This is a genomic window from Pandoraea commovens, assembly GCF_024704525.1.
Lineage (GTDB): Bacteria > Pseudomonadota > Gammaproteobacteria > Burkholderiales > Burkholderiaceae > Pandoraea > Pandoraea commovens.
Genome location: NZ_CP102780.1, coordinates 3,735,893 through 3,793,563, shown reverse-complemented (window position 1 = coordinate 3,793,563; position 57,671 = coordinate 3,735,893). Strand labels below are relative to the sequence as shown.

At 65.1% G+C, this 57,671-nt stretch carries 46 protein-coding genes (2 of these 46 running past the window's edge); 32 read left to right on the top strand and 14 right to left on the bottom strand.

Going from position 1 to position 57,671, the window contains the following annotated elements:
* From NTU39_RS17205 to NTU39_RS17195, 3 genes are all read left to right on the top strand, one after another.
* Positions 1-143, top strand: the end of a protein-coding gene (locus NTU39_RS17205) for a hypothetical protein (RefSeq protein ID WP_257958133.1). It extends 766 nt beyond the left edge of the window; only the last 143 of its 909 coding nucleotides appear in the window; its start codon lies off the left edge, out of view; its stop codon occupies positions 141-143.
* A 392-nt stretch (positions 144-535) separates the two neighbouring features.
* A complete protein-coding gene (locus NTU39_RS17200) occupies positions 536-1,924 on the top strand; it encodes an MFS transporter (RefSeq protein WP_150663271.1) in 1,389 nt (462 codons plus the stop codon).
* A gap of 131 nt (positions 1,925-2,055) precedes the next feature.
* Positions 2,056-2,982, top strand: a complete 927-nt coding sequence (locus NTU39_RS17195; RefSeq protein WP_257958132.1) for a LysR substrate-binding domain-containing protein — start codon at positions 2,056-2,058, stop codon at positions 2,980-2,982.
* 10 nt (positions 2,983-2,992) lie between these two features.
* Here NTU39_RS17195 and NTU39_RS17190 read toward each other — a convergent pair whose 3' ends face one another.
* The gene (locus tag NTU39_RS17190; protein WP_257958131.1) at positions 2,993-3,802 is read right to left on the bottom strand and encodes a class II aldolase/adducin family protein; all 810 of its coding nucleotides are present in this window, start codon (positions 3,800-3,802) and stop codon (positions 2,993-2,995) included.
* Between the two features lie 172 nt (positions 3,803-3,974).
* The gene (locus tag NTU39_RS17185; RefSeq protein WP_150663268.1) at positions 3,975-4,799 is read right to left on the bottom strand and encodes an isocitrate lyase/PEP mutase family protein; all 825 of its coding nucleotides are present in this window, start codon (positions 4,797-4,799) and stop codon (positions 3,975-3,977) included.
* Positions 4,800-5,097: 298 nt separating this feature from the next.
* On the opposite strand from NTU39_RS17185, the gene NTU39_RS17180 reads away from it, so the two are divergent.
* The 4 genes from NTU39_RS17180 to mnmH are packed head-to-tail and all read left to right on the top strand — an operon-like array spanning position 5,098 to position 9,025.
* The gene (locus NTU39_RS17180) at positions 5,098-5,709 is read left to right on the top strand and encodes a cytochrome b (RefSeq protein WP_257958130.1); all 612 of its coding nucleotides are present in this window, start codon (positions 5,098-5,100) and stop codon (positions 5,707-5,709) included.
* Positions 5,710-5,729: 20 nt separating this feature from the next.
* The gene (locus tag NTU39_RS17175) at positions 5,730-7,256 is read left to right on the top strand and encodes a glycosyltransferase family 2 protein (RefSeq protein ID WP_246184447.1); all 1,527 of its coding nucleotides are present in this window, start codon (positions 5,730-5,732) and stop codon (positions 7,254-7,256) included.
* A gap of 24 nt (positions 7,257-7,280) precedes the next feature.
* Positions 7,281-7,925 (top strand): tetratricopeptide repeat protein, encoded by a 645-nt coding sequence (locus NTU39_RS17170; RefSeq protein ID WP_150663266.1) that lies wholly within the window; start codon positions 7,281-7,283, stop codon positions 7,923-7,925.
* Positions 7,922-9,025, top strand: a complete 1,104-nt coding sequence (mnmH, locus tag NTU39_RS17165; protein ID WP_257958129.1) for a tRNA 2-selenouridine(34) synthase MnmH — start codon at positions 7,922-7,924, stop codon at positions 9,023-9,025. The genes NTU39_RS17170 and mnmH overlap by 4 nt, the downstream gene beginning before the upstream one ends.
* Here the strand turns inward: mnmH and NTU39_RS17160 are convergent.
* From NTU39_RS17160 to NTU39_RS17130, 7 genes are all read right to left on the bottom strand, one after another.
* Complete coding sequence (locus tag NTU39_RS17160) at positions 8,961-9,794, bottom strand: AraC family transcriptional regulator (RefSeq protein ID WP_257958128.1); 834 nt, start codon at positions 9,792-9,794, stop codon at positions 8,961-8,963. The genes mnmH and NTU39_RS17160 overlap by 65 nt on opposite strands.
* Positions 9,795-9,851: 57 nt before the next feature.
* Positions 9,852-12,221 (bottom strand): acetamidase/formamidase family protein, encoded by a 2,370-nt coding sequence (locus tag NTU39_RS17155; RefSeq protein WP_257958127.1) that lies wholly within the window; start codon positions 12,219-12,221, stop codon positions 9,852-9,854.
* Positions 12,222-12,312: 91 nt separating this feature from the next.
* The gene (locus NTU39_RS17150; RefSeq protein WP_046292445.1) at positions 12,313-12,504 is read right to left on the bottom strand and encodes a DUF1427 family protein; all 192 of its coding nucleotides are present in this window, start codon (positions 12,502-12,504) and stop codon (positions 12,313-12,315) included.
* Between the two features lie 10 nt (positions 12,505-12,514).
* The gene (locus NTU39_RS17145) at positions 12,515-12,772 is read right to left on the bottom strand and encodes a XapX domain-containing protein (RefSeq protein ID WP_257958126.1); all 258 of its coding nucleotides are present in this window, start codon (positions 12,770-12,772) and stop codon (positions 12,515-12,517) included.
* 94 nt (positions 12,773-12,866) lie between these two features.
* Entirely contained in the window at positions 12,867-13,895 is a 1,029-nt protein-coding gene (locus NTU39_RS17140) for an acetamidase/formamidase family protein (protein ID WP_150663261.1), read from the bottom strand.
* Positions 13,896-14,017: 122 nt separating this feature from the next.
* Complete coding sequence (locus NTU39_RS17135) at positions 14,018-14,878, bottom strand: anti-sigma factor family protein (protein WP_150663260.1); 861 nt, start codon at positions 14,876-14,878, stop codon at positions 14,018-14,020.
* Positions 14,875-15,447 (bottom strand): RNA polymerase sigma factor, encoded by a 573-nt coding sequence (locus NTU39_RS17130; RefSeq protein ID WP_150663259.1) that lies wholly within the window; start codon positions 15,445-15,447, stop codon positions 14,875-14,877. The genes NTU39_RS17135 and NTU39_RS17130 overlap by 4 nt, the downstream gene beginning before the upstream one ends.
* 202 nt (positions 15,448-15,649) lie before the next feature.
* Here NTU39_RS17130 and NTU39_RS17125 point away from each other — a divergent pair, with 202 nt between their 5' ends.
* The 5 genes from NTU39_RS17125 to NTU39_RS17105 all read left to right on the top strand — a co-directional run bounded on the left by NTU39_RS17125 (position 15,650) and on the right by NTU39_RS17105 (position 20,444).
* Positions 15,650-16,750, top strand: a complete 1,101-nt coding sequence (locus NTU39_RS17125) for a catalase family peroxidase (RefSeq protein ID WP_246184446.1) — start codon at positions 15,650-15,652, stop codon at positions 16,748-16,750.
* Positions 16,747-17,289, top strand: a complete 543-nt coding sequence (locus NTU39_RS17120; RefSeq protein ID WP_257958125.1) for a cytochrome b — start codon at positions 16,747-16,749, stop codon at positions 17,287-17,289. Before NTU39_RS17125 ends, NTU39_RS17120 begins: the two co-directional genes overlap by 4 nt.
* Positions 17,290-17,532: 243 nt before the next feature.
* Positions 17,533-18,090 carry an RNA polymerase sigma factor gene (locus tag NTU39_RS17115; protein WP_246179349.1) on the top strand — a complete coding sequence of 186 codons (558 nt, stop codon included), beginning with the start codon at positions 17,533-17,535 and terminating at the stop codon, positions 18,088-18,090.
* A gap of 13 nt (positions 18,091-18,103) precedes the next feature.
* Positions 18,104-19,258: an anti-sigma factor family protein gene (locus NTU39_RS17110; protein WP_257958124.1), complete on the top strand. Its 1,155-nt coding sequence runs from the start codon at positions 18,104-18,106 to the stop codon at positions 19,256-19,258.
* The gene (locus tag NTU39_RS17105; RefSeq protein ID WP_257958123.1) at positions 19,245-20,444 is read left to right on the top strand and encodes a cytochrome P450; all 1,200 of its coding nucleotides are present in this window, start codon (positions 19,245-19,247) and stop codon (positions 20,442-20,444) included. Before NTU39_RS17110 ends, NTU39_RS17105 begins: the two co-directional genes overlap by 14 nt.
* Positions 20,445-20,559: 115 nt before the next feature.
* On the opposite strand, the gene NTU39_RS17100 is transcribed toward NTU39_RS17105, so the two are convergent.
* The 3 genes from NTU39_RS17100 to NTU39_RS17090 all read right to left on the bottom strand — a co-directional run bounded on the left by NTU39_RS17100 (position 20,560) and on the right by NTU39_RS17090 (position 23,104).
* A complete protein-coding gene (locus tag NTU39_RS17100) occupies positions 20,560-21,048 on the bottom strand; it encodes a cupin domain-containing protein (protein ID WP_246184445.1) in 489 nt (162 codons plus the stop codon).
* Positions 21,049-21,147: 99 nt separating this feature from the next.
* The gene (locus tag NTU39_RS17095; RefSeq protein ID WP_174984357.1) at positions 21,148-21,915 is read right to left on the bottom strand and encodes a response regulator transcription factor; all 768 of its coding nucleotides are present in this window, start codon (positions 21,913-21,915) and stop codon (positions 21,148-21,150) included.
* A 298-nt stretch (positions 21,916-22,213) separates the two neighbouring features.
* Positions 22,214-23,104 carry a LysR substrate-binding domain-containing protein gene (locus NTU39_RS17090; protein WP_246184444.1) on the bottom strand — a complete coding sequence of 297 codons (891 nt, stop codon included), beginning with the start codon at positions 23,102-23,104 and terminating at the stop codon, positions 22,214-22,216.
* 171 nt (positions 23,105-23,275) lie between these two features.
* Here NTU39_RS17090 and NTU39_RS17085 point away from each other — a divergent pair, with 171 nt between their 5' ends.
* The 12 genes from NTU39_RS17085 to NTU39_RS17030 all read left to right on the top strand — a co-directional run bounded on the left by NTU39_RS17085 (position 23,276) and on the right by NTU39_RS17030 (position 34,437).
* On the top strand, positions 23,276-24,340 hold the full coding sequence (locus tag NTU39_RS17085) for an ABC transporter substrate-binding protein (protein ID WP_150663252.1): 1,065 nt from the start codon (positions 23,276-23,278) through the stop codon (positions 24,338-24,340).
* A 48-nt stretch (positions 24,341-24,388) separates the two neighbouring features.
* Positions 24,389-25,474 (top strand): ABC transporter ATP-binding protein, encoded by a 1,086-nt coding sequence (locus NTU39_RS17080; protein WP_150663251.1) that lies wholly within the window; start codon positions 24,389-24,391, stop codon positions 25,472-25,474.
* On the top strand, positions 25,471-26,409 hold the full coding sequence (locus NTU39_RS17075; RefSeq protein ID WP_257958122.1) for an ABC transporter permease: 939 nt from the start codon (positions 25,471-25,473) through the stop codon (positions 26,407-26,409). The genes NTU39_RS17080 and NTU39_RS17075 overlap by 4 nt, the downstream gene beginning before the upstream one ends.
* A 14-nt stretch (positions 26,410-26,423) precedes the next feature.
* On the top strand, positions 26,424-27,239 hold the full coding sequence (locus NTU39_RS17070) for an ABC transporter permease (RefSeq protein ID WP_039397483.1): 816 nt from the start codon (positions 26,424-26,426) through the stop codon (positions 27,237-27,239).
* Positions 27,240-27,242: 3 nt separating this feature from the next.
* A complete protein-coding gene (locus NTU39_RS17065; RefSeq protein WP_150663249.1) occupies positions 27,243-28,346 on the top strand; it encodes an NAD(P)/FAD-dependent oxidoreductase in 1,104 nt (367 codons plus the stop codon).
* Positions 28,324-28,632, top strand: coding sequence for a (2Fe-2S)-binding protein (locus NTU39_RS17060; RefSeq protein WP_052252662.1), 309 nt, complete (start codon positions 28,324-28,326; stop codon positions 28,630-28,632). Before NTU39_RS17065 ends, NTU39_RS17060 begins: the two co-directional genes overlap by 23 nt.
* Positions 28,629-30,062, top strand: coding sequence for an FAD/NAD(P)-dependent oxidoreductase (locus NTU39_RS17055; RefSeq protein ID WP_257958120.1), 1,434 nt, complete (start codon positions 28,629-28,631; stop codon positions 30,060-30,062). Before NTU39_RS17060 ends, NTU39_RS17055 begins: the two co-directional genes overlap by 4 nt.
* 69 nt (positions 30,063-30,131) lie before the next feature.
* Positions 30,132-30,488, top strand: a complete 357-nt coding sequence (locus NTU39_RS17050; protein ID WP_023595388.1) for a RidA family protein — start codon at positions 30,132-30,134, stop codon at positions 30,486-30,488.
* A 250-nt stretch (positions 30,489-30,738) separates the two neighbouring features.
* Positions 30,739-31,689, top strand: coding sequence for a sensor histidine kinase (locus NTU39_RS17045; RefSeq protein WP_150663247.1), 951 nt, complete (start codon positions 30,739-30,741; stop codon positions 31,687-31,689).
* On the top strand, positions 31,671-32,336 hold the full coding sequence (locus NTU39_RS17040) for a response regulator transcription factor (protein WP_257958119.1): 666 nt from the start codon (positions 31,671-31,673) through the stop codon (positions 32,334-32,336). The genes NTU39_RS17045 and NTU39_RS17040 overlap by 19 nt, the downstream gene beginning before the upstream one ends.
* A gap of 93 nt (positions 32,337-32,429) precedes the next feature.
* Positions 32,430-33,131 carry an outer membrane protein gene (locus tag NTU39_RS17035; protein ID WP_150663245.1) on the top strand — a complete coding sequence of 234 codons (702 nt, stop codon included), beginning with the start codon at positions 32,430-32,432 and terminating at the stop codon, positions 33,129-33,131.
* 205 nt (positions 33,132-33,336) lie between these two features.
* Positions 33,337-34,437 (top strand): diguanylate cyclase, encoded by a 1,101-nt coding sequence (locus NTU39_RS17030; protein ID WP_150663244.1) that lies wholly within the window; start codon positions 33,337-33,339, stop codon positions 34,435-34,437.
* 28 nt (positions 34,438-34,465) lie between these two features.
* Here NTU39_RS17030 and panA read toward each other — a convergent pair whose 3' ends face one another.
* Complete coding sequence (gene panA / locus NTU39_RS17025) at positions 34,466-35,038, bottom strand: pandorabactin biosynthesis sigma factor PanA (protein ID WP_150663243.1); 573 nt, start codon at positions 35,036-35,038, stop codon at positions 34,466-34,468.
* 356 nt (positions 35,039-35,394) lie between these two features.
* On the opposite strand from panA, the gene NTU39_RS17020 reads away from it, so the two are divergent.
* From NTU39_RS17020 to fhuF, 4 genes are all read left to right on the top strand, one after another.
* The gene (locus NTU39_RS17020; protein WP_444511749.1) at positions 35,395-36,132 is read left to right on the top strand and encodes a 4'-phosphopantetheinyl transferase family protein; all 738 of its coding nucleotides are present in this window, start codon (positions 35,395-35,397) and stop codon (positions 36,130-36,132) included.
* Positions 36,133-36,248: 116 nt separating this feature from the next.
* Complete coding sequence (gene panC / locus NTU39_RS17015; protein ID WP_150574749.1) at positions 36,249-36,476, top strand: pandorabactin biosynthesis protein PanC; 228 nt, start codon at positions 36,249-36,251, stop codon at positions 36,474-36,476.
* A complete protein-coding gene (gene panD / locus NTU39_RS17010) occupies positions 36,466-37,227 on the top strand; it encodes a pandorabactin biosynthesis thioesterase PanD (RefSeq protein ID WP_150663240.1) in 762 nt (253 codons plus the stop codon). Before panC ends, panD begins: the two co-directional genes overlap by 11 nt.
* Complete coding sequence (gene fhuF / locus NTU39_RS17005) at positions 37,224-38,123, top strand: siderophore-iron reductase FhuF (RefSeq protein ID WP_150663239.1); 900 nt, start codon at positions 37,224-37,226, stop codon at positions 38,121-38,123. The genes panD and fhuF overlap by 4 nt, the downstream gene beginning before the upstream one ends.
* Positions 38,124-38,205: 82 nt before the next feature.
* Here fhuF and panF read toward each other — a convergent pair whose 3' ends face one another.
* On the bottom strand, positions 38,206-39,582 hold the full coding sequence (gene panF / locus NTU39_RS17000; RefSeq protein ID WP_257958115.1) for a pandorabactin biosynthesis N-hydroxylase PanF: 1,377 nt from the start codon (positions 39,580-39,582) through the stop codon (positions 38,206-38,208).
* 296 nt (positions 39,583-39,878) lie between these two features.
* On the opposite strand from panF, the gene panG reads away from it, so the two are divergent.
* The 4 genes from panG to panJ all read left to right on the top strand — a co-directional run.
* Positions 39,879-41,579: a pandorabactin export ABC transporter PanG gene (panG, locus tag NTU39_RS16995; RefSeq protein WP_257958114.1), complete on the top strand. Its 1,701-nt coding sequence runs from the start codon at positions 39,879-39,881 to the stop codon at positions 41,577-41,579.
* A gap of 79 nt (positions 41,580-41,658) precedes the next feature.
* Positions 41,659-42,633, top strand: a complete 975-nt coding sequence (gene panH / locus NTU39_RS16990) for a pandorabactin biosynthesis dioxygenase PanH (protein WP_257958113.1) — start codon at positions 41,659-41,661, stop codon at positions 42,631-42,633.
* Between the two features lie 124 nt (positions 42,634-42,757).
* A complete protein-coding gene (locus NTU39_RS16985) occupies positions 42,758-56,014 on the top strand; it encodes a non-ribosomal peptide synthetase (protein WP_257958112.1) in 13,257 nt (4,418 codons plus the stop codon).
* On the top strand, positions 55,992-57,671 hold the 5' end (the start) of the coding sequence (gene panJ / locus NTU39_RS16980; protein WP_444511748.1) for a pandorabactin non-ribosomal peptide synthetase PanJ. Its footprint extends 6,279 nt past the window's final position; 1,680 of the gene's 7,959 nt are visible here — the first part of the coding sequence; the start codon lies at positions 55,992-55,994; the stop codon falls past the right edge of the window. The genes NTU39_RS16985 and panJ overlap by 23 nt, the downstream gene beginning before the upstream one ends.

Sequence of the window (57,671 nt, the reverse complement as noted above, 5' to 3'; positions counted from 1 at the left end):
TGCCTTCCGTCCCGATTTCTCGGGGGCCCGGCTTTATCCGCGCCGTACTCTTGCTGGAGTCTTCCGACGGAACTCACCCCTTCTTCGGGAAGGTGACGGACTTTCGATTCGACTGTCCGGTCGTCGGTCCTGATTACCAGTAAGCCGCGAGCCGGTCCCACGCACGCTAATGGTGCGCCGCCGCATCGCGATGCGGCATTGTGCCCGTTGCGATGTCATCCGCCGTGCTCGGGCTTTTCCATCTCATCGCTCGTTGTACCGCCATCGGCATCCCTCTCGATATCCCCGAAAACCCCGTCGCACGGACCTTCGCGTCGAATTCATCCGTACATGACACCCACTTGGCACGCCAATTGCTAATGATTGCGTAAGGCCAATGGCGGCTGAGTGGAAGACAAGCGAATTTTCTGCACCGCATGCAGGGCCCCGCGAACGCGGGGTTTTCGGGGCAACGGCGTCCCGAAGCCACGCGTCCGTTCATTGGCGCACGGCTTCGGGACGCCTTTTTTTTCGGCACACGAACACGAGGGTATCCATGAGCACGCTCACGCAATCGTTGAAAAGTGGCAACTGGCGCGCGCTGGTTGCGTGTTTTCTCTACTTCGACACCGGTTTCACCGTCTGGGTGATGCTCGGCCCGCTGGCCCCGTTCATCGGCAAGGACATTGCGATGACGCCCGCGCAGACCGGCTTCCTCGTCGCGGTGCCGGTGCTGGGAGCGGCCATTCTGCGCGTCACGCTGGGCAACCTCTATCAAGCCTGCGACGGTCGCAAGATCGCATTGATGGGGCTGACGCTCTCGGCCATTCCGTCGGTCGTGCTGTTGCTGATGCCCGGCACACCGTCGTACACGCTGCTGCTCGTGCTCGGCGTGTTCCTCGGTGTCGGCGGTGCAAGTTTCGCTGTGGCGCTGCCGATGGCAGGCAGCAACTATCCGCCGAAGGTTCAAGGCCTCGTGCTCGGTCTTGCGGCGGCGGGCAACATCGGTGCCGTGCTCGACGGTTTCATGTTCCCCGGACTAGCAGAGCATTACGGCTGGGCGCACGCGGCCGGTGCAGCGCTCCCGCTGCTGGCGCTCGCGGCGTTGGCGCTGGTGTTCTGGGCGAAGGATCAGGGCGTGAAGTCGGGCAGTGCGCCGCGCGCGTTCTCAAGCTTCTTCATTACGGTGTTCGGTCTGGTGGCGCTCGTGCTGTGCGTGCATGCGGGTGCTTTCGGTGAAGGCAAGGCCGGAGTGCTGTTGCTGCCTGTGCTTGGTGCGTTGCTCGCCATCGCTGTGCTGCCGCGTCATTATCGCGGTGTGCTGGGTGAGCGCGACACGTGGGTCATCATGCTCGTCTACAGCATCACCTTCGGTGGCTTCGTGGGCATGTCGTCCTATGTCACGACGCTGCTGATTTCGCTCTACGGCATGCCGCGTCTCGAAGCGGGGCTGTTCATGTCGCTGCTCGCGTTCCTCGGTGCACTGGTGCGTCCTATCGGCGGTCTGGTGGCCGACCGTATTTCCGGCGTGCGCGCGCTCGTGCTGTTGCTCGCGGCGATCTCCGTCATCGACTTCGTGTTTGCCGCATGGATGCCGCCGCAAGGGGCTGGCATTGCGTTGCTGGTGCTGGTCTACCTGTGCTTCGGTCTCGGCAACGGCGCGACGTTCCAGCTCGTGCCGCAACGCTGGCAAGGCAAGACGGGCCTCATGTCCGGCATCATCGGCGCCGCTGGCGGTATCGGCGGTTTCTATCTGCCGGTCATCATGGGCATGGCCAAGGAATCGACGGGTAGCTATCAGATGGGATTCGCCACCTTCGGTGCGCTGGCCGCGCTCGCGTTCGTGCTGGTCGTTGCGCTGCGCACGCACTGGATGTCGTGGGCGTTGCCCAAGGAGGTGCCCGGCGGCGCAGTCCTCGCGGGCGGTGTGGCACACGTGGAATAAATGCTGTCGGTACAGTGACTGTTGACGAAGGGCAAGTGGCCCGTCGATGCCTCGGCTCGACGGGCCGCTTTGTTTGCGCGCGACGCTTCGCATAGACTGTCGGGCAACATCGTTTTCCCGCAGGAGTCGTCATGCGTCTGGGCGTTCCCAGCCTCTCGGCGTTGCAGGCCTTCGAGGCCAGCGCCCGTCATCAGAACTTCGCCACCGCAGCGCAAGAGCTTGCGCTCACGCACGGTGCCGTCTGCAAGCGGGTGGGGGAGTTGGAGAAGCATCTGGGTGTGGCGCTGTTCGAGCGCGTGAAGCAACGGCTCGTGCTCACGCCTGCCGGGGCCGAATATGCCAAGCGCATTCGCGTGCATCTCGATCAGATTCGTCGCGATACGCTGGACGTCGTGCAGCAGGGGCGTGAGACCGAACTGGAAATCGCCGTCGGGGTGACGTTTGCCGCACAGTGGCTTATTCCGCGACTGGATGACTTCTACGCCAACACGCGCGATGTCCGTCTGCATATTCTCGGGCGCGATCAGCCCGTCTTCTTCGACGACTCTGCGTTCGATGCCGCGATCTACTTCAGCACGCGCCTGTGGCCCGGCATGCCCGGTACGGCGCTCGTCACCGACGACTCGCTCATGCTGGTGGCCGCGCCGCGTTTGCTGGAGGGGAGGGCGTCGTTGTCGCTGGAACAGATTGCCGAGCACTCGTGGATTTGCCCACGCGATCTACCGCGCGTGTGGGACGACTGGTTTGCCTCGCAAGGCCTGCAAGGGGGTGCGAACGCGGCCGAGATCAAGCCGCAGCGCAGTGCGCAGCGCTACGACATGTTCGTGATGGCGATCAACGCGGCGGTGGCCGGTCTGGGCGTGGCCTTGCTGCCGCGCGTGCTGATCGAGCGCGAACTGGCGAGCGGCGCGCTGGTGCAAGCGCACGCGCACACACTCGCCAACCCGCAGACCATTTACTTCTCCTATCCTGCGCAGCGTCGCGACTGGGCACCGCTGCGTCAGTTCGATGCGTGGCTGCGCAACGCCGTCGACCGGTATCTCGCCGAGCGTAGGTAGGCCGTCGTCTTCAACGTGCCGACGTCAGTTCCGGATGTTCGCGCAACACCTGCTCGTAGAGGCCCTGATACCCGAGCCATGCGACGTAGTCCGAACCGAGCAGACGGAAGACCTCGCGGGCTTCGGCGTCGGAGAGGACTTCCAGCGGACCGGCCGCTTCCGCGAGCAATTGCACCTGTGCGCAACGCTCCATCGCGAGAAAGCGATAGGCGGCGGCGTCCACCGACGAGCCGACCGTCAGCAAGCCATGATTGAGCAGTACCGCCGCGCGCTTGTGGCCCATCGACTGCGCGATGCGGCGCCCTTCCTCGGCACCGAGGACCAACACGTCGCCGCGAAACAGCACGTGGTCGTCGTAGAAGAGGCACGCTTCCTGATTGATGGGCGCGAGTTCGCGCGTGCGCGCAGAGAAGGCGCGCCCGTGCGTGGTGTGCGTGTGAGCAGCGGCCGTCACATGGGGCAGCGTGGCATGAATACCAGCGTGGATCGCCATCGCAGCGGCATTCACCGGGCCTTCGCCGTGATGCAGGCCACCGGCCTCGTCGACCAGAATCAGGTCGTCCGGATGAATCGACGAAAAGTGCTGGGCGTAGCGATTGACCCAGAAGCGGTCGTGGAACTCGGGGTCGCGCACGGTGATGTGCCCGGCGATGCCTTCGGCAAGCCCGAAGCGCGCGAAGATGCGGAACGCGACCGCCAGCCGCAGCTTCCGGTCGGCGCGTTCGTCTTCGACGTTGTCGAACACGCGCGGCTTGGGCAGCGGTGCGCCCAGAGGTGTGGGGATCGTAAAAGCGGCAAAGCTATCGTGCGGGGAATTCATGGGCGCTCCGTCGATGGGGGACGCCGTGCCCGCTGTCGTCGGCGCGCCGTGAGCGGCGTCGCGTGGCGGGGCATCGGCTGACGGAGCATTGTCCCCGGGCGCGCGCGGCAACGTCTATCGACGAAAAGTCACTGGATATCGACCTGCCGCGCCATCGCACCCTTTATCCTGCTCATTCGCCCTGACGAAACAGGCCATTGAGCGTTGCACCGCTGGCCGCACCGTCGAAGCCATCGAAGCGGCCTTCCGCCAGTGCCTGCGCCGCGTGCATGAAACCGCCCCACGCGGCACGGGCGAGCGCGCCGCCCACGCTCACGCGCCGTACGCCGAGGCTCGCCAGCGCCTGCAACGTGAAAGGCGACGTCGCACCGATCAGCACGTTGACGGGTTTGGGCGCGACAGCGGCCACCACGGCGCGAATCTGCGCTTCGGACTGGATACCTGGCGCATACAGACAATCGGCCCCCGCTTCGGCATAGGCTTGCAGTCGCCGGATGGCGTCGTCCAGATCGGGTACGCCTGCGAAGAAATTCTCTGCACGACCGACGAGCAAGGTATCGCCGCCGGTTTCGTCGATGGCGCGACGCGCCGCCTTCATGCGTGCGACCGCTTCGTCGAGCGGGAAGAGCGGTTCGTTTGCGTCGCCCGTGGTGTCTTCGATGGACAGACCGGCCACGCCCGTCGCCACTGCCAGCTTGACGCTTTGCGCCACGTCGTCCGGCGTTTCGCCGAAGCCGCTTTCGAAGTCGGCATTCACCGGTAGATCGGTCGCCTCGACCAGCGTGCGCAGATGCGCCAGCACGAGCTCGCGAGTCACGCCGTTGTCGGGGCGCGCGGTGGACCACGCGAAGCCGGAACTGGTCGACGCAACGGCCTGGAATCCAGCGTGTTCGAGATACCGTGCGCTGCCCGCGTCCCAAGGGTTCGGGATCACAAAGCACCCGGCAAGGTGAAGTTCGCGAAACGCGGCGCGTTTTTCGGCGGTGCTGCGTGGCATGGGATTGTCTCCTGAGGGCGGCGCAGTAGATCGCTCGCTGCGCACGGAATGCCCGATCATCGCGGTTTTATGACGGCCTCGCAAGACAAGTGATGGCACACGAAATGCAAATGTCGACCGTCAGACGGTTTTCGCTGAATGCGTGGCATGCAGGCCGTCAAAAGCCGAGGTAATGTCCGGTAACAACTTTTTTGCGGCAATGCGGGAATAAGCGCGCTTCAACTAGCGTTATGCAATCATCTTTCAGTGCATTTTCAGGACGTCAAACGTGAATTCTCTGCCCCCTTCGCCGCGATCCATGCCATCCACGTCGGCCAACAAGCCTCGCGTCGCCCTGTATGAAGACCCCAAGTACACGCGCGTCGCCATGCTGCTGCACTGGGCGGTGGCGTTGCTGATGCTCGGCAACGTCGCCATCGGTCAGACGATTGCCTTGCTGCCGGACGCCACGCTGGAGAAGATCGACGTGCGTTTCTGGATCGATCTGCATAAGTCCGTCGGCATCACGGTGCTGGGTCTCGCGATCCTTCGGATTCTGTGGCGCGTGACGCACCGTCCGCCCGCACTCTCGCATGTCTTCGCGTCGTGGGAACGCGCCGCGGCGCATCTGGTGCACTGGCTGTTGTATGTGCTGATTTTCGCGATGCCGCTCTCGGGCTGGGCGCACGACTCGGCATGGGTGGCGGCGTCGACGCATCCGCTGGTGCTGTTCGGCGTCGTGCCGTTTCCGCGCATGGGCTTTCTGATGGCGATGGGCGACGCGAGCAAGGACTACTGGCACGAGGTGCTGGGCAATGTCCATACCTATTGCGCTTATGCTCTCTACGCGCTGCTGGCGTTGCACATCGGCGGTGCGCTCAAGCATCAGTGGATCGACCGTCACCCGGTCATCGGCCGGATGCTGCCGTGAGTGTCGGGATGAGTAGCGAGATGAACTCGGACGTCAACCCGCACATGAACCCCGATATCCAGACGGGCGTAGCGCAGCTCGAAGCATCGCGCGAGCAGCATTCGCCGCGCTTCACCTTGCCGCCGACACCGCTCGCCAGTTGGCTCGTGCACACCGGCGTGGCCGTGCTGTGGTGCCTGCTCTTCGCACAGGCGTTCTTCCTCAAGGGCGTTTTCGCGTGGGGCACGGGCGTGGCGTATGTCGTCTACGACACCTTGCTGCTGGCGTTCGTCTTCTGGCAGGCGTGGCGTCTGATGCGTCCCGATCCGGACGAGACGTGGGGTGGCACTGCCGACGCCGCATCGAACCGTCTCACGCTCGGCGTGGTGGTTGCGGCACATAACGAAGCGGCGGCGTTGCCGGTGACACTGCGTGCGCTGATGGCCGGTCGTCACGTGCCCGACGCCATCGTCATCGCCGACGACGGTTCGCACGACGGCTCCGTCGCCTTGCTCACCGGCGAGTATGGCCTGGTGGACCCGGGCGTCGGGAGCCTGAGCGCACCGAGCACCCGCTATCCGAACCTGCGATGGTTGCGCGTGCCGCACGGCGGCAAGGCGAAGGCGCTCAATGCGGCCCTCGTCGGTATGCAGACCGACATCGTGATGACGGTCGACGCCGACACGTTGCTCGATGCCGGTGCGTGCGCCGCCATGCATGATGCTTTCGCTCGTCGTCCCCGTCTGGTCGCCGCCACCGGCGTGCTGACACCGGTGTGTGGCGACACCATGAGCGCACGTGTCTTGCAGTTCTTCCAGACGTACGAGTACATCCGCAACTTCATCTCTCGCTTTGCGTGGATGCGCGCCGACGGGCTGTTGCTGATCTCGGGCGCGTTCGCGTGCTTCCGTCGCGAGGCGGTGCTGGCCGTGGGCGGCTTCGACCCCGCGTGTCTGGTCGAAGACTACGAGCTGATTCACCGTCTGCGTCGCTATTCGGTCACGCATTCGCTCGACTGGGAAGTGCGCGTCGTCGGCGGCGCGCAGGCGATCACCGATGCGCCGGGCACGCTGACGAGCTTCTTGCGTCAACGCCGTCGCTGGTTCGCGGGCTTCCTCCAGACGCAGTACTGGTATCGCGATATGGTCGGCAACGGCCGCTACGGCAACCTCGGTCGCTGGATGTTGCCGGTCAAAGCGTTCGATACGCTTCAGCCGATCTACGGGCTGACGGCCTTTGCGTTGCTGGTGACGTTCGTCTGCGAAGGCCACTACGGCGTGGTGCTGCCAGTCTCCGGGATCATACTGGGCAAGATCGTCATCGATCTCGGCTTTCATCTGTGGTCGGTGCATGCGTATCGCCGCTGGACCGGCCACCGCACCGGCACGAGCCTTGGGCTGGCGTTCGTTGCCGCCGTGCTGGAGCCGTTCACGTTCCAGTTGATGCGTCACACGGGCGCGGCGATGGGGTGGGGGCACTTCCTCACGGGGCGTCAGCGTTGGGGTGTTCAGGTGCGACGAGGTATCCTGTCGGGCGAACGCGGGACGGAGGTGTCCCGCGACAGATGATTTCCCGGCAGTTTTCTTTCCCTGATGATTCGATCTTTGACGTGGTTGGCGATGGTGTGCGCACTGGGCGGCGTGTTGGGCGCGCTGGGGTGCAGCACGCCCGCACCGAAGGCGAGCGGCCCTGATTACGCGGCGCAGGGCGGCGCGGCCGAGGTGCGTGGCGACTGGGACGGCGCGCGCCGCGCCTTCGGGCAGGCGGTGCTCGTGGCGGACCAGTCGGGCTGGCCCGCATCGCAACGCGCCGCCATGCACTTCGACTACGGGCGCGCGCTGGGCGTGACCTGCTACTACGACGAAGCCGAGCGCGAGCTTAGCCAGGCGTACGACCTCGACATCCTCACGGCACGATACCGCTATCCGGCGCTGGTCGAACTGGCGCGTCTCGCGCTCGCGCAACGTCAGTTCGGGATTTCCGCAAAATACTTCGGCCGGGCACTCGGCACGCTCGACCGGCTGGAAGCGGCGCGCAAAGTGCCGTTCGCCTACGCCGAATTGCTCGACGATTACGCGCTGGCACTGGGCGGCGCGGGCGATGCGGAAGCGGCCACCCGCATCATCGACCGTGCGGCCAAAGTGCGCGCGAGCCTCGACGGTGATGCGAGCGTCCAGCCGACGACGCGCACACCCTACGGCAAGTATTGCGGGCAACTGGCAGCGGGGGCGCGATGAACCATCTCCGTGTGCCGCTCGCGAACGTCGCCGAGTTCGATGAAATCATCGATGTGCGCACACCGCTCGAATTCGCCGAGGACCATATCCCTGGCGCGATCAACGCCCCCGTACTCAGCAACGAAGAACGCGCCATCGTCGGCACGATGTACAAGCAGGTTTCGCCATTCGACGCGTCGCGTGAAGGTGCGGCCATGGTCGCGCGCAACATCGCCAGGCATCTCGACACGCTGTTCGCCGACCGGCCGCGCAACTGGCGTCCGCTCGTGTATTGCTGGCGCGGCGGCATGCGCTCGGCGTCCATGACCTTGATGATGAATATGATCGGCTGGCGCGCCCGGCAGCTTGAGGGCGGTTACAAGACATACCGCACCGATGTCGTGGCGTCGCTGGCGACTCTGCCGCCCACGCTCGACTACATCGTCCTTGCAGGTCATACCGGTAGCGGCAAGACCCGTCTGCTGCATGCGCTCGCGGACGCTGGCGCTCAGACGCTCGATCTCGAGGGCCTCGCCGTACATCGCGGGTCGCTCCTCGGCGCGATGCCGGACGCCCCGCAGCCGTCGCAAAAGTCGTTCGACACGTCGCTCATCGGGGTGCTGCGCAGCTTCGACGCAACGCGTCCCGTGTTTGTCGAGGCGGAAAGCCGCCGGATCGGACTGATCACATTGCCCGAGTCGCTGATGACGTCGCTACGCGGCACGATGCGATGCGTCGAAGTGAATGTGAGTGTGGACGAGCGCGTCGAACTGCTGACGCAGGAGTATGGCCACCTGCTGGCTCAGCCTGAATACTTCCGTGCGCAGTTGCTGCGTCTGGTCGAATTGCATGGCAAGGCGGTGGTCGATCAATGGCTGGCGATGCTCGACAACGGGCAACAGCGTGAGTTGTCCGAAGCGCTAATCACGCGCCACTACGACCCGGCCTACACGCGCAGCTCGCGCAAGCTGCTGCAAGGGCTGGCGAAGGCGATACCGTTCGAATTCCACCCGACGGCGCAAGACCTGCGCGCACAGGCGCAGGCCTTGCTCGCGCTTACTTCACCGGCAGACAGATGCGGGTCTGAAGCTGCGCCGCCGGTGTCGAGCGGGGATCGTTGAGGTACTGCTCGAACATCGGGAAGTTGGCGGGCTCCAGTCCGCTGGCGGGCAGCCACTGCGCGAACAGCCACTGATAGGGCTTGCTCATCTCGTTGTACGGCCCGGTGTACGTCAGTACGGCGCATTTTCCTGCGGGAATCTCGAAGCGTTCCAGATCGCCGCCGATCTCGGCATCCGATGGCACCGACATCCCCGCGAGCGAGCGCAATTGTGCGGCGGGGACTTGCTCCGGGTCGTCGAAGTAGACGCCGAAGCCGGTCGCATCCGGATGGGCGAGGCCCTGCGCGGCAGCGAGCATGAAGGCGCGTGTGAAGACGGGGCCGATGCCCTGATAGTCGCCGTTGTGACGGAGCACGGCGAGAGTGGTGGCGGGAAACGATTCGACTGAGATCGGGTACATGGCTAGCTCCTGAGGATCGATGGGTCCGGAGCGGACGTCTCGGTAGCGTCCCGGCGGGATGCCGAAGAACGCACCGAAGGCCCGGTTGAACGCAGCGTCCGACGCATAGCCGGCACGCGACGCCACAACACGCATCGAATCCTCTGACCCCGACAGGGCAATCGCCGCACGGTGCATGCGAATGCGCTGCACCGAATTGTTCACCGTCTCACCGAGCAATGCGCGGTAGACACGATGAAAGTGGTACGGCGACAGACACGCCAGCTCGGCCAGGCGATGCAGGTCCGGATCGCTCTCCGGATGGTCGGCAAGCCAACGGAGCACGGGCTCCATGCGTTCGGCGTATCTCAGTCGGGTCTGGGGTTTCATCTGCGCTCCTTGGACGCCAATGTAGCCACAGGCGATTTGCCGATTTTGCGGTTTTCTTCAGTCGTTGAACATCCCCTTTCGAATAATCGCGTGCACGCCCCAGTTGCCGTTGACGACCTGCGTCACGCCGAAATCGACGGAGACCGAAAGAATCGCGGTGGCTTCGTCCTCTGTTAGCCGCTTGACCTGCATGAGAAAGCGGCGCGCCTTGAGGAAGGCGTCGCGCAGGGCGCTGTCGAGCGTCGATTTCATGTAAATCTGGCTCTGCGCCTTCTGTCCCAGCTCGGCCAGATGGTTCGGCGAACTGAAGCCGTGGATGATCCACTCCGTGGGCGTCTCGACCAGCGGATAGGTCAGATCCGCGTACGGCGCCCGTGCTTCGATGGCAGCCTTCTTGTGCAGCACCAGTTGGATGTTGCCCGTAAGCGAGCATTCGATGGCGGTGCCGCCGAGTTCGGCGTCGCCCTGCGAGGCGTGCGGATCGCCGATGGAGAGCAGTGCGCCCGGCACGGCGACTTTCAGAAAGACGCTCGCACCACGCGTCACGCGCCAGTTATCGAGATTGCCCGCGTAGCTCGACGGCGGAATGGAGTCGATCAGACCGTCTTGCGCAGGCGCGACGGCAAGCACGCCGAAGTGCGGGCGCAGCGGAATCTCGACGTTCTTCAGCGTCCGGAAATTCTTGGTGATGCGAGTGTGATCGACCGGCACGCCGGGATAGTCGATGGTCGGATGGACCACGCCGAAGGGGTCTTGCTGCGGCGTCCAGCGGAAGCTGTAGATGGCGCGGGCAACGTCGGTGCCTTCCTCTGCATCATCATGGCAATCGATCTCGAACACCGTCACGACCTCGCGCTCGCGCGGCAACGTGAGCATGTCCTGATAGTGAAAGCCCCACCACGTTGACGCGTGGCTGCCGAACGCCTTGCCCGCGAACTCGGGATTCGCGCTCGGCCGGGGATGCAGATCGAGAATGCGGACTTCGAGCACGTCGCCCGGCATCGCGTCTTCGACGGCGATGGGGCCGGTGCAGATGTGCACACCGAAGCCTTCACCTGCGCCGCGTCCATAGACGGAGGCGTCCATCGGTCCCGCGCCGCGCCGGTCAACGTTCTTCTGCGTCGCCGTCCAGTGGAACACGCTTTGCGCACCCGGATCGCCCTGAATCATGCGCTCCCAGTCGTCGGTCGCATGCTGCGTGAGTGTCTCGACGGTCACAGTGTCGCCCGACGCGACGGTGAGCACGGGGGGAAGATCGTGACTGAGATACCCCCAATGCACCGAGTCGCATGTCGCGCGCAGATAGTGGTGCTGTCCGGCGTCATGGGGCAGGGCGGGACGGGCGACGCTGCCGGGTATTGCGTCGCGTTCCGCGAGGGCCATCGCCGCCGCCGGACCAATGCTCGTTCGATGCGCCAGCCCGGCAGGCACATCGGGATGTCCGCGCGAGATGCGCGCGCGCTCCGGCAGCGCACGGGAACGCAGTGCCTGATCGCGGCTTGCCTTGGGCGACACGCCAAACCGCTCGCGAAAGGCCTGACTGAAGTAAGACGGATCGTTGAAACCCCAGCGATAGCAGATGTCCGACACCGACAACTGGTCGTACGCGGGATTCTGCAAATCTGCGTGACAACGCTGCAAACGACTATTGCGCAGGTAGGACGAGAAGCTTTGACCGGCGTCTTCGAAGAGCTTGCGCAGATACCGGTCCGATACGTGCTCGTCTTTCGCGATGGCGCACAGCGACAGATCCGGCTCGGCCAGACGGGCCTGAATGCGGTGGCAGATGCGCGTGAACACGATGCCGCGCGACGTCGAGAGGTGGGTCGACGCTTGTGGTTTGGCCGCCGCGAGCGCCGAGGCGAGACATTCCAGAATCACATTCTCGACGGGTTCCAGCGCGTGCGGATCGGCGTCCTGCATCGCGTCGAGTTGCATGGCGAGTCCGCCGAGCAGCGCGCCGAACAGACGCGAGACGCTGTCGGGCAGCTTGCATGTCTGCACGGGCGGCGCACTGCCCAGTCGCGGTGCGATCAGCGTGTGACGCACGTGCACCGAAATCAGCCGGAACGGCGTGCGGGCGATGAGGTCGGCGCTCTGTGCGCCCGGAATGCACGCGATGTCGCCAGCGGCCAGCGTCTCGCCATCGAGTGCGCCTGCGCTGGCCAGCGTCATCTGACCGTCGAGCAGCATGACGAGCAGGAAGCCACGCTCACCGCCTGCGCGCGCCGATACGGTTTGCGGCGTGGACGAGATCACCGAGAGTTCGATACCGGCGGGCGTGCGATGCGTGAGCAACGTGCCGTGCAGCGGTTCTCCGGCCGGTGGCGGACGAAAGTGCAGACGGGCGTCGAGCAGACGCGCCTGCCATGCGGGCCCGCGCTGGTCCTGGGCATAGGACTCCGTTGAAAAGTGCGCACGATCCAAGTCCGGCCTCCATCAGAAATGACAACGACGACACCCCGGCGCAGCGCTTGTGAGTCGCTGCGCCGGGGCTGGCGTCAATAGTGCAAGGGCGTCAGCCGAAGTGCAACTGCCCGCGCATCGCCGCCACGAAGGCGAAGCCGATGAACGTGCCGACGATGGCGAAGATGCCGCCGAGGACGTTAGGGGCCGGAATCGGTGCGCGTACGCCGGTGTAAAGCACACCGGTCACGAGTCCGACGGCGGCGGCCTGCAACTCCGTCGCGCCAAGTGTGATTTCTACCATGACAACCTCCTCAGGACCGGCTGGACGAGTTGGCGGGGCGGGCGTTCAGCGACGTATCCAGACCCTCGGCGGGCGGACGTCCGAACGTGACCGAGCGACGCCACACATTCACGATCAGATAGCCGAGGTACGTGAAGATGATGGCGAAGATGCCGCCGAGCACATTCGGGGCGGGAATCGGCAGGTTGAGCCACGAGTACAGCGTGCCCGTGACCAGACCGACGATCAGGGCGACAAGCTCGTTGCGCCCGACATAGACGTATTGCATGGAAGCGTCTCCCGATGAAGAGACAACATGAAATGCCGCGCACCGCACGGCGCACCCTTGACGTCCGGGCACACCGGGCAGGCAGCCAGAGCGCTCAGGTCTTGGACGACTTGGGCGGGAACATGCCGCGTGGCATGGTGCAGTGCACCCCTTGCGTGCCGTCGACGACCTGCGTCACACCGAAGTCGGCCGCCACGCTCATGAGCGAGTAAGCGTCGTCGCGCGAGAGGCCCTGTTGCTCGGTGAGCAGCTTGATCATGTCGCGCGCGGCGTTCTTGCCCGCTTCGTCCAGATCCTGATGGAAGCCGTGAACGATCCAGCAGTCGGGCGTCTCCAGTAGCGGCGACGGGAATTCGAAGTCCTTGCGCAGCACCACCTGGAACAGCACGTTGAGCGATGCCTCGATGGCCGTGCCGCTGATTTCGCCGTCGCCCTGCGAGATGTGCGGGTCGCCAATGGAGAAGAGGCCGCCGTCGACCTGCACTTTGTAGTACATCGTCGCCCCGGCACCGATACGCCAGTTGTCGATGTTGCCGCCGTGCAGCCCCGGCTCGACCGTGCTCACGCGGCCTTGTGCGTCAGGCGCGACGCCCGCCGTGCCGAGGTGCGGACGCACCGGCACCCGCACACCGGCGAGCGCGGGCTGCTTGCAGCACTCACGATGGTCCACCACCTTGCCCGGCGTGGTCAGCTTGCCCGGATAGTCGAACGCGAACAGGGCGTGCGCGGTGTTCGAACTGTTGTCGAGTTCGTAGATGGTCACGCGCTCTTTCTGGAAGTCGTCGTAGAGCTGACCCCAGTGGGCGGCGACGTTCGCGCCGAAGCGAAAGCGCGGAATCATCTGGAGGTAGCGCACTTCGAGCATGTCGCCCGGCTTCGCGCCTTCCACGTAGATCGGGCCGGTCATGATGTGCACGCCCGGGTTGCGGTCTTCGTGGGGAATCTTGTCGTAGATGGCGCGCACGGCGTCGTCCATCATCAGGTCGGGCGCGTCGCCCGCATGATGGGTAACGGCTTCGGCGCGAATGAAATCGCCGCTCTTGATGGTCAGGGCCGGGGTTTGCGCGGCGTTGAAATAGCCCCAGTGCACCGTGTCGGGCCGTGCGGGAAGGTCGTGAAGCATGCCATGTCTCCTAGAGTTTTTGTCTGACTGCCCGCAAACACAGTTCACGGTGAAGTCATGGTAGTGCCCGACAAAAACGCACGATTAGGAGCGTTTGACACCTTCTCTATTGCTGGGAGGAACTAACGTTTACCCGTCCCACGCATCTCCAGTGACGCGTACACGTCCTGTGACAGGCCCGTCAGCGTCGCGCGGTCGATACCGCCCGAGATCGCATAGCCGAACGTCTTGTCGACCCAGTAGAAAACCCTGACCGGACCGTCCTCGTAGAAGCGGAAAGCGGCGGGCTGTCCTTCGACACCGGCCGGAGAGATGCACACGGTGATGCGCTCGCCCGCGTCGTTGCGATACATGTACTGCACGACGTGTTCGTCGCTGTCGGGCAGCACGCGTCCGCCACTCAGGTGGAAGCCGCGCGAGGACAGGTCCGGCGCTTGCGCGGCGGTTTCCAGACGGCTTGCGATCCACTTGGAGAAACGTGCTTCGGACTCCCCGTCCATGCCGGTGGGGCGCTGAATTTCGGGCATGTAGACGACGTGCGCAATGGCGGCGCGTCGGGCGAAGCGCGCCGCACCGTCGGCGGCGGTGGCAAGCGATGGCGCTGCCTCGCGCATGGCGATGGCGGACGCATTCGTTTCCCGCGCCGACCATAGGCGATTGCCCTGAACGCCAATGCCGATGCCGACGACCAGCGCGGCGGCCAGCCCGGCAAACCGGGGCCAGTTGGCGGCGACTTTGCCGCGCGGCATCGGCGCCTGCACGTCTGCCGGACGTTGCAACCGGGGCGGCACCGGTTCATCCAGTACATCGTCGTAGCGCTCGTGCAGCGCGCGTCGCAGGGCGACGAGTTCGCTCACGGCCGCCGCGAGCGCCGGGTCGGTGGCGAGGGCGTTGTCCAGTTCTGCACGACGCTGCGGGGGCAATTCCCCGTCGACGTACGCGTGCAGTTCGTTATCGTCGATCGGGCGGTTGGGTTCGTTCATCGCACCACCTTGAGCTTGGCTGACGGTCCTGTCTGGGCCGACTGGGTGGACGGTGTCCCTCCCGCCATGAGATCGCGCAGCCGTTGCCGACCGCGCGATAACCGCGACATTACCGTGCCGATCGGCACGCGCAACGTGGCGGCGACGTCCGCATAACTCATGTCTTCCAGACCCACGAGCAGGACGATGGCCCGTTGCTCGTCGGGGAGATGCCGCAGTGCTTCGTCGAGATCGCGGATTTCGAGACGGCGGGCGGGGTCGGACGTCGGCATCTGAACGGATGCGTGACTGACGTCGTGCTCGACTAGGTCGCCAATGTTAGTTTCGTCCAGCGAGACGTGGGTCGCCTGCGCGGGCGCGCGGCGTTGCTGATTGAGAAACAGGTTATGCATGATGGTGAAAAGCCATGCGCGGGCGTCCGTGCCCGCTTCGAACATCGTGTGGCGGGAGAGGGCGCGCTCCAGTGTGTCCTGCACCAGGTCGTCGGCCAGCTCGGTATTGCCCGTGAGCGCGCGGGCATACCGCCGCAGTCGCGGGACGTGGTGATAGAACTGGTCGCGAATATCCATGCCGTCAGAGATCGAATGCGGTGAGCCGTGCCATAAGAGGTCAACACGCGTGGCTGCTCGCTTATTCCATGAAACCGAAAATAAAACGGGCGACGACGGAATAAGGGCCGCGCGGATGTGTTTTACCGTGAAGACGCCCGTGTTTCCACGATCTGCTCATCCGGCAACCTGCCCCGGGACGTCATCACAAGGAGCCTCATTCGTGACCGAACCTTCCTCGTCCGATCCTCGCGCCATTTGCGTGCCTTGCCGGGCGGCGGCCATCGTCGCCGTTGTCGGCCTGCTCGCGGGCGGTTTTGCTTACGCTGCCGGGTGGCTCACGCCGCAGCGCCTGAGCCCCCGTACCGTCATCGATACGTTCGAGTCGAACGGCGGCATTCACGAAGGCTTCCGTCGCAATCACGCGAAGGGCCTGTGCGTGGACGGATATTTCGAGAGTAATGGAGGCGCGGCGTCGCTGTCCAAGGCGCTCGTCTTCGTCCCCGGACGCACCCCCGTGACCGGCCGTTTCGCGATTCCCGGACCGAACCCGACCGCCTCGGACAACAGCGTACCGATTCGCAGCATGGCGTTGATGTTCACGCTAGCCGACGGCCAGCAGTGGCGCACCGGCATGAACACGACACCGCTGTTCGCCGTGCGCACACCGGAGGAGTTCTACGCGCAGCTTGACGCGTCGCGCCCCGATCCGTCGACCGGCAAGCCCGATCCGGCGAAGTTGCAGGCGTTCTTTGCCGCGCATCCCGACACGCAGCCGTTCCGCGACTGGGTCAAGGGGCATCCGCCGTCGTCGAGCTACGCCAACGCGGCGTACTACGGCATCAACGCGTTCTATTTCGTCGACGCCAACGGGCAACGCACGGCCGTGCGCTGGTCGATGCAGCCGGAGTTGCCTTTCGACACCGTGACCGACAAGGAGAAGGGCGACGCCAATTACCTCGCAAGCGAGTTGTACGAGCGTCTGAAGCAGGGGCCGGTGCGCTGGCATCTGGTGGTGACCGTGGCTGATCCGGGCGATCCGACCGACGATGCCACACGCCAGTGGCCAGCCTCGCGCAAGCAGGTCGATGCGGGCACGCTGGTGCTGTCGCGGGCGGCGTCGCAAGACGATGGCGCATGCCGCGACGTCAACTTCGATCCGACGATTCTGCCTGCGGGCATCGAGCCGTCCGACGATCCGCTACTCGCAGCACGCTCGGCTGCGTACGCGCTGTCGTACAAGCGTCGCACGCGCGAAGAAGCGTTGAACGGTGCTCCCGATGCACCGCAAGGCAACACGACTCAGGAGGCCCGTTCGCGATGAATCGTCCCCATCTTCACTTCAGTCCCGTTCAGCGCTGGTTGCACTGGGGCATGGCGATTGCCATGCTCGCGATGCTGTTTATCGGGGTCATCATGGTCAGCACGCTGACGCAGGCGCACACCACGCTGATCGCCTTGCATAGGCCGCTCGGCATCGTGATTCTCGCGCTGGTCATGCTTCGCATCATCGTGCGCATCAAGCGCGGCAGCCCGCCGCTGCCCGACAGCGTGCCGTCGATGCAGCAGACGATTGCCAAAGCATCGCATCTGCTGCTGTATGCGCTGATGCTCGCGATGCCGCTGATCGGTTGGGCGATGGTGTCGGCCGGTGGCTATCCGGTGACGTTGTTCGGTGCCTGTCATCTGCCGCCACTGGTGTCGGCGGATGCGCGTCTGTTTGCGGTCTTGCGCGCGCTGCACACGTGGCTGGCGTTCGCGCTGTTCGCGCTCGTGATCGGGCATCTTGCGGCGGCGCTGATGCACGGCCTTATCAAGCGCGACGGTGTGTTTTCCAGCATGGCGCGGGGGCATCGGCCCTAATTCGGGTTTGAGAGCTTCTGACGGCTTGAGCTTGTGTAGCGAAATGACGACGGGATGCGCAGTTTCGGCATCCCGTCGTTTTTTCATGACACGCCCGCAGGCCGCATGATCCGGTCATCTAGATGTCGATGAGTTGTATTGAGGCCTGTATTGAGAGGGATTTGCAAAGATTTTTATGTTTTCGCGATATCGACTTGGGAATAATGCGAATCTTTCGGCCCGTCGCCGTAGTGGTGAGTGAACATGATGCAGTTCGAGCACGATTCGGGGTTTGCGCGGCTGCTGCTCCCCATGTTGCCGAAGCTGTGGACGTTCGCGTTGCGGCTCACCGGCGACCGTCACGACGCCGAAGACCTCGTGCAGCGCGCCTGCGTGCGTGCGCTTGAGCGTGCCGACGCCCAGTTGCGGCCCGACAGTGCGCCGCTGAACTGGCTCTACTCCATCGTCCATTCCCTGTGGCTTAACGAACTGCGGGCGCGTAACGTGCGCAATCGCGGCGGCGTCGCATGGGACGACACGTTGCTCGAGAACATTGCTGACTCCGTGTCGGGATTGCCGGACGAGCATGTCGGACACCGCCAGATCGTCGATGCCGTCGAGCGGCTGCCCACGCCGCAGCGCGTGGCGCTGCTGCTCGTCGCGGTCGAAGGCTTCAGCTATCGTGAGGCGGCGCAGATTCTCGATGTGCCGGTTGCCACGGTCATGGGCCGTTTGTCGGCTGCGCGTCAGCGTCTGGGCGTGCAGTTCGATGTGACGCCGCGTCGACGCGGCACCTCCGCCGTTGGCGAAACGCCGACGTGAAGGTGACGACCCGATGGTGATCACCGACCAGATTCTTCTCTCCTATGTAGACGGTAGCCTGAGCGAGGATGCCGCGTCCAAGGTCGAAGCTGCGATAGCGAGTTCGCCGGACATCGCTGCGCGTGTGGTGGCGTTGTACGCGTCCGATCTGCCGTTTCAGGCCGCGTACGAGACCTGCTTCACCGCGCCGGTTCCACCTGATCTGGTGTCGACGGTGCGCACGCTGGTGCGTGGGCGCACGACGCTGGATGTGCCCTCGCATATCGCCAGCGCCAACGACGCACGCTTTGTCCGCGCCGGGCGGGAGAGGCAGGAGGGGCGTGAGGGGCGACGCGTTCACGTCCGCAGCCCGGACGGTGTGGCGCGTCGCAGTTCGCTCGACTGCGAGTTCGATGAATCGACGCCGTCCGTCAGCAAGCCGCCACGTGTGATCTGGTGGCAGATCGGCGGTTTCGCAGCGGGCGCGACGGCGTTCGCCGTGCTGGTCGCCAGCGCCGGTGCACGCTTTCTGACCGAGGGCCCGGCACCGACGCCTATGCCTATCTCGCACGCCATGTCCGTCGCGGGCAATCTGGATGTCGACAGTGTGGCGGCGTCGCCGCCGGAGGCCGCCAACGCGTGGCACGGATCTTACGAGCCGTGGGTGCGCGCATTTGTTTCGTATCAATCGCTCTTTGCCAGAGCGACCCTCGATCCGCTCGACGACGAAGCGGCCGAGGCCATCGCCACGGTGCGCGCCATCCGCCACCGCGACGATATTCCACTGGTCGTGCCCGATCTGCGCCGTGCCGGTATGGAGTTCAAGCGCTTGCAGCGCTTACAGTTCGACGGCCGTGCCGTCGTTCAGATGGCTTATCTGCCCCGCGAAGGGCCGCCCGTGGCGATCTACGTCGTGAAGGACACGCGTCTGGCGCACGGCCCCTCCGCACAGACCATTCCCCCCATGGATACGGTGACGTGGCGCCGTGACGGGCAAATGTTCGCGTTGGTCTCCCTGGCCGGGTCGAGCGATCTGTTGCCGATTGCCCGCGCGCTCGCCAACGACGTCGTGCCGGTGCTCTATGACGGCGGCACCACGCCGCCGGGCCTGCAAGCCAATGGTGACTTGCAGCCGTTCACCGATGCGATGGCGGACGCCCCCCTTTCAAAGACTTATGAACCTCGCTGATTTTTCGTCTCCCGCATTTTTCGATAATCCTTATCCGATCTACGAACGTTTGCGCCAGGCTGGCGATTTGGTGCCCATCGGCCCCTCGTTGATGGTGACGGGCCGCTACGACCTGATCGAAGCGCTATTGCACGATCGCCGCATGGGTAAGGCGTACATGCCGAGCGTGATTGCGCGCTACGGCCCGCTCGCCGTCGAGCAACCGGTGTTTCGCGCGATCAGCCGCATGTTCCTGATGGCCAATCCGCCGGAACATACGCGTCTGCGCACGCTGCTGATGCACTCGTTCAACGCGCGACGCATCGAGGACCTTTCCGGCGATATGCATCGGCAGGCGGCCAGCCTCATCGAAGCGATGCCTGCGACCGGTCCGGTCGACCTGATGGCGGCTTACTGCACGCCGCTGCCGCTGCGTATCATCTGCCGCTTGCTCGACGTGCCGCTAGCGGACGGGCAGGTGCTCGGGGAAAGTGCCGCCGCGCTGGTGCGGGCGTTCGATCTCGCGCCGCTCGACGAGGCCGGGCTGGCTGACGCCAACAAGGGCGCAGTGACGCTCGAATCGTATTTCGACCGTCTGCTGCGCGCACGCCGCCGTCAGCCGGGCGACGATCTGCTCTCTGCACTGATTGTCGCTACGAGCGGGGAGGGCGGTCTGTCGGACGAGGAAATCGTGGCGAACATGCTGCTGCTGTTCGTCGCAGGGCACGAGACGACGTCGAACATGCTGGGCAATGCGCTGATCCATCTGTATCGCGATCCGGCGCAATGGCAGCAGCTTCGCAGCGATCCGTCGCTCACGCAGGGGGCCGTTGTCGAGGCGATGCGCTTCGACAGTTCGGTGCAGATGGTCGCGCGTACGGCGCTCTCGCCGGTGCGCGTGGGCGATGTCGCTGTCGAGACCGGCACGACAGTGTTCATGTTGCTGGGTGCGGCCAACCGCGATCCGGCGAAGTTCGACAACCCGGACCGGTACGATCTCCGGCGGGAAAACCACGGCCGGTTGATCTCGTTCAGTGCGGGCATCCACCACTGTCTCGGCGCACGGCTCGCGACGGCCACGCTGCAAATCGCGCTCGACAAGCTGCTCAGCAGCTTCCCGAACCTGACGATCACCGGTCTGGACGACCTGCGCTGGCATCGCCGCCACAGCCTGCGCGGTGTGGCGTCGTTGATGGCGAATTACTGAAGACGGACGCCAGACGGGACCGTTCGACGGTCTCAGTCCGGTCGTCCAAAGCAACGCGGCCCGTCACTTCATCGGTGACGGGCCGCGTTGTCTGGTGATACCGGTTCGGACGGGGTTATTGGTCGATGTGCGAGGGGGCGTCGGTGTCGTACACGGCGTACAACTTGGTGTAGCCCTTCGATTCGAACACGCCCGTCCAGCCCTTGGGCAGCGTGACTGCTTCGCCCGGACCGGCTTCCACGACGGTGCCATCGCTCGACGTGAACTTCGCGCCGCCGCTCAGGAACACCAGCAGTTCCGTGTATGGATAGCCGGGGGCCGAGCGAATTTCTTCGCGCACGGGGCCGGACTTGAACACGCCGGTCTGGAACGCCTTGTCGGGCGAGGTGAAGGTGGTGACGTCGACGGTGTCGTTGCCGTCTTCGTTTTCATGCACCGCGTCGTCGCGGTCGAAGACGGGACCGGCCAGCTCCTGCTTGTTCACCTTGATGGGGTGGAGCGCTGCGGCGTTTGCGTCACCGGCATAAATCGTGAAATACAGCGCGAACGTCATCAGCGCGACGGCGGCCTTGCGTGCCGTTCCATGGGTCCTGCGTTGCAGCATATCGTTGTCTCTGTTGTCTTTATTGACTTTCGTCTGCCCCTGAATGGCGCGTGCGCTGCCGGACGGCAGGCGTCCGCCAGCGGGCCGGGCGAGAGCTTATCAATCGCGAGAGACTTCAGGCAAGGACTGCGTGTGCGAGGCGACGCCTGTGGCGCGCGTACTACGGACCGGGCTTAGTGAGCGTTGCGGGCGTGCACCAAGGCAGTAGCCGCCGCCGTACACGGCACGCAGCACGAGACCGTGTTCGCCGCGCAGGCCGAGCCGGTTACGCAGCAGATAGACGTGTTGCTCGATGCTGCGCGCCGCCGAGGCTTCGTCGCTGCGCCAGATCAGCGAGGCGATGCGCGCGCGGCTCACCCGCATGTCCGGGGCCGAGAAGAGCAGCCACGCCAGCGCGAACTCGCGGGCCGTCAGTTCGACCTCGATGCCCCCGACCGCCACCGTGTCCCGGCCACGGTCGAGCTGATACACCCCGACTTCGAGCAGGTCTTCGCTGCGAGCCGCGTTGGCCGAGGCGCGCCGGTGCAGCGTCATCGCCAGACGCGTCTGCAACTCGGCCACGTCCACGGGGAAGGGCAGCACGTCGTCGCACCCGGCGCGAAACGACAGGTCGAGCATCCACGACGGGGTGCCGAATCCGATGACCAGCGCGCCTGCGCTGCGCGTGCCGCGGCGGCGAGCGAGAACGCCCTGCAAGTCGAGAGGGCCGAGTGCGGCATCGACGAGTGCCGCCGTATAGGGAATGCGCGAGGCGGCCACAAGATATTGGGCGGCGTCGTCAAAGCGCTGGCACTCGCCATCGGCACTGAGGCGTTGGCGGATGGCCTCGAAGAGCCCGATGTCTGACGTAAGAACTGCAAACTTCACTTCATGCTCCTGTTGCCGAACTCGAATTCGTTGTTTCATGCATCTGGCGTGCCCGAGAGAAAAATTGTCGGGAATCGCGTTGTCATGCTTAAAACACTTCAGTCCGCCAAAAGAAACTTGAGGAATTTGCATCGACCTGTTGAAGGCTTGCTGTATCGAGACGCAATGCGTGGGGATGCTAGTTGACGTAAACGGAAAGTCCTGATGCTGACGCCCTGCGTTGGGGCAATGACGCGTCGTTTTGGGGCAGGGCGGCCGACGTCGCCATGCTTCGTTGGCAAGTCAGGCTCAAGTGGGCTCAATCGGCCAGCAGCTCGACCATGCGTTGTTTCGTGTAGTCGACGAACGCCTGTGCCAGCCGTGAGGGTGGATGCTGCGTGGACGTGACCAGCGAGAAGCCTGACATGACGACCGGTTCGAACGGTTTGACCAGCACCCGACCGGCCGCATAGCGCGCGGTGACCTGATCGATGATCGCTACCCCGGCGCCGTGCTGGACCAGCACGCATATCGCTGCCGACAACTGGGATTCTGCGCTCATCACCCGATCGATCTGCCGCTCGGCAAAGAGCCGGTCGATGTACATCCGATTATCGAATTCCTTCGGATAGGAAATGAAGGATTCGTCGCGCAGGTCCTCCGGTCGGATGACGTCCCGGTCGGCGAGACGGTGGCCCAGCGGCAGGATGCAGCGCATGGGGGCGCGGTGCAGTATCTCGACGTTGGCCCCCGCATGCGTGAGCGGGTGCGCGATGAAGCCCACATCGCAACGACGCCCGACCACCATATCCACCACGATGCTCGACGCATGAATCAGCAGCGTCGTGCTCACGCCGGGGTGCTCGCGCATGAAGCCCGTCAGCGTGGTGGGCAGAAACTCCAGCGCAAGCGCGGGCGCACCTGCGATGTGCAGCGAGCCGCGTCGCAACGATTTGATCTGCTCGGCGGTCTGCGCGATGCGGTCGATGCCCGCAAACGAGCGCTCCACTTCCTCGAACAGCACCATCGCCTCGGGCGTCGGATTCAGTCGGCCGTTGCTCCGGTCGAATAAGGAAAACCCTACGTCGGCTTCCAGATCGTTGATCAGTCGCGTGACGGCCGGTTGCGAGATGTGGAGCATGTCCGCCGCGCGAGTGACCGTCTGACGCAGGATCAGCGCGCGAAATGCCTCCAACTGCCGGATCTTCATCGAAGCTTGTCTCCGCTCCCCCATAACATTTGCGTATGGCGGAGCAAAAAAATGTGATTTGACCGTGCGTGTGTCGAAAATGACTCTACGAAAACCACGCAATAGTTTCATTTTTTTCGTAATGCCGGGCCATAACATCACATAACACTGCATCACGCAAGGAGCTTCCCGATGAAGACTGTCGTCCCCCAAACGCTTCGCAAGCTTGGCCGTGCCGCCGCGATTTCTGTCGGTGCGGGATTGGTTTTTGGCGCTGCCGCCGCGCATGCCGATACGACGCTGTATGTCGGCGCGTACGGCGGTTCGTTCGAACAGATGTTGAAGAAAGACGTCATTCCCGGCTTCGAGCGGGCCAACCCGGGCACCAAGGTTGTGATCGTGCCGGGCGACTCCACGACGACGCTCGCGAAGCTTCAGGCGCAAAAGGGTAAGGCTGGCATGGACGTGGTCTTCCTCGACGACGGTCCGATGTATCAAGCCATCCAGATGGGCTTCTGCGGCAAGCTCGCCGACGCGCCGGTCTATCAGGATCTCTACGACATCGCGAAGTTCAAGAGCGGCAACGCTGTGGCGGCCGGTCTGATCGCGACCGGCATCGCCTACAACACGCGTCTGTTCCAGTCGAAGGGATGGCCCGCGCCGACGTCGTGGAAGGAACTCTCCGACCCGAAGTACAAGGGCAAGCTCGTGATGCCGAGCATCAAGAACACGTACGGTCTGCATGCGCTGCTCGTCGAGTCGAAGCTTAACGGCGGCAGCGACAGCAACATCGATCCGGGCTTCAAGGAGATGGAAAAGATTGCCCCGAACGTGCTGTCGTTCGATCCGTCGCCGGGCAAGATCGCCGAGCTGTTCCAGGCCGACGAAGTCGCGCTGGCGGTATGGGGTAATGGCCGTGTGCAGGCGCTGCGTCAGCAGGGCATTCCGGTCGAGTTCGTCTATCCGAAGGAAGGCGCGGTGGCGCTCGGCATGGGCATGTGCGTGGTCGACAAGTCGGCCAACGATGCCCTCGCGCAGAAGTTCATCCAGATGATTCTCTCGCCGCAGACGCAAGCCGTGCTGGCCGAAAGCCAGGGCGTGGCACCGTCCAACAAGAAGACCCAGTTGTCGATGTCGGTCGCCGCGCGCGTACCGTCGCCCGCACAGATCGACAAGCTCGTGCGTGTCGACTGGGATGTCGTGAACGCCAAGCGTGCCGAATGGACGCAGCGCTGGAATCGTCAGATCGAGCGCTAAGCGATTAAGTGAATTCGGACGTTGAGCGGCAAGGAGAACACAAGCGACATGAGCACCAGCACCCCTTACTTACGCGTTGAAAATCTCGGCAAGCGCTTTGGCGACACGGTGGCGGTCGAGGGCGTCGATCTCTCGATTGCGCAGGGCGAGTTCATCTCCCTGCTGGGTCCGTCGGGCTGCGGCAAGACGACCACGTTGCAGATGATTGCGGGTTTCGTCGCCCCGACGTCCGGCCGGATTCTGCTCGAAGGCCGCGACCTCACGCCCGTCCCGCCGGAAAAGCGCGGGCTGGGCATCGTCTTCCAGAGCTACGCGCTGTTTCCGCACATGACGGTGGCGCAGAACGTGGCGTTCGGTCTGGACATGCGGCGCGTAGACGCTGGCGAGAAGCAACGTCGCGTGAAGGACGCGCTGGAGCTGGTGCATCTCGGTGCGCATGCGCAACGCTATCCGCGTGAACTCTCCGGCGGACAGCGTCAGCGTGTGGCGCTGGCGCGGGCGATGGTCATTGCACCGCCCGTGCTGCTGCTCGACGAACCGCTCTCGAATCTCGACGCCAAGCTGCGCGAACAGATGCAGGACGAGTTACGTGCGATTCAGCGTAAGGTCGGCACGACCACGATCATGGTCACGCACGATCAGGCCGAAGCGCTCGCGATCAGCGATCGCGTGGTGCTGCTCAACGCGGGACGTGTGGTTCGCATCGACACGCCACACGAAGTGTACGAAGACCCGCGCGCGACGTTCGCCGCTAACTTCATCGGGCAGACCAATCTCATCACCGGTCAGCTCGACGTGCGCGGTGGCGTGGCGCTGCTGGAAGTGCAGGGACTGCGACTGGTCGTGTCGCCTGCGCAGGCGGGGCTGGCGTCGCCGCAGGCCGCGAACTCAGCGGTCACGTTCTGTCTGCGGCCCGAGCGTATCCGGCTCACGTCGGCGACCGCCGGGCGCGTGCCGGGACGTGTCGCGCAGCGCAGCTTCCATGGCAATCACTGGGTGCTCACCGTTTCGACCGCGCTGGGCGAGTTGCGCGTACTCGTATCGAACGATGGTGTGGTCGCGGCCAATGACGGCGACGCCGTCGGTCTCGACTGGGCTGACGATGCGCTGCGTCTCGTGCAGGAGAGCGCATGAACGCCGCGACGTCTACGCCACCGGGGGTGCCGAGCGTGGAAACAGCGAAGCCTACGGCATCGGTATCGCCCGAGGTCGCCGCTCAGCGTCGCTCGGCATGGACGCTGGTCGCGCCTGCGACGCTCTACTTCCTCGTACTGCTGGCGGTGCCGCTCGTACTGACGTTTGTCCTCAGTCTGCACGGCTTCGATCCGAACTCGGGCGGCATTCTGCCGACGGTGTCGTTGCAGCATTACGTCGACATTCTCACGGACAGCTACTTCTACGAGATCTTCCTGCGCACGTTGCTGCTGTCGGTCGGCGTGACACTGCTGTGTGTGCTGATCGGCGTGCCAGAGGCGTACTTTCTGTTCCGCATGCGCGATCCGTGGCGTTCGCTGTGTCTGGTACTCGTGCTCGGTCCGTTGCTGATCTCGGTCGTCGTGCGCACGCTCGGCTGGTCGATTCTGCTGGGCCGGGAAGGGCTGATCAATGCCGTGCTCACGAAGCTCGGCCTCATCGATCATCCGTTGCAGATGCTGTTCACGATGGGTGCCGTGACGGTGGCGCTGGTGCATGTCCTCGTGCCGTTGCTGGTGCTGTCGGTGTGGACGTCGCTCACGCGGCTGGACCCCGCCGTGGCGCACGCGGCCCGCTCGCTCGGCGCAGGTCGTGCCACCGTGATGTGGCGCGTGGTGCTGCCGCAGATCACGCCAGGCATTCTCTCGGGCAGCCTGATCGTGTTCGCCCTCACGGCGAGCGCCTTCGCGACACCGGCGCTCATCGGCGGACGCCGTCTGAAAGTCGTGGCGACCACGGCGTACGACGAATTCCTCGGCACGCTGAACTGGCCGCTGGGCGCGGCGATTGCCATCGTGCTGCTGATCGTCAACGTGCTCATCATCAGCGGATACAACCACGCCCTTGAGAAGCGCTTCACGCGCCGTCTCGGCTGACGGGAGACCATCACATGAATCAGCTCGATTCTCAGTACGATCGCAACGGCGCGGGCGCGCTGGCGTTCCACGTGCTGTTTCTCGTCTTTATCCTTGCGCCGCTGGTCGTCGTGTGTCTGGTGGCGTTCACGCCGGACAACTTCCTCTCGATTCCGACGAAGCACTTCTCGCTGCGCTGGTTCGAATCGCTCATGAGCGACGAGGACTTTCAGTCGGCGTTGCGCACGAGTCTGTGGCTGGGCGTGATGTCGGCGACGGTGTCGACGGCGCTTGCCGTGCCCACCGCCATGGGACTGGCGCGCTACCGGTTTCCGGGGCGCGACGCGATCAACTCGTTCTTGCTCTCGCCGCTGATGATCCCGCCGGTGGTGCTGGGTATCGCTTTCCTGCGTCTGTTCACGCTGCTTGACATGGGCGGCTCGTTCGAGAGTCTGGTCGCCTGCCACGCGCTGCTGATCTTCCCTTATGCGCTGCGCCTGATCATGGCGGCGCTCGTGGGGCAGGCAGACGAAGGTGAGCGTGCTGCGCGCTCGCTGGGGGCAGGGCGCTGGACGACATTCCGTCGCATCACACTGCCCGCGATTTTGCCGGGCGTGGCGGGCGGCTGGGTGCTGGCGTTCATCAACAGCTTCGACGAACTGACGGCCACGATTTTCGTCACGTCTCCCGAGACGATCACGCTGCCGGTGCGCATCTACATGAATATGAGCGAGACGGTCGATCCGAGCGTCGCCGCGATTTCAACGTTGCTCATCGGGGTGACGCTGGCGGTCATGCTGATCCTCGACCGCATCTACGGATTGAACAAGGTTCTGGTTGGAAATCACTAAAACATGCAAAAGACATACGATATCGCCGTCATCGGCGGTGGCCTCGTCGGCATGGCAATCGCCTACGGGCTTGCCAAGCGCGGACAACGCGTCGTCGTTTGCGATGGCGAAGACAACTCGCTGAGAGCCGCACGCGGCAACTTCGGGTTGGTCTGGGTACAGGGCAAGGGAGGCACCTGCACCAACTATGCGCGCTGGTCGCTGCACTCGGCGAACACGTGGCAGGGGATGGCCGACGAGCTGTTCGCGCGTACCGGCGTGGACGTCGGTTTTCAGCGCCCCGGCGGTTTCAACATCGCGCAGACGGCCGACGAACTGGCCGTCAAGGTCGAGAGCATGCGCAAGCTCAAGGAAGCCGAGCCAGCGCTGGTCTATGAGGTGCTCGATCACGATGCGCTGACTGAGCGTCTGCCCGCCATCGGCCCCGACGTGTACGGGGCGATCTATTCGCCGAACGACGGGCACGTGAGCCCGCTGTACACGCTGCGCGCGCTGTTCGCTGCATTCGAGCAGGCGGGCGGCGAGTACGCGCCGAACGTGCGGGTGACGGACATCCGTCAGCTGGGCAGCGGTGCGTTTCGGGTGAGCATGGGTGACACGTCGTTCGAAGCCGGGCGCGTGGTGCTTGCCGCAGGGCTGGGTAATCGCGAACTCGCGCCGATGGTGGGACTGAGCGCGCCCGTCAAGCCGCTGCGTGGCCAGATCATCGTGACGGAGCGCGTTAAACCGTTCCTCGACTATCCGACGATTTACGTGCGTCAGACCGTCGAAGGCTCGGTCATGCTTGGCGACTCGGCAGAGGACGTCGGCTTCAACGACGGTGTGACGCCGGACGTGCTCGCCGACATCGCCCGACGCGGGATTGCGCCGTTCCCCATTCTCAAGAATGTACGCATCGTGCGCGCATGGGGTGCGCTGCGTGTGATGACGGGCGACGGCCTGCCGATCTACGAAGCCTCGGAATCTTGTCCGGGCGCGTTCCTCGCGACCTGCCACAGCGGCGTGACGCTGGCCGCCGCACATTGTGAAACCATCGCGCCGTGGATTCTCGGCGCAGAACGCCCCGCGCTTCTGGACCATTTCTATGCCAAACGTTTCGCTGCTTAAGTCGCTGGCGCGCAAGGATGGCGCGACGGTGCGGATGTTCATCGACGACATGCCGGTCGATGTGCCCACGGATATGAACGTGGCGGCCGCCTTGCTCTTCTCTGGCGTGACGGCGTGCCGCACCACGCCTGTGACGGGCAGCGAGCGCGCACCGTTCTGCATGATGGGTGTGTGCTTCGATTGTCTCGTGGAGATCGACGGTGTTCCGAACCGGCAGGGCTGCATGACGCCCGTGCGCGAGGGAATGCAAGTGCGTCGCATGGACGGCGCAAGGAGTGTGGCATGAGTTCGATGCGTGTGGATTTGTTGGTCGTCGGCGCCGGTCCTGCGGGACTCGCGGCGGCGCTTGAAGCGAAGCGTCATGGCCTGACGCCGCTCGTCGTCGATGAAAACACGCTGCCCGGCGGGCAGATTTACCGAAGCGTGAGCCGCTCGCCGCTGGCCGATCCGGGCGTACTCGGGCCGGACTATCTGCGCGGGCGTGCACTCGTCGATGCCTTCACGGAAGCAGATATTGCCTATTGGCCGCAAACGCTGGCGTGGCAGATCGGTACCGACAAGCGTGTCTCCGTCACACGGCAAAGCGCGGGTGGCGGAACGTTGCAGATCGAGGCCGGGGCCATCGTGCTGGCAAGCGGTGCGCAGGAGCGTCCGTTCCCGATTCCGGGCTGGACGTTGCCGGGCGTGATGGGCGTGGGGGCGGCGCAGACGCTGCTCAAAGCGTCGGCGCTCGTGCCGGACACACCGGCGGTGCTGGCCGGATGTGGGCCGCTGCTGTATCTGTTCGCGTGGCAACTGATCAACGCCGGTGTGCCGGTGCGGGCAATTCTCGACACCGCCGAGCCGGATGGACGCCGTGAGGCGCTGCATCATGTGGGCGGGGCGTTGCGTGCACCGTCCTATCTGATGAAGGGTCTCAAGCTACTGCGAGCGATTCGCGCGGCAGGCGTGCAACACGTGAAGCATGTGACGTCGCTGCGCGTCGTCGGCGCGACGCAGGCCGAGGCCATCGAATACGTCGTGGAGGGCAAGACGCAGCGCATCGATACGGCGCTCGTGCTGCTGCATCAGGGCGTGATTCCGAACACGCAGGCCACGCGCTCGATCGGTTGCGAGCATGTTTGGGACGAAGCGCAACTGTGCTGGCGGCCGAAGACCGACGCATGGGGCGAGACGAGCGTGCCGGGCATTTTCGTCGCAGGGGACGGTGCGGGTATTGGCGGCGCCTTGGCAGCCGAGCCGTCCGGGCGCCTCGCGGCCACGCAGGCCGCCGCGACGCTCGGCAAACTCGACACGGCAAAGCGGGATTCGCGTGCGCTGTCGTTGCGCCGCGAGCTGGCGGCGCACACGTCGATTCGTCCGTTCCTCGACGCGCTTTACCGACCGGCGGACGGCTTCCGCGCACCTGCCGATGACAGCACTATCGTGTGCCGTTGCGAGGAGGTGACGGCGGGCGACGTGCGTCGTATGGCGGGACTGGGTTGCGTCGGCCCGAACCAGACCAAGAGTTTCTCGCGCTGCGGCATGGGGCCGTGTCAGGGCCGCTTCTGCGGTATGACCGTCGCCGAGTTGCTGGCGCAAGCGCAAGGGTGCGCGGTGCCGGAAGTGGGCTACTACCGCATCCGTCCGCCGATCAAGCCGGTGACGCTGGGCGAACTCGCCTCGGCCGTCGACGCCCCCGAATTCCTGAGCGAACGAGCAGGTTTCCCCAAGTAGGCGAGACGGCTCGCGCCTCTCGCCTGCTACTTTTTATTCCCCTTTTTATTCCTTTTTGGAGACGCAGTAATGAGCGACATTCAACGCCATCACACGAATGCACGGATGAGCCGTGTCGTGGTGCATAACGGCACGGTCTACATCGGCGGCCAGACGGCCGACGACCGCAACCAGGACATCACCGGCCAGACGCAGCAGGTGCTGGCCAAGATCGATGGCTATCTGAAAGACGCTGGCATCGACAAATCGCGACTGCTGTCGGCACAGGTGTGGCTCAAGGACATCGAGTCGGATTTCGCCGGTATGAACGCCGTGTGGGACGCCTGGACGAGCCCGGGCAACACGCCGACGCGCGCGACGGTGGAGTCGCGTCTGGCCGCGCCGGACCTGCTCGTCGAGATCGCCGTGATTGCGGCAGCGAAGTGATCCGGATCCCATGCTTCATGGGGCGGGCGGCGGACTCTCGGACGACGACGATCCGTGCCGCCGCCCTCCAAGCCCATCCTGCCGTTTGCGGAGGCCGGAATCTGCGTACATTTTTTGATGGGTGATGAGGTCAACTTTGGGAGAAATATGATTTACGGGCAGGCGCACAGTGCAGGAGACTCCTCGCACCCTTGATTCGCGTCTGTCGGGCGTTGTCGGTCGAAGCCGGTGATGCCGCAGCAATCCCTGCATGAGTCGTCCCCTTAGTCTGATCGTATTGATGGTGTGGTTGGCGCTGAGCGTCGTCGGCACGGCCCTTATCGTCGTGCGTGCCTACATCGAGGCGCATCCGTCGGCGATGGCCGATTCGCATCATGCGTTGCTAATGGCGTTGTCAGACTTACCGTGGCTGCCGATCGGTCTTTGGAGCGCGATCGTCGTGCTCGCCGTTCTGGCGATGTTCGGCGCGCGACGCCTTCGTCACGCACACGAGCGCGAACTAACGCGCGCGCGACTGGACCGGTTCACCGACCTCGATACGTTCGGCGAGATGGCGGCCGGTCTTGCGCACGAACTCAACCAGCCTTTGATGGCGATCGTGTCGAACGTGCGCTTCGCCGAGCGACTGCTCGACGTGCCGGACGAGCGCAACAACGTGCGCGTGGCGCTGCAAACCAGCGCCGCGCAGGCCAAGCGCGCCGCGCGGATCATCGAGCGGCTGCGCGCAACCGTTGGATCGCATGGCGCAGACGCGCCGCAGGCGTTCGATCCCGGTGCGACCGTACTGGGGCTATTCGCGCTGTTTCGGGGCGAACCGGATCGTGCTCCGGTTCGGCTCGACTGGCACGACGAGGCGCCAGGCGCTCGACCGATGGCCGATCAGGCCGCCATTGAGCAGATTCTTCATAACCTGATTCAGAACGCGTGCGACTCGGTCACCGGTTTTGCCTGTCCGCATATTCAGGTGTTCGGTGAACGGCACGGGCGTCGCTATCGATTTCGTGTCGTCGACAATGGCCCGGGCATCGATGGCGTCATCATGTCGAAAGTCTTCGATCCCTTCTTCACCACGCGATTGCAAGGGCTAGGTCTCGGCCTGCCACTGTGCCAGACGCTCACGCATCGTCAGAACGGCAAACTCACGCTTGCCAATCTGCCCTCGGGCGGTGCCGAAGCGGCGCTATGGTTGCCGCTGGCGTAGCGGTGACGCATGTGCATCGTAGTGGCCGTCTCGTGACCCCGGTCGTAGCCATCGTCGATGACGACATCGCCGTGCGCGATGGCATCGCTTTGCTGCTGCGTACGGTGCGCGTTCCAAGCCGCCAGTTCAGCGATGCCGCGACCTTGTTCGACGCCATCGCTGTCTGCCCGGACATCGGCTGCGTGCTGCTGGACATGCGTATGCCGGACATGAACGGACTCGACGCGCTGGAGCGCTTGCGAAATCAGGCCGATCTACCCGTTATCGTGCTCACCGGTCACGGCAGCGTCGACATGTGCCGTCAGGCCTTCAAACGGGGCGCGGTCGACTTCCTGCAAAAGCCGGTCGACGAGGACAAGCTGATCGCCGCCGTTCAGCATGCGCTGCGCTCGCACGTGGTGTTGCGCGACGTCGAGAAGGCGCGGCAACAGCGCATGGAGGGGTTGGCGTCGCTGAGCGGGCGCGAGCGTGAGGTGCTCGACTGGGTCGTCAGGGGGGCCAGCAGCAAGGAGATTGCGCGCGTGCTGGGGATTTCGCCGCGCACTGTCGAGACGCATCGCGCGACCTTGTTGGGCAAGCTCGATGTGAATTCGCTCGTCGCGCTGGTGCGGGACTTTTCGCCGCTGCTCGGTGAGTCGTCTCCGTAGCGCTACGGAGAGTCGTTCAGTAGCCAGACGGATACCTCGGGCGTGGCTGACTTTCTACGATAGCGGTTCACATCGCTACGTATGAGGAAGTCCATGAAGACCTATCACTTCGCTATTCCTTCGTTGATGGCGCTGACGTTCGCCGGTGTCGCAATCGCGGACACCGCACCCGCAGCATCGGCCAGCGACGCAGGCTACTATGGTGCCGCCCGCCTCATCGGCGCCTTCGACAACGTCAACAACATGGAACTGACGAGCCCGCGTGTGAGCGGCATGATCCGTGGTCCGAAGTCCGAGGCTCACATCACAGGGTCGGTGGCACTGGGCTATCAGTTCGGCAACGGCTGGCGCGCGGAAGGTGAATACGTGTTTCGACGTGGCAACGAGTTCGATAGCTACTGGGCGCCGTTCAACGCAAATGCAAATCGCTTCAAGGTTGCATCGCAACGTCTGATGCTCAACGGATATCGCGATTTCGATCTCGGGCATGGGTTCTCCGTATACGGCACGCTCGGCCTCGGTGTTGCGATCGTCTCGGCAGACGGCTGGCAAGGCAACGCGTCGCGCGGCTTCGCTTCGCGTACGCAGACCAATCTGGCTTACTCGGGCGGTGTCGGCGTGAGCTACGCCATCGACAAGCGTTTCACGGTCGACATCGGCTATCGCTACGTCGATATGGGCAATGTCGAGAGCGGCTTCAACACGTTCGAGAACCGTATCGGCGCACGTGACGAACAGTTGAAAGCCCGACTGGCCTCGAGCGAAGTGTTCATCGGAGTGCGCGGCCGCTTCTAAGCGTGGGTCCGTCGGACACGATGATCAAGCGGGGATCAACGCATTGGTGAATTTACTGCGTCTGTAGGTTGATCCCCGCTCGCGCCTGCAAGCGCGGCAGGGCAGGCATAATGCGCGAGTCGGCAGGTTGCCTACAGTAGGTCAAAGCCCCCTTTCGTATTTGCTCATCGCAATTCCATCTCCACCCGCCCTGGACGTTGGCGACATGACGGACCCATCCACCGACCCGATCACGCGATCGCAGGCCCAGAAGGGGCGGGACTTCTCTCGTCGCGTGCTGGGGCTGCGCAGTCTGGGATGCGTGCTGAGCGCCATCGCCGTGTTCACGGCCATCCGGCATGCGGGGGCGTCGCATTTCGGTTACGGGATTTGGGCGCTCAATGCGTTTCTCTGGCCAGCGTTTGCCCACGCCATCGCCATGTCGTCGGCCGATCCGGTGGTGGCCGAGCGTCGAAATTTGTTGTGTGACTCGGCCTTCGGCGGTGGCTGGGTCGTGGCGATGCACTTCAGTGGCGTGCCGTCGGCCGTGCTGGTGTCGGTGCTGTTGATGCACAACGCGTCCGCAGGCGGATACCGGCTGCTACGCGACGGCATTCTGGCCATGCTGGTCGGCGGCGTTCTGACGGGGACGGTGCTGGGCTTCACGATCCGAACGGACATCCCTTTCTCGGAACTGGTCGCGAGCCTGCCGTTGTTGCTGATCTATCCCACATTGGTCGGACTCACGAGCTATCGTCTGGCGAAGCGGCTCTCAAGGAGCGAGCGGACGCTGCGTCGGATCAGCGATCAGGACGACCTGACATCGCTGCTCAACCGACGCTCATGGATGCGCGCACTCACGAGTTGCTTCGCCGAGAAGCGGCTGGGGCGCACGGGGACTGCGAGCATCGCGCTTATCGATATCGACGGGTTCAAGGAAATCAACGACCTGCACGGTCATCTTCAGGGCGATTCGCTGATCCGGATTCTTTCCGACGTGCTGTCCACCGAACTGGGCAGTCACGACATCAGCGGCCGATACGGCGGCGACGAGTTCTGCGTGTTGTTCGACGGGCAATCCGCCGAGAAGGCACGCCGGAAGCTGGAAAAAGTGTGTGCGGTGTTTTCAAGTGCGACCGAGGGGCTGGACTCGGTGCGCGCCGTGACATTGAGTGCAGGCGTGGCGAACTACACCGTGAATCTGGTGTCGCCGACCGCGTGGCTGGCGATGGCCGACCACGCGTTGTACACCGCCAAGCGCTCAGGGAAGGACCGGATCGTGATTGCCGATATCGACGTCGGCTTCGACGGGGTCGTGCTGCGCTAGCGGTTTAGCGACATAGTGACGTCGCCACTCAGGCGGGTTCCTCGGTCGTGCCGCTGATCCACGGTGTGAGGGCCTGACGGGCATCCTGCATCATGAAGTTCACGAGCGTCGTGGAGACCCCCAGCGACTGGGCGATCTCGCGTTGCGTGCAATCCTGGAAGTAATACATCTCGAACACCGTGCGGGTGCGTTCGGGCAGCGTCTTGAGCCGGTCGAGCATGCCGCCGATCATCTGGCGCGCTGTGACCTGCGCCTCAGGCGAGGCGGCACGATCGGGCATGTCGATGGCTTCGTCTTCCACCGTAAACACGCGATTCTCGATTTGCTGACGGCGGTATCCGTCCAGCGCCAGATTGCGCACGACTTGCATCACGTAGCTGGCGGGATGCCGCACGGGGCAGGCGCTGCGCGCATCGCATAGCTTGATGTAGGCGTCCTGCACGACGTCTTCGGCACGGCAGGGGCATCCGAGGATGCGCATCGCCAATCCCACCAGCGCCCGTCGGTGCGTCACGAAAATCTGGCCGACGAGACTGTCCTCCGTATCTGTGCCCATTGGCGTCCAGCCGGGACACCCGGCGTAACTCAACTGCTCGCTCATGCTTTTGCCTCCAGATCGGCATCGAACGCACAGCTGTGTGACGAAGCGACGCACTGTCGCTTTGGAACCACACTGCGGCACCCCCTTGAGGAGTACGAACGCAGTCGGATGACAAAACGACGGACGAACGCCGCCGGGAACGGCGCACGGGCGCGTTCCGACACAACGGTGCAGGGAGAAAAGACAGGACTGCAGAACTTCTGTTGCATCGCGCTGACAGGCAGTGGGGCTACCACTTTCTGCAGGGGATGCGGTAAATTTGACGTAAACGATAGTGAAAATGAGAATGGTTTGCAATTGATATTTTGATATGCAAGATGTCGACCGATTGGAGAGCGTGTCATTTCGTTATGCCAATGAGCTTAGCTTTGCAATTCATCAGGATTACCGATGCTTCGAGCGCACCGGCGCGCCTGGCGTCGCGGCTGTCTGCGGACGAGCATTTCCGGCTCGGTGCGCTGCATAAGGAGGAGGATCGGGCGCGCTTCGCGGTGGTCCGGGCTACGTTGCGCGATGTGCTGGGCCGCGAGTTGGGGCTGCAGCCGGATCGGGTGGCGTTCGAGGTCGACGCGCAGGGCCGTCCGCGTCTGGTCGGGGGCGGGCCGCCGGACTTCAACGTTAGCCATGCCGGGCATTGGGGGTTGCTGGCCTATTCGCCTGATGTGCGCGTCGGTGTCGATATCGAACGACTGAACGCGCTCGCCGAACCGCGTTCTTCGTGGGACGTCTGCCTTCATGCGGAAGAGCAGCGTGCCTTGCTGATGCTGAGTTTCACGCTGTCGGGGCACGGATCGCGCGTAGACGAGATATTTCATTGGGTCTGGAGCCTCAAAGAGGCGATCTTCAAGGCGCTCGGCACCGGGTTGCAGGACAGCCTCACGGCGCTGAGCGTGGATGTGGACGCCGTTGCGCGCGCGGTGACGGCGGTCGAGGGCAAATTCGATGCGGCGATCCCGTCGGCCACCGCCGGTTGCGCGATTCCCTGGCGGACGGACGACCCGGCGCTGGCCGAGGCGTTGCGCGGGCTGGAACTGCGTCTGTTGCCCGCGCCGCCGGGCTATTCGGCGGCATTGGCTTGGCTGCCTAAGGGGTAAATTGGGTAATTTGGGTAAATTGCGCCGGTGCTTGACCGTCTTTCAGCCAGAGGAGGGCGCACACCGTGCCCTTGCAGCCTTCGCCCCCGGCAGGCTGGACGCTTAAGGAGTGATCGATGAGTTTCGACGACGAGAATGGCGTGTTCCGTGTGGTCATCAACGACGAAGAGCAATACGCCATCTGGCCGGACTACCGGCCCGTGCCTGCTGGCTGGCGCGAAGTCGGGGTGACCGGTAACAAGGCAACGTGCCTTGCCCACATCGAGTCGGTCTGGACGGACATGCGCCCGCGCAGCCTGCGCGAGCATCTGGCCACGCAGGGTGACGGACGCAATGGCGTTTGAGGCCTGTCGTCTGCTCTGCCTGCCCTGCGCAGGGGGGAGTGCTACGGTGTACGCGCGCTGGGCGCAGGCCGCGCCGTCATGGCTGGCGGTGCGCCCGCTCGAACTGCCGGGGCGCGGTACGCGTCATCATGAACCATTGCAACATGACCCGCACCTGCTGGCGGACCAACTGACCGAGGAGTGCCTGGCGCAGCATGTGAGGCCCGGCACACGTTTCGCGTTATTCGGTCACAGCCTTGGCGGTCTGCTGGCGTTCGAGATCGCACATCGCTTGCACGCGCGGGGTTGTTCGCCTGCGGCGCTGTTCGTGGCCGCGAGCCGCCCGCCCGCCACGCGCGACGACAGTCGCTATGCCGCGTTGCGCGACGACGCCGAGGTGCTGGCCGAGATGCGCGCGCTCGGCGGCACGCCGGAAGCCCTGCTCGCCGAGCCTGAGCTGATGGCGATGGTGCTGCCGGTCATCAAGGCGGATTTCCAACTGTGCGGACATTACCGGCGTCCATCGCTGCAGGTGCGTGCGCCGTTATCCATGCCGATTCATGCGTTGGCCGGACGCCGCGACGCGTTCGCACCGGATGTCCTCGACGACTGGCGTTGCGAGACGACCGGCAGCTATACGCGCACCGACTTCGACGGCGACCATTTCTTCGTGCGCGACGATCCCGCCCATCTGCTGGCGGTTATCGCCAACGGCCTGGCCCCGGCGATGCATGCGCCGCACCCGGCGCGCGCGCTGGCGGCAACGCGATGAGCGAGCGCGCTCACACACTAGCGCAACCATCTCCGGGCGCTGCCAAGTTCGACCTCGCGGCGAGTCTGCCTGCCCCGGTGCGGGCCGAGTTGGGGCCGCTGTGCGCCGGACTGGCCTTCGGCGCACGCGTGCCCGACGACCTTCACCCCGGCGATACGGTCATCGGTCTGGCGGATCTCGATCGCCACATGCCCGCCATGTTCGACGGCGTTCGCCGCCTCGTGCCTGGGGTCGAGCCGCGTGCGCTCATGTCGCAGTGGAGCAAGTTCTACTTCCGGGCGGTGGCCCCGGCGGCGCTGGCGATCGCCGTCGTGCATGGCCGTACACTGACGCTCGACTCGGATGCCTGTGGCATCGTGCTGCGCGGCGGACTGCCCGTGCAAGTTCGCTTTCCCGAATCCAGCTGGACGCCGCCGCGCGAAGGCGAGGGCGATGCTGAGGCCGATCCGGCGTCAGCGCGTTTTGCGTCACTGCTTCAGGGGCATCTGCCTGCCGCAATGGCGGCGATGCAGCGGGCGGCGGGCGTTTCGACCCGTGTACTCTGGAGCAACGCAGGCAATCTGCTGGAGTTTATCGTCGGTGAGATGCGCAAGGTGCCGTCGCTGAGCGTGCGTGCCGCCAGCGACTACGCGTGGCTGTTCGATGGCGACGCCGGTTTCGGTCAGACGTCCGACAATCCGCTCTATCGCACGGTTCGTTACGTCACGCCGCCGTCAACCGCCATGCCCACGCCGATGCGCGCGCGCCGTGTGTGTTGCCTGCGCTATCAGTTGGCGGGGAAAGGCACGCGATGTGACGAAGCGTTGCTATGCGGATCGTGTCCACTGATCCTGACCATGACGCCCGTGCAGCTTCAGCGGCAACTGGCGATGCAGGCTTGTGGCGCACCTCAGTAGCCGCTCGCATCCTACGCAACAATGAAAAGCGGCACCGCAGCCCTATAGGCAGTGGTGCCGCTTTTGCGTCGATGGTGCCCGTTCATCCCGCCAGTGCGGCGACGCGCGATGCTTGGGTTGTCTGGGCCGGTGCATCGGTCTGCAAGGGCGCGCGCGACAGCAGCGACGTTGCGATTTCGGACGAGCGCGTAGCCAGAATCGAGAGTAGCGTGTCGGACAGTCCGTGCGTCGGCTCGCAATAGCCTTGCAGATAGATGCCGGGCTGGAAGCTCTCGCGGGTGCGCAGACGATAGTCGCGCTCGCCTTCGAGGCCGTCGAGCCACGGCGCCAGGTCCGACAACAGGGCTTCGTGCGTGCGGCGCTCGTACCCGGTCGCCAGCACCACGACATCGTAATGCTGCGTCACCGGCCGTCCGGCAAGCCGCTCGTGCATGTGCAACGTGATGCGGTCCCCGTCGGCGCTCGCCTCCTGGATCTCATGGCACGACAGCAAGGCGTGGTGCCCGTGTCCGCCCACGCGCTGCTGATACAGCACGTCGTAGATGCGTGCGATCAGATCGTCGTCGACCACGGCATAGTTCGTATTGCGAAACTCATCGAGAATACGTTCGCGTTGTTCCACCGGCTGCGCATAGATGAAGTCGGTGAATTGCGGATCGAAGATTTCGTTGACGAACGGGCTGCTGTCTGCGGGTTTGAGGGCGCGGCCGCGCATGATGAGGTCGACCTGTGCCTGCGGCCATTGCTCCGCAAGGTCGAGGAAGATTTCCGCCGCACTTTGTCCGCCGCCGACGACGGCGACGCGACGCGGTGCGGTCTCGCTGAGCGACGCCACGCGGGCCAGATATTGCGACGAATGGAACAAGCGCGCGTGGGACGTGCGATGTAATGGGGTGAACACCGGCGGCACATGGGGCGTGCCGCCTGCGCCGAGAATCACGTTGCGTGTGCGGCGCGACTGCGTCTCGCCTTGCCCGTCGCGCGAATGAACCTGCAACGCCACGACTTCGTCGCGCTCCAGCACCGGCTCGATGCCTGTCACCGTCTCGCCATACGCGCATTGCCCGTGAAAGTGCGACGCCGCCCAGCGCAGATAGTCGTTGTACTCGCGCCGGGTCGGATAGTGGCTTTGCAGGTTGATGAACGCGGACAGCCGCGCCTTCTCATGCAGATAGTTGATGAAAGTGAAGCGGCTGCGCGGATTGCGAAGCGTCGCGAGATCCTTGAGATAGGCGATCTGCATGCGGCTGTTCGAGAGCAGCATGTTGCCGTGCCAGGTGAACTCGGGCTGCTTCTCCAGAAACAGGAAGCGGGCAGGGCCGAGGCGCTGCCCGCAGTGCTCTTCGAGGGCGATGGCCAGAGCGAGATTGGACGGGCCGAAGCCAACGCCGATCAGGTCGTGTGTCACAGAATGAGGGGAAGTGTTGGTCGTCGTGGACGGTTCGGTACTTGCGTGCATGAGGGCCTCGGCAAGGTCATCCGGTGAATTCACCCGGACCCGGGATCGGGGGGAATGCCATACAAAGCATCCGTTTCCCAGAAGACGATGAGCATTTCTTTAAATTTACCCCGGAGAAATTCAAGCAAATGCGACGGGAAAATTTTCGGTGTCCTGAATCGTCTTAGAGCGAAGGAGCCATAAGTGGGTGCGGCTGTCGGGCCCGCCAGTTTCCGGTTTCCCCCTCTGTTCCTTCATCGAGATCCGTGGTCTGGCGCCGTCGTGCGCGCGACGACGGATCACCCGCGGAGAGCGTCGTGTTCCTGTTTCTGTTCCTGTTGCGTGCCTCACGCTGGCTGCTTGCGGCCGCTGTAGTTGCCTCGCTCGCCTGCGGCGTGGCGAACGTCATGCTGATCGCATCGATCAATCGCGCGCTCGGTGCGCCAGCGGCGGAGCTGGGCGCACTGGCGTGGCGCTTCGCCGCGCTGGCCGTGCTGTCCATGCTCGCGCAGATGTGCGCCGGTGCGCTCTTCACACGGCTGGGGCAGCGTACGCTGGCCGAACTTCGTCGACACGTGTCGCGCATCATCGTCAACGCGCCGCTGCGCGTGGTCGAGTCGACGGGCGGCGCGCGCGTGCAGTCGGTGCTGGCCGACGACGCCAACCACGTCGCCAATTTCTTCATCGGCCTGCCGACGCTTGTCATGAACGGCGCGATTGTGATGGGCTGCTTCCTGTACCTCGCGATCCTGTCATGGCCGATCTTCCTGATGGCCTGCGTAGCGATCGGTCTGGGCGCGTTGGGTTATCACATCAGCCATACCAAAGTGATTCGGTATCTGCGCACGGCGGGGCAGCGTCAGGACGAGCTGTTCGGGCACTTCCAGACGCTGGCATCCGGTGCCAAGGAACTGAAACTCAACCGCCGTCGTGCCGACGCCTTTCTCGCCCGCGTGCTCGGCTCCGCCATCGATGCGGTGCGAGAGAATCGCTCGCGCGGCCTGACGCTCTTCATCTTCTCGGTCAGTTGGGTGCGCTTCCTGTTCTTCTCGCTCATCGGGCTGGTGCTGTTCGTGCTGGTCGGTGCGACGTCGAGCAATGCGCATGTGGCGACGGGCTACGCCATCGTCTTCCTTTACATGGTCACGCCGCTCGAAGCCATGCTTAACAACATTCCGTTGCTGACGATGGCGCGTGTCGCGAGCGAGCGCATCCAAAAGGTGACGGAGTCGATGCGCACCGAGGACGTCACGTCGTCGGAGACGTCGACGACCGGCGCACCGCTGGTGCGGCTGCATGGCATCACGCATAGCTATTACCACGAACAGCAGGACGAAATCTTCCGCATGGGGCCGATCGATCTGACGTTCCGGCCGGGTGAGATCACCTTCCTGATCGGGGGGAACGGCAGCGGCAAAACGTCGCTGGCCAAGCTGCTCACCGGACTGTATGTGCCCGAGAGCGGCGAAATCGTGTGGAACGGGCAGTCGGTCGACGTCAAAAATCGTGATCGCTACCGTCAGTTGTTCTCGGCGATCTTCTTCGATTTCCACCTGTTCGAAACGCTGTTGGGCGCGGACGACGCGCAAACCGATCCCGCTCGGATCGATGCGTTTGCTGCGCGCTGGCTCGCGCGTCTGCACCTGCAACACAAGGTCAGCGTGACGAATGGTGCGTTCTCGACGCGCGATCTCTCGCAGGGGCAGCGCAAGCGTCTGGCGCTCGTGGCGGCGTGCGTGGAGGATCGGCCGTTCCTCGTGTTCGACGAATGGGCGGCCGATCAGGACCCTGTGTTCAAGGAAGTGTTCTACCGGGAGATCCTGCCTGAGCTGAAGGCGCAGGGGAAAACCGTGCTGGTGATCTCGCACGATGATCGTTACTTCTCGCTGGCCGACCGGCTGGTGAAGATGGAAAACGGTCAGTTGATCTCGGACGGCGAGCCGACATCGGTCGCATCGACGTCTGCAAATCCCGTGGTGACGACGGCGAATGTAGAAAAACCGCAATCGTCCGCGTAAACCCCTTAAATTGCAGGCACAAGGATCGTCAATGAAATTGCGGCGCGTGTGGCGCCGCGGTTTCGTTGAGGATCCAACCATGCTCGATACGATGCTCGATGTGCGCGCCCTGCGCACCAATGGCGACCTCCCGATGGTGGTCGAACCGCGCGATGCCGGTGTGCCGATCGAGGCCGCCGCCAGTGCCCTTCACGCGCTGGTGGACGAATATCTCCCGACCCACGGCGGCGTTCTGTTCCGGGGGTTCAAGGTCGATGGCGATGCGGCGTTCCGCGAGTTCGCCGCGTCTTTCGGTCATTCGCTACTGACCTATGAGTTCGGTTCGACGCCGCGCAGCAAAGTCGCGCAAGGCGTCTACACGTCGACCGAATATCCGCCGCACCAGCACATTCCGTTGCATAACGAACAGTCGTACACGCGCGACTGGCCGATGAAGATCTGGTTCTACAGCGTGCTCACGGCGCAGGAAGGCGGCGAGACGCCGATTGCCGACAGCCGCCGCATTTATGCCCGTGTGCCGCAAGACCTGCGCGAGCGCTTCGCGAGCAAGGGGCTGATGTACGTGCGCAACTTCGGCAACGGCTTCGACGTGCCGTGGACGCAGGTCTTCAACACCGAAGACCGCGCCGAAGTTGAAGCGTACTGCCGCGCGCACCGCATTGCCTGCGAATGGAAAGACGATGGCGAGTTGCGTACGCGCCAACTGTGTCAGGCCGTCGCGCAACATCCCGTGACGGGCGACTGGGTCTGGTTCAATCAGGCGCACCTGTTCCACATCTCCAATCTCGAACCCGACGTGCGCGAGACGTTGCTCGACGTCGTCGGCGAAGAGGATCTGCCGCGCAACGTGTACTACGGCGACGGCAGTCCCATCGAGGAAGACGCGCTCGCCACCATTCGTCACGTGCTGGAAGCGGAGAAGATCAGTTTCCCGTGGCAGAACGGCGATGTGCTGATGCTCGACAACATGCTCGCGGCGCACGCGCGCTCGCCGTTCAAGGGGCCGCGCAAAGTCGTCGTGGCGATGGCGCAGGCGCACGGGGCCGACCGCTGACGGTTTTTCCCGGTATTCGAAACATCTTCTCTCCGTCATTTACCGCGTGTCGCGGCCCGGCGACCCCGTCGGCCGCCACGCGCCAGTCTTTGATTCCGTTCCTGCTTCGTGAGTCGCTACCGTCATGAACGACGCTCTCCGCTTGCCCGTCCCCTTCGGCCCTGTCTTATCGACGGCGCCCTCTCAGGGAGCGCCCGGCGCTCCTATCGAACACATCGTCGATCTTCTGCGCGCCCGTGCCCGGCTTGAGCCGGATCGAGAAGCGCTGCGCGCCGTGTCCAGCGACGAGGGCGACGGTCAGGCCCTGACCTGTGCCGGGCTCGATACGCGCGCCCGTGCGGTGGCGTCCACGCTGCAACGCCTCGCCGCGAGTGGGAAAGACGGTGCGTACGGCGAGCGCGGATTGCTGCTCATGCCGACGGGACTGGATTACGTAGCGGGCTTCTTCGGCTGCCTGTACGCGGGGGCCATTGCCGTGCCGGCGTTTCCACCGGAGTCGGCGCGTCCGCAGCATCTGGCGCGCGTGCGCTCGATCCTGCACGACGCGCGTGCACGCTTCGTGCTGACCGACCGTCAGCATCGCGATGCCATGCTCGCGTTCGGCGACGCCGTGCCGGAATTACGCGGTGTGGAGATCGTGGTGATCGATGAGATCGACGACGCGCTCGCGGCCGAGTGGCAGGAGACGACCGTCGCCCCGGGCGATCTGGCATTCCTGCAATACACGTCGGGTTCGACGTCCACGCCGAAGGGTGTGATGGTCAGCCATGCGAATCTGATGGCCAACGAAGCCGCCATCGTTGCCGGGCTGGACATGACGCGCGACGACACCATGGTGAGCTGGTTGCCGCTGTATCACGACATGGGACTGATCGGCGGGCTGCTTTCGCCGATTTATCGTGGGGCGCGTCTCGTGCTGATGTCGCCGCAGTTCTTTCTGGAGCGGCCGGTGCGGTGGTTGCGCGCCATCGACAAGTTCGGCGGCACTGTCAGCGGCGGCCCCGATTTCGCCTATCGCCTGTGCGCGCAGCGCATCGATGCGGCCACCATCGGCGTGCTGAACCTGAGTGGCTGGCGGCTCGCGTTCTCCGGCTCGGAGCCGGTGCGTCACGACACGCTGGTCGATTTCTGCGAAGCGTTCGCGCCTGCGGGTTTCGATCCGAAGGCGGTCTATCCCTGCTACGGACTGGCCGAGGCGACGCTGTTCGTCACCGGCGGACAGCGGGGCGACGGCATGACGGCGACCGACTTCGACCGCAACGCGCTGGCGCGGCAACGGGCGGAAGCCTCGGGCGATCACAGTGACGACAGCGCGATGCTGGTCGGGTGCGGCACCACGCCGCTCGATCACGAAGTGCGCCTGATGACGTGGAACGATTCGCCTGACGTCGCACCGTCGGCGGTTGCAGCGGGCGGCGTGGGCGAGATATGGGTAAGCGGGCCGAGCGTGGCGCAAGGCTACTGGCACAACGAGGAAGCGAGCGCACGGACGTTCGTGCAGGCGGACGGTAAGCGCTGGCTGCGCACGGGCGACCTCGGCTTCGTGCACGACGACCAGTTGTACATCACGGGCCGCTGCAAAGACGTCATCATCGTGCGCGGCCATAACCTGTACCCGCAGGATCTGGAAAAAGCGGTCGAGGCCGACGTCGAACTCGTGCGCAAGGGCCGCGTCACGGCGTTTGCCGTCGATATCGATGGCGAGCCGGGTATCGGCATTGCGGCGGAAGTCGGTCGCGGCGTGCAGAAGATGGTGCCGCCGCAGACGCTCGCCGAAGTGATCGCCGTCGCGGTTTCCGACGTCTGCCAGCAAGCCGCGTCGGTCGTGGTGCTGCTCAATCCGGGCGCGTTGCCCAAGACGTCAAGCGGCAAGTTGCAGCGCAGTGCCTGTGCGAAGGGCTGGCGAGACGGCTCGCTCGATGCGTGGGCGACCTGGCAGAACGGTGCGATTGTCGGGGACGACGTGCAAAAGGCGTCATCGAACGACAAACCCGGCAAGGCGCCGACGCAGGGCGTGACATCCGACGCCACGTTCGATGCCGTCGCACAGATCTGGCGCGAAGTGCTGGGGCGAGAGCAGGTCCGTGCCGACGATCATTTCTTCCTGTGCGGTGGCAGTTCGTTGCTCGCCATGCAGGTGCTGGCGCGCGTGCATGAGCGTCTCGGCGTGAAGGCGACGCCCGCCTCACTGTACGAACATGCGCGGCTGGGCGAGTGGGTGCGAGAACTGGCGAAGCTCACGCCTGTCTCGGGCGTGCAAGCTATCGACGCCGGACAGCAAATTCCGCCCGCGACACCGCTCGCACAAACGCCGGACGCCCGCGTTTTCCGTCAGTCGTTTGCGCAGTCCCGGCTGTGGTTCGTTCATCGTCTCGATCCGGCGAACAGCGCGGCGTATCACGTCGGTGGGCAGTTGCTCGTGAAGGGACGCTTCGACGCCAACGCGTTCTCTCGCGCGCTCGAAGTGATAACGGTCCGTCACGATGCCTTGCGCACGACGTTCGACGAGCGCGACGGCGTTGCCGTCCAGATCGTGCATGCGAAGGCCGATGTCCCGCTCGTCAACCACGATGTGTCGGGCGATGCGAACCCCGATGCCGCAGCGTCCCGTCTGACCGATGCGTTGCTCGCACAGCCGTTTGCCCTGGACACCTCCGCGCCGTGGCGCGTTGCGTCGATCCGTATGTCGGACGAGACGCATCGAATTGTCTTCGTCCTGCACCATCTGTTGACGGACGCGTGGTCGATGACCCTGCTGGTCGACGAACTGGCCCGAGCCTACAGCGGATTCTCCGACGGCGAGACGCCTGTACTGGCTCCAGTGCCAGTCCAGCCCGGCGATCATGCCCATTGGCAGCATGCCCGCGTGGATGGCGAGGCGCTCGGCCGTCAGCTCGACTGGTGGCAGGCGCGTTTGCCGGAACCGTCGCCGGTGCTCGCGTTGCCGGTCGACCGCGCGCGTGGCGCGTTGCGCAGCGGCGCGGGGCAGACGCTCGCGTTCGAATTCCCGGCGGGTCTCACGCGTGACGTGCTGACCTTCGCCGCACAACGTAAGGCGACGCCGTTCATCGTGCTGGCCGCGTCGTTCCAATGGCTGCTGCACCGTTACGCGGGCGAGACGGATATCCGCGTGGGCGTGCCGATCGCGCAGCGTGACGTGGCCGGGCTGGAGCGCATGCTCGGCTGTCTCGTCAACACGCAGGTGTGGCGCGCACAGATCGATCCGGCGGCCGACTTCGACGGGCTGTTGACGCAGGTGCGTGATGGGGCGTTGGACGCGCAGGCGCACCGCGAAGCCCCGTTCGAGCGTGTGGTGGAGCGCATCGCACCGCAGCGCAGCCTCGGACAATCGCCGCTGTTTCAGGTGATGTTGAACCATCACGTGGCGAACGCTGCCGCATCGCGCGCCGCGACGGGCTGGCCTGCGGGCCTGAATGTGGTCGCACAGCCGCTGACTGGCGGTGCGCAGTACGACCTTGCGCTCGACATCGACGAGCTTCACGAGGCGACGATTGGCAACGGCGCAGATCCGCTCGACGGCGTGACGCTGCGCGCCCGCCTCACTTTCCCGACGGATCTGTTCGACGCACCGACCATCGAGCGCCTTGGTGCGGACTGGTGCGCCGGGCTGGCGACGCTGCTCGCGCTCCCGACGCAACCGTTGGCGTCGCTCGACGTCGCCTTTGAAAGCGCATTGGAGGGCGGGCATCGCATTGCGCTTGCGGAAGCCCTGTCGACGTTTCAAAGCATCCCCTCGCTGATCGACGTGCAGGCACAGCAACAACCGTCCGCCATTGCGTTGCGGGATGAGGCGGGCACGCTCACGTACGCCGAATTCGTGCGCGGGGCGAACCGCATTGCGCATTGGCTGCTGGCACAGGGTGTTGCGCCGGAAGCGCGCATCGGACTGGCGATGTCGCGTCAGACGGGCATGATTGCGGGGCTACTTGGCATCATGAAGGCCGGGTGCGCATTCGTGCCGCTCGATCCGTCTTACCCGGCTGAGCGGCTGGCGCAGATCATCGATGACGCGGGCATTTCGCTGGCGCTCACGGAAGCCTCGATGGCCGAGGCGTCGTGGCTCCCCGCGCGTCGCGCCGTGGTTGCCGATCTCATGGCGGATGCTTCGCTGCCGGAACATCCGCCAGCGGTCTCGCTGCATCCCGATCAACTGGCTTACCTGATTTATACGTCCGGCTCGACCGGCACGCCGAAAGGCGTGGCGGTGGCGCACGGTCCGCTCGCCATGCACTGCATGGCGACCGGCGCGCAATACCGCCTCACGCCCGAGGTCTGCGAGCTGCATGTGCTCTCGATCAATTTCGACGGCGCACACGAACGGTGGATGACGCCGATGATCTGCGGCGCGTCGTTGTTCATCGCGGACGAACGTCACTGGGCACCGCAGACGATGGTCGATGCGATGCGTCGTCATGGCGTGACGAATGCCGGTTTCCCGACGGCCTATCTGTGCCGTCTCGCCACGAGCGGGGCGACGGGCGCACCGGCGCTGCGTTTGCTGTCGTTCGGTGGCGAAGCGATGACGTGGCCCGCGCTGCGCGCGGCGCAGGCGATGTTCCGTCCGGCGCAGACGATCAACGGTTATGGTCCGACCGAGACCGTGATGACACCGGTCGCCTGGTCCATCGACGGGGCGCTGGATGCGCAACCGGCTGCGCAGATCGCGGGTCAGGCGTATGCGCCGATCGGCGAGCCGGTGGGGCGCCGCCGCGCGTGGGTGCTCGATCCGTGGCTCGGCGAAGTGCCGCTCGGCGCGGTGGGCGAACTGTACCTCGGTGGGGAGGGCGTGGCGCGCGGATATCTCGGACGCGCAGCGCTCACGGCTGAGCGCTTCGTACCGGACCCGCGCGGCGAGCCGGGCGCGCGCATGTATCGCACGGGCGACCGGGTGCGGCGACTGGCCGACGGCACGCTCGTCTACCTCGGCCGTTTCGATCAGCAGGTGAAGGTGCGCGGTTTCCGCATCGAACCGGGCGAAGTCGAGACGCAATTGCTGCGCGAGCCGGGCGTCGACGATGCACTGGCGGTTGTGGCAGCCGGGCCTGCGGGCGATCAATTGGTGGCATACGTCGCAGGCAAGGGACTCGATGGCGAAGCGTTGCGCGTGGCGCTGTCGCGTCGTCTGCCGGACTATCTGGTGCCGTCGCTCGTGATCGTGCTGGATACGCTGCCGAAGCTGCCCAACGGCAAACGCGATCGGGCGGCGTTGCCTGCGCCGGTCTGGGGCAGTGCTGGCGGACAGGCACCGCAGGGCGAGGCGGAGTGTGCGCTGGCGGCCGTCTGGCAGGATCTGCTACGCGTGCCGTCGGTGAGCCGCGACGACAACTTCTTCGCGCTGGGCGGCGATTCCATCGTCGCGTTGCAGATGGTCGGACGCGCACGTCAGGCGGGCTGGCAAGTCGGCGCGCAAGACGTTTTCCGTCAACAGACGCTCGCGCGTCTCGCAGCACAAGCGCGGGCGGTCGGTGAAGGGGACGGCGCGACGCGCGCGCCCGAACCGCTCGAAGGAGATGTGCCGCTCACGCCCGTGCAGGCGTGGTTCTTCCGTCAGCCCATTGCGCGCCGCGATCACTGGAACCAGTGGGTCGAAGCGACGTTGCCCGAAGGCACGGACATGACGGCCCTTCGTGAAGCGCTGGCCACCGTCGTGAAGCATCACGATGCGCTTCGGCTTCGCTTTACCGAGCATGACGGCCAATGGCAGGCACGTTACGTCGCGCCGCATGCCGCCGACGATCTGCTCTGGCACGCGGCGATGTGCGACGACGCGCAACTGGCTGATGCCCTTGCTCAGGCCCAACGGAGTCTGTCGCTGGCCGACGGCCCGCTGTTGCGTGCGCTGCTGGTACGCACGGAGGCAGGCGAGTTGCGCTGTTTCCTCGTCGCGCACCATCTGGTGATCGACGGCGTGTCGTGGCGCATCCTGCTGGACGATTTGCAAACGGCGCTCGGGAATACGGCGCAGGGGCGGGCATTGCCCGCCGTGGGCGAATCGATGCGCGCGTGGGCGCAGCGATGGCATGACTGGACCAAAAGCGACGCCGCATCGGCCGCGCTGGAGGTCTGGCAGCAGGCGCTGGCCGGTGCCGTGGATTCGGTGGACGTTGCCAAGCCGACGAACGCAACGGCGGGGACGGGTGAGATCGAACACGCATGGCCCGCGGACATCGCCGTGCCGCTTACGCAACTGCGTCGTGTGCGGATGCATGAAGCGCTGAGTGCCGCCGTTGCGCACACGCTGGGCCAGCGTGCCGGGGCGCAGCGTTATGTCGTCCACGTCGAAGGTCATGGACGTGGCGGCGAAGGCCAGGGCGACCTGTCGCGCACGCTCGGCTGGTTCACGGCGGCGTGGCCGCTCGCCATTCCGGTAGGTGGCACGCCTGAAGTCACACTGGCCGCCGCGCGCGAAGCCTGGCGGCGCGTGCCGCACGACGGCGCAAGCTACGCCGCGCTGCGTTATCTCGGCACGCCGCATGCCCGTCAGACGCTCGACGCGCTGCCCGCAGGCCACGTCACGGTCAACTTCCTCGGACGCACCGACACGGACGGCGTCGTCGACGGGGGGCTGTCGCACGAGCCCGACGCTGCGCCGCCAAACTGGCTGACGCTCGACGTCTGGCAGCGCGGCGACACGCTGCGGCTCGTTTGCCGCTACGACCGTACGCGTCTCGAAGGCGACGACGTTCAGGCGCTCGTCGACGAGATCGGTGCGACGCTGCGTGCACTGGCGCAGACGTTGCCGGGTCACGAACCGGTCATCGCCGAAGATTTCCCGTACGCGGGCCTCACGCGTGAACAACTCGCGGCATTGCCCGCGTCGATGCAGCAAATCGAAGCCGTCGTGCCCGCGACATCGATGCAGCAAGGCCTGCTGTTTTACTCGCAGCAGCAGGGCACCGCCGATCCGTACTTCTACCAGAAGGGCTTCGTGATCGACGGCGCACTCGACACGAATGCCTTTGCGCAGGCATGGCGCGAGGCGGTCGTGCGTCATGCGGCGTTGCGCACGGCCTATGTGAGCGACGTCGGTGAGCTACCGCTGCTGCTGGTGCACCGACCCGAGACAGTTGTCACGGCGGCCGACTTGGTGTCGCAGGAGGATTGGCGCGAGTTGAGCGAGACGGAACAACACGCGCATCTGGACGCCCGCTTCGCGGCCGAACGCGCCGCCGGTTTCTCGTTCGTGCAGGCGCATCGTCCACGTCTGGCGTTGATTCGCGTGGGCGAGTCGCGTTGGTGGCTGCTGTGGAGCAGTCACCACGTTACGCTCGACGGCTGGAGCACCGGCCTGATTCTGAGCGACGTGATGTCGCGCTATGCCGCACTGGCAAAGGGCGGGGTGTCGACGGATGGCGAGGCGCAGGCCGCGCCGTCGTTCGCTGAGTTTGCGGTGTGGCAACGTGAATTGGACGCCACCGCATCGCTCGCGCATTGGCGGCATCTGCTGGGCGGCGTGAGTGCGCCGACGCCGCTTCCGGCTGCGCGTCAGGCGCGTACGGCCGCTGAGGCGACGGGGCATGGCGAAACTGCATGGACGCTCGCCCCTGCGCAATGGCAGGCGTGGTGCGACGCCGCTCGTCGCGCTGGCGTGACGCCGGGCACGCTGTGTCAGGGCGCATGGGCGCTGTTGCTGGCGCGTCATGCCGGATTGCGCGACGTGGTGTTCGGCGTGACGGCATCGGGCCGCTCTGCTGCCGTGCCGGGCATCGAACGCATGGCGGGTCTGTTCATCAACACGCTGCCGGTGCGGGCCACGCTCGACGCGCGTCGTCCGGTCGCCGACTGGCTGCGCGATCTTCAGACGCAAACGGCGCAGTCGCGTGAGCATGAGCATGTGGCGCTGTCCGCCATCACGCGCGAGGCGCAGCGGGACAATGAGCGCGACGGCGAAAGCGCGGACGGTGCACTGTTCGAGAGCATTGTCGTCTTTGAAAACTATCCGCTCGATGCCGCGTTGCTCGGTCAGCGCGACGACGGTCTGCGGCTGTCGCTGCTGGAGCGCGGCACGCAGGCGCGCAACAACTATCCGCTGTCGCTGATTGTCGAGCAGCACGATGGTTTGCGTCTGGTGCTGGCGTTCGCACGCGAGCGCTTCGACGCCGCCGCCGTGCAGGCCCTCGGCGAGCAGTTTGTGGCGTTGTTGGGCGCGGTGGCGGACAGCCTTGGCACGTCGACTACGCCATTGGGACAGATTGGACTGACGAACGTCGTGCCACAGGCTGCCGAGAACGTCATTTGGTCCTCGCAGGACTTGCTTGACGACTGGTACGCGCATGCCGCCCGTGACGGTGCGGCGCTGGCCGCCGAAGGCGAGGACGCGACTTATCGCCGAGACGAACTCGACGCGCTCGCGAATCGTCTGGCGGCAACCTTGCAGGCGCAGGGGATCGGCCTGGAGGATCGTGTCGCCATCTGTCTGCCACGCGGCGCAGCGCTGGTTGGCGCGATTCTGGGCGTGTGGAAGGCCGGTGCAGCGTACGTGCCGCTCGACCCCGCGCAACCGGCGGCGCGTCTGGAAAAGCTGGTGAGCGCCAGTGGTGCGAAGGCGGTGATCGTCGACGATCAGACACCGGCGATAACGCACGCCTCTCTGATTCGCTGGCGCGACATCGCGGACGCGAGCGTTAACACGAAAGCGCCGACACCGGTCCGCGTGCATCCGGCGCAGGCGGCTTACGTCATCTATACCTCGGGGTCGACGGGCGAGCCGAAGGGCGTCGTCGTCAGTCGCGGGGCGCTGCACAACTACGTGCACGCAGTGGCGGCGCGCTTGCGTGAGCGCGGTCTTGATACGGCAGGTGAGATGGGCGGATTCGCGATGGCGTCGACCGTCGCCGCCGATCTCGGCCACACGACGTTGTTCGGCGCACTGGCGCTCGGCCGCCCGCTATATCTCGTGCCGCAAGCGTGCGCATTCGATGCGCAGCGCTTCGCCGAGTGGTGCGCCGCGCGTCCGATCGATGTGCTCAAGATCGTGCCGGGTCACCTGAAGGGCCTATTCGACGCGGCGGGCGCGGCGGTGTTGCCGCGCGCGGTACTGGTGACGGGCGGGGAATCGCTCGATCCGTCGTTCGTCGCACAGATCCGCGCGGCGAGTCCGGGACTGGCTGTTCTCAACCATTACGGACCGACGGAGACGACTGTCGGGGCGTTGACGCATGCGGTCGGCGACGTTGCGGAGGTGCCTGTGCCCGTCGGTCGTCCGCTGACGAACCTGCACGCGCATATCCTCGATGCGGACCTGAACCCGTTGCCGTCGGGTGTGGCCGGTGAGCTCTATCTGGGCGGCGCAGGGTTGGCCCGGGGGTATCTCGGCGCACCCGCGCAGACAGCCGAGCGTTTCGTGCCGGATCCGTGGCGCGCGGGCGCACGTCTGTATCGCACCGGCGACCGGGCGGTGCAGCGCGCCGACGGTGCCGTCGTCTACCTCGGCCGCGTGGACGATCAGGTCAAGATTCGAGGCTATCGCGTGGAACCGGCGGAAGTGGCGCAGGCGATGCGTCGCGTGTCCGGCGTGATCGATGCCGTGGTCGTTGCCCGTCACGACGGGCCGGGTGGCGCATGGTTGCATGGCGTCTTCACGGGCGAGGCGACGGTCGATGCCGTACGCACCGCGTTGGCCGAGGCGCTGCCGTCCGCCTGGGTGCCAGCGCGCCTCGACGGCGTCGAAAAACTGCCGCTGACCGCAAACGGGAAGGTGGATCGTCGCGCCTTACTGGCGCTGACCGACAGCGTCGACGCCACGAAGGAAAGTGCGAACACGGCGTCGGTGGAATTGCCGCAAGACGGCGCGGAAGCCGACATCGCAGCCATCTGGTGTCAGGTGCTCAAGCGCGAGCAGGTCGGCCGTCACGATGCGTTCTTCGACATCGGCGGCGACTCGATCCTCGCGTTGCAGGTGATCGCGCGATTGCGTAAGCGTGGCATCAAGGTCGGGCCGCAGCATCTGGCATCGCATCCGACCGTGGCGCAACTGGCGACGCTGGCAGCGCCTGCCGAAGCGAAGTCCGCGCAAACGCCACCGGCCGTCAACGGGCCGACGCGTGGCGACGAACACCGCAGTACGTTCCCGCTGTCGTCGTCGCAGATGCGCGTGTGGTTGGAGACGCAGATGGCACCGCGCGCCGGGGCGTATCACATCGCCGGTGCGTTGCGTCTGGATGGACCGTTGCAAGCCGATGCGCTTGAGCGCGCCTTGCAGACGCTGTCGGACTGGCACGACGTGTTGCGCACGACCATTGCTGTCAATGCCGCCGAGGGTGGCGCACCGGAGCAACGCGTCCATGCCGCGCTACCGGTCGCATTCGCGCGCGACGCCGTTGCACCGGGGACGTCCGGAGACGCTGCCAACGCGGCTGTGCAAGCGCGCCTTGAGGCGCTGACGCTCGAACCGTTCGATCTGGCCGACGGACCGCTCTGGCGTGTCCATCTCACGCAACTGAGCGACCAGTCGCACGTGCTGATGCTGGTCATGCATCACCTGATCTCGGACGGCTGGTCGATGAACCTGCTGGTTGCGGATCTGGCGCGTGCCTATCGTGCCCATGCGAGCGGCACTCAGCCGATGCGCGGCGCGACGACTTCACCGCTGCGCTACGGCGATTACGCCGTGTGGCAGCGCGAACAACTGGCTGGTCCCGCGCAAGCCGCGCAGCTCGCCTACTGGCGTCAGCAGCTTGGCACGACGCATCCTGAACTGGCCTTGCCGTTCGACCGCGCACGCCCTGTCGTTCGTGACGGCGCGGGGGCCAGCATCGACCTCACGATGCCGCCGGGCTTGCCCGCGCGACTCGACCGTTTTGCGCGTGAGCACGGCGTTACCCGTTTCATGGTCATGGCCGCTGCCTTCCATCTGCTCATGCATCGCGTCACCGGCGAGGGCGATGTGCGTACGGGAATGCCCGTGGCCGGGCGCGCGCACGAAGCCGTCGAGCCGGTCGTGGGCTTCTTCGTCAACACACAGGTATTGCGCTCGCAGATCGAATCGCCAACGACGTTTGCCACGCTCGTCACGCAGGTGCGAGACCAACTGCTGGGGGCGCAACAGCATGCCGACGTCCCGTTCGAACGGCTGGTGGAACACCTCGCACCTGTGCGTAGCGTGTCGCGGCACCCGTTGTTCCAGGTGTCCATCAATCACCAGAAGCGCGCCTTCGCGCCGCTGAGCGATCTGGCCGGTGTGACGATGCAGGCCATCGAGCGCCGTGCACATCATGCGCAGGTCGACCTCGCGCTCGATACGGAGGAGGACGAAGCGGGCGCACTGCGCGGCTGGCTGACGTACGCCTGCGACGTGTTCGACGCGCCGACAGTGCGCCGCCTCGGCGAGCAATGGCTGACGCTGCTGGATGTCGCCATGACGCAGGCCACGACGCCCGTCGCGCGGCTTGCGATGACGACTGGCGACGCGGCGAGTCAGGGCAACGGTAAAGGCCGTACGCGGGTGAGCGTTGCCGTGCCGCTGCCCGTGCATGCCGTGATCGACGCGCAGGCCGCAGTCCGGAGTGACGCGATTGCCGTGTGCGACGCAAACAGTCGCGTCTCATACAGCGACCTCGTCACCCGCGCGAACCGCATCGCGCATGCGCTCATTCGGGCGGGCGTCGCGCCCGAGGCGCGTGTCGGGCTGGCCATGTCGCGCAGCACGGACCTGATCGTCGCCATGCTCGGTATTCTCAAGGCAGGCGCGGCGTATGTGCCGCTCGATCCGGCGTATCCGGTCGAGCGTCTGAGCTATATGGTGGAAGACGCCGGGGTGACACACGCGATCACGCAGGCGTCGCTGGCCGGGGCGTCGTGGCTGCCGGACGAGGCGATGACCGTTGAATCGATGCTCGCCGACGCCTCGCTGCCGGATCACGCCCCGGCGCGCGACGTCCACGTCGATCAACTGGCTTACGTGATCTACACGTCCGGATCGATGGGGCGTCCGAAGGGCGCGCAACTGACGCATCGCAACCTGATGCGATTGCTCACAGGCACGTCGCAGGACTTCGCCTTCGACGCGGCCGACGTCTGGACGATGTTCCATTCGTACGCCTTCGACTTCTCGGTCTGGGAAATCTTCGGAGCGCTCGCGCATGGCGCGCGGCTCGTGGTCGTGTCGCAGGACACGGCGCGCGATCCGGTCGCGATGTGGACGCTCGTTGCCCGCGAAGGTGTGACGGTGCTCAACCAGACGCCCTCGGCGTTCTATCAATGGCTCGGCGCGATGCCGTCGGACGCGACGTCGACGACGCTGCGCCACATCGTCTTCGGCGGTGAAGCGCTCACGCCCGCAAGACTCGCCGCGTGGTGGCAGCGCTTTGGTGAAACGACGCGTCTGACCAATATGTACGGCATCACGGAGACGACGGTGCACGTCAGTCAGCACGTGCTGCATCGGGACGACACAGCGGGTTCACCCATCGGCGAGCCGATTGCCGACCTCGACTGGCGTGTGCTGGACGCGGGTCTTAACGAGGTGCCACCGGGTGTTGCGGGCGATCTGTACGTATGCGGCGAAGGGCTGGCGCGTGGGTATCTGGGACAGGCAGGCCTCACGGCCGAGCGCTTTGTGCCGGACCCGAAGGGCGCACCGGGCGAGCGTATGTATCGCAGCGGTGACCGGGCGCGTCGGCTGGCGGACGGCACGCTCGACTACCTCGGTCGGGGCGACGCACAGGTCAAGCTGCGCGGCTTCCGCATCGAGTTGGGCGAAATCGAGTCGCAGCTGCTGCGTCATGAAGGCGTGACGGACGCGGCCGTCCTGGTGCGGGACGACGGTGCGGGCGAGCAACTGGTGGCGTACGTGGTGTCGCCGCCGGACCGCGCCGCCGACGTCGATACCGCCGCGCTGTGGTCGCGTCTGCGCACCCATCTGAGCAGCGAACTACCGGCTTACATGGTGCCGGGCCAGTGGTTGCGTCTGGATGCCTTGCCGCTCACCCCGAACGGCAAGCTCGACCGGCGTGCGTTGCCGGTGCCCGAAGCCGCCGCAGCGGTGCAGTTCGAAGCGCCGCGCGACGGCATCGAAGCGCGCATCGCTTCGATATGGCAGGACGTGCTGGGCGTGCCGCGCGTGGGGCGTCACGACGACTTCTTCGCGCTGGGCGGTCACTCGTTGCTGGCAACGCAGGTGGCGTCACGGCTACGCGATGCGTTGTCGCTCGACGTACCGCTGCGCACCCTCTTCGAAGCGAGCCGTCTGACGGCACTGGCGGAAGCCCTCGACGCGATGACCGGAGCATCACCCGCCAGCCCGGCGGTCGCCGAAGACGACCTGCAAGCCGCCCTGCGCGAAATGGAATCCCTTTCCCCCGAAGCACTGCAAGCGCTGCTCGGGCCGGAGGCTACTCATGGGCAAACTAAGCATGGCTGATACGAAAGACGACATTCAAACGACGCTCGCCCGTCTGGCCCCGGCGCAACGGCAGGCGATGATCGCGCTGCTCGAACGCAAGGGCGTCGATGTGCGCGAGCACTTGCCGCTCGACGGCTGGGTGTCCCGCACGGAAGGGCAGGACGTCGAGCGCGCCGTCGCCTCGTTCGCGCAGCAGCGCATGTGGACGCTGCTGCAACTGGATGAGCGCCACGACACTTATCACATCACCGGCGCGGTACAGCTCGATGGCGATCTGGATACGGCGGCGCTGGCGCAAGCCTTCGCCGCTGCCGTGGCACGTCACGCCGCGCTGCGCACGACGTTCGACGTGGCGGACGGCAAGCTCATGCAGCAAGCGCATGTGCGCGTCGATGTTCCGCTGGACATCGTACCGCTGGCCGCCGGGGCCACTGAGGCCGACGTTCGCAACGCGGTGGCGGACGTCAGTCGCCGTGCCTTCGATCTGACGCTCGGTCCGCTCGTGCGCACGACGTTGCTGCGCGTGACGCCGACGCGTCATGTGTTGGTGCTGACGATGCATCACCTGATCTCCGACGGTGGCTCGCTCGACGTGCTTATCGGCGAGATCGCCCGTGACTACGCCATCGTGCGCAACGGACGGACGCCCGCGACGCAGGCGACCGGCCCGACCTACGGCGATTACGCCATCTGGCAAAGATTGCGGCTGGGCGGCGAAGCGCTGACCGGGCAACTGGATTACTGGGCGACGCAGCTCGCTAATGCCGACGATTTGCTGGCGTTACCGCTCGACCGTCACCGCCCGGCGCAGCGCGATGCCGAAGGCGGACGCGTAGCGTTCACGCTGCCAACACCGCTGGCGGAGCGCGTTCGCGCCCTGGCGCGTGACGCCCGCACCACGCCGTTTGCCGTCTTGCTAGCGTCCTTTCAAGCGCTGCTGGCCCGCTACGCCGTAGGCCAGAGCGATGACGATACGGATGCCTCCACCGTCGATGTGCGTGTCGGTGTGCCGGTGAGTCATCGCAGCCGCACCGCGCTAGAGCGTGTGGTGGGGTGTTTCGTCAACACCGTGGTCGTGCGTGCGCGCGTCGATTTGTCGGCGGGCTTCGACGCATTGCTCGCGCAGGTGCGCGACACGCTGCTCGACGCGCAGCGTCATGCGGACGTGCCGTTCGAGCAGGTGGTCGAGCGCCTTGCCCCCGCGCGCAGTCTGAGCCATAGCCCGTTGTTTCAGGTGATGGTGAATCATCAGCGGCGTCATGCGGCGTCGGCATTGCAGTTGCCGGGCGTCACCGCGACGGTGCTCGACGGCGAGACCACGCAGGCAAAGTTCGACCTGGACCTGGGAATCGTGGAGTCGCCGGACGACACGCTCGGCGGTGGGCTGGGCTACGCCTGCGACGTCATCTCGTCGCAAACGGCGCAGCGCATCTGCGCGCACTGGCAGACGTTGCTCACCGCGCTCGTTGCGCAGTCGGCAACGCCCTTGCAGGACCTGCCGCTAGCCGATGCAGACGAGTTGGCCGCCATCCGCCGCTGGGGTAGCCCCGCGAACGATGCTGGCGTCGCAACGAACGACACGCGCCTGCTACCGGACATGATCGCGGATCACGCGGCGCGTCGCCCGGACGCCACCGCTGTCGAATGCGATGACGATGTGCTGACGTATGGCGAG

What these genes read in the sequence shown, in the direction of transcription:
- NTU39_RS17200 (WP_150663271.1), top strand. Translation starts at nt 536, where the DNA reads ATGAGCACGCTCACGCAATCGTTGAAAAGTGGCAACTGGCGCGCGCTG.
- NTU39_RS17195 (WP_257958132.1), top strand. Translation starts at nt 2,056, where the DNA reads ATGCGTCTGGGCGTTCCCAGCCTCTCGGCGTTGCAGGCCTTCGAGGCC.
- NTU39_RS17190 (WP_257958131.1), bottom strand. Translation starts at nt 3,802, where the DNA reads ATGAATTCCCCGCACGATAGCTTTGCCGCTTTTACGATCCCCACACCT.
- NTU39_RS17185 (WP_150663268.1), bottom strand. Translation starts at nt 4,799, where the DNA reads ATGCCACGCAGCACCGCCGAAAAACGCGCCGCGTTTCGCGAACTTCAC.
- NTU39_RS17180 (WP_257958130.1), top strand. Translation starts at nt 5,098, where the DNA reads ATGCCATCCACGTCGGCCAACAAGCCTCGCGTCGCCCTGTATGAAGAC.
- NTU39_RS17175 (WP_246184447.1), top strand. Translation starts at nt 5,730, where the DNA reads ATGAACTCGGACGTCAACCCGCACATGAACCCCGATATCCAGACGGGC.
- NTU39_RS17170 (WP_150663266.1), top strand. Translation starts at nt 7,281, where the DNA reads ATGATTCGATCTTTGACGTGGTTGGCGATGGTGTGCGCACTGGGCGGC.
- mnmH (WP_257958129.1), top strand. Translation starts at nt 7,922, where the DNA reads ATGAACCATCTCCGTGTGCCGCTCGCGAACGTCGCCGAGTTCGATGAA.
- NTU39_RS17160 (WP_257958128.1), bottom strand. Translation starts at nt 9,794, where the DNA reads ATGAAACCCCAGACCCGACTGAGATACGCCGAACGCATGGAGCCCGTG.
- NTU39_RS17150 (WP_046292445.1), bottom strand. Translation starts at nt 12,504, where the DNA reads ATGGTAGAAATCACACTTGGCGCGACGGAGTTGCAGGCCGCCGCCGTC.
- NTU39_RS17145 (WP_257958126.1), bottom strand. Translation starts at nt 12,772, where the DNA reads ATGCAATACGTCTATGTCGGGCGCAACGAGCTTGTCGCCCTGATCGTC.
- NTU39_RS17140 (WP_150663261.1), bottom strand. Translation starts at nt 13,895, where the DNA reads ATGCTTCACGACCTTCCCGCACGGCCCGACACGGTGCACTGGGGCTAT.
- NTU39_RS17135 (WP_150663260.1), bottom strand. Translation starts at nt 14,878, where the DNA reads ATGAACGAACCCAACCGCCCGATCGACGATAACGAACTGCACGCGTAC.
- NTU39_RS17130 (WP_150663259.1), bottom strand. Translation starts at nt 15,447, where the DNA reads ATGGATATTCGCGACCAGTTCTATCACCACGTCCCGCGACTGCGGCGG.
- NTU39_RS17120 (WP_257958125.1), top strand. Translation starts at nt 16,747, where the DNA reads ATGAATCGTCCCCATCTTCACTTCAGTCCCGTTCAGCGCTGGTTGCAC.
- NTU39_RS17115 (WP_246179349.1), top strand. Translation starts at nt 17,533, where the DNA reads ATGATGCAGTTCGAGCACGATTCGGGGTTTGCGCGGCTGCTGCTCCCC.
- NTU39_RS17110 (WP_257958124.1), top strand. Translation starts at nt 18,104, where the DNA reads ATGGTGATCACCGACCAGATTCTTCTCTCCTATGTAGACGGTAGCCTG.
- NTU39_RS17105 (WP_257958123.1), top strand. Translation starts at nt 19,245, where the DNA reads ATGAACCTCGCTGATTTTTCGTCTCCCGCATTTTTCGATAATCCTTAT.
- NTU39_RS17100 (WP_246184445.1), bottom strand. Translation starts at nt 21,048, where the DNA reads ATGCTGCAACGCAGGACCCATGGAACGGCACGCAAGGCCGCCGTCGCG.
- NTU39_RS17090 (WP_246184444.1), bottom strand. Translation starts at nt 23,104, where the DNA reads ATGAAGATCCGGCAGTTGGAGGCATTTCGCGCGCTGATCCTGCGTCAG.
- NTU39_RS17085 (WP_150663252.1), top strand. Translation starts at nt 23,276, where the DNA reads ATGAAGACTGTCGTCCCCCAAACGCTTCGCAAGCTTGGCCGTGCCGCC.
- NTU39_RS17080 (WP_150663251.1), top strand. Translation starts at nt 24,389, where the DNA reads ATGAGCACCAGCACCCCTTACTTACGCGTTGAAAATCTCGGCAAGCGC.
- NTU39_RS17075 (WP_257958122.1), top strand. Translation starts at nt 25,471, where the DNA reads ATGAACGCCGCGACGTCTACGCCACCGGGGGTGCCGAGCGTGGAAACA.
- NTU39_RS17070 (WP_039397483.1), top strand. Translation starts at nt 26,424, where the DNA reads ATGAATCAGCTCGATTCTCAGTACGATCGCAACGGCGCGGGCGCGCTG.
- NTU39_RS17065 (WP_150663249.1), top strand. Translation starts at nt 27,243, where the DNA reads ATGCAAAAGACATACGATATCGCCGTCATCGGCGGTGGCCTCGTCGGC.
- NTU39_RS17060 (WP_052252662.1), top strand. Translation starts at nt 28,324, where the DNA reads ATGCCAAACGTTTCGCTGCTTAAGTCGCTGGCGCGCAAGGATGGCGCG.
- NTU39_RS17055 (WP_257958120.1), top strand. Translation starts at nt 28,629, where the DNA reads ATGAGTTCGATGCGTGTGGATTTGTTGGTCGTCGGCGCCGGTCCTGCG.
- NTU39_RS17050 (WP_023595388.1), top strand. Translation starts at nt 30,132, where the DNA reads ATGAGCGACATTCAACGCCATCACACGAATGCACGGATGAGCCGTGTC.
- NTU39_RS17045 (WP_150663247.1), top strand. Translation starts at nt 30,739, where the DNA reads ATGAGTCGTCCCCTTAGTCTGATCGTATTGATGGTGTGGTTGGCGCTG.
- NTU39_RS17040 (WP_257958119.1), top strand. Translation starts at nt 31,671, where the DNA reads ATGGTTGCCGCTGGCGTAGCGGTGACGCATGTGCATCGTAGTGGCCGT.
- NTU39_RS17035 (WP_150663245.1), top strand. Translation starts at nt 32,430, where the DNA reads ATGAAGACCTATCACTTCGCTATTCCTTCGTTGATGGCGCTGACGTTC.
- NTU39_RS17030 (WP_150663244.1), top strand. Translation starts at nt 33,337, where the DNA reads ATGACGGACCCATCCACCGACCCGATCACGCGATCGCAGGCCCAGAAG.
- panA (WP_150663243.1), bottom strand. Translation starts at nt 35,038, where the DNA reads ATGAGCGAGCAGTTGAGTTACGCCGGGTGTCCCGGCTGGACGCCAATG.
- NTU39_RS17020 (WP_444511749.1), top strand. Translation starts at nt 35,395, where the DNA reads ATGAGCTTAGCTTTGCAATTCATCAGGATTACCGATGCTTCGAGCGCA.
- panC (WP_150574749.1), top strand. Translation starts at nt 36,249, where the DNA reads ATGAGTTTCGACGACGAGAATGGCGTGTTCCGTGTGGTCATCAACGAC.
- panD (WP_150663240.1), top strand. Translation starts at nt 36,466, where the DNA reads ATGGCGTTTGAGGCCTGTCGTCTGCTCTGCCTGCCCTGCGCAGGGGGG.
- fhuF (WP_150663239.1), top strand. Translation starts at nt 37,224, where the DNA reads ATGAGCGAGCGCGCTCACACACTAGCGCAACCATCTCCGGGCGCTGCC.
- panF (WP_257958115.1), bottom strand. Translation starts at nt 39,582, where the DNA reads ATGCACGCAAGTACCGAACCGTCCACGACGACCAACACTTCCCCTCAT.
- panH (WP_257958113.1), top strand. Translation starts at nt 41,659, where the DNA reads ATGCTCGATACGATGCTCGATGTGCGCGCCCTGCGCACCAATGGCGAC.
- NTU39_RS16985 (WP_257958112.1), top strand. Translation starts at nt 42,758, where the DNA reads ATGAACGACGCTCTCCGCTTGCCCGTCCCCTTCGGCCCTGTCTTATCG.